Source organism: Slackia heliotrinireducens DSM 20476, from assembly GCF_000023885.1.
GTDB lineage: Bacteria > Actinomycetota > Coriobacteriia > Coriobacteriales > Eggerthellaceae > Slackia > Slackia heliotrinireducens.
In genome coordinates, this window is record NC_013165.1 from 692,059 (window position 1) to 749,379 (window position 57,321).

Below are 57,321 nucleotides of genomic sequence, written 5' to 3' on the forward strand. Positions count from 1 at the left end.
CAAGGCGAAGTACTCAGGCACCATTGATGCCGAACAGATTGCCGAGGTGCAGGAGTTGTCGGGACAGGGCGTTTCTGCCCAGGTCAAGCAGCATACCGTGCTGGTGGGAAACGACAAGCTCATGGCGGCGCAGGGCATTCCGTTCCACAGCTGCCGGCTGGTGGGAACCATTCTGCACGTGGCGGTGGACGGCGAATACGTGGGCCACATCGTGATTGCCGACGTGCTGAAGGACGACGCTGCGCAGGCCATCCGCGGGTTGCATGAGGCGGGTGTCAAGAAGGCTGTCATGCTTACCGGCGATTGCGAGGAGGTTGCGCAGGCGGTTGCGAAGGACCTGGGAATCGACGAGGTGTACGCGCAGCTCATGCCGCAGGACAAGGTGTCCAAGGTGGAGGAGCTGCTGGAAGCCACCAGCGAGCGCGGCAAGCTGGCCTTCGTCGGCGACGGCATCAACGACGCGCCGGTGCTCATGCGCTCCGACATCGGCATCGCCATGGGCGGCATGGGGTCGGACGCGGCCATCGAGGCGGCGGACGTCGTGCTTATGGACGACAAGCCGTCGAGCATCGCGCTGGCCATCCGCATCGCGCGCAAGACCATGCGCATCGTGTGGCAGAACATCATTTTCGCCATCGGCGTGAAGGTGGTCATCATGATTCTTGCACTGCCGTTCATCGGTATCGCCACCATGTGGCTGGCGGTGTTCGGCGACGTGGGCGTGGCGTGCCTCGCTATCCTGAACGCCATGCGCGCGCTGCGCATCGCGAAATAGCGTCGTCGCGAAAGCGTGCTTCGGCCGGGATCCTGTTTGGGTCCCGGCTTTTTTCGTTATAGGGAGGATTTCGCGTGCGCCTTCCTACGGTGGGGGAGGCACTGGAGTGATGTCTTCGCCTTGCCCCCACGGGCATTGTGCCCTATAGCTCACATTCTGGCTGGGTTTACAAATGCAATGTGCCCCATACGTCACATTATTGCTCCAAATTGCAAAACCAATCGTATTAGACTGAAATATATAGCTCCAAACTAATAAACGTTCGCGTATATAATGAATATTAATGAACCGTTTTTTTTTTTTTTTTCAAAATGGGGGACAATTTCGGTACACCTGTTAACACTTGAAATATAAGCGTCAACGAACGACAAAAACAACAAAAATCACTTCTGATTTGGGGAAATATAGAATTGAAAACAAATTAGATATTTGGCAATATATAGCGGCAGGTTCTATAGGAGTGTGTGAGATGAAAACCGAGAGTGCCATATTGGCTATCATCAAGATGTATCCGGACATTACAGGCTATCAAATTAAAACAAACATAGATGCAATGGGTGGAAACGTCGTCAAGATCCATTTGTCGAAAATCTATCCCTGCTTGAAGAAGATGACTGAGCAGGGTCTTCTTTCGTGCCGCAGCGTTCCGCAGGAGGGCAGGCTCGACCAGAAGTTCTACACCCTGACGCCCGCAGGCGAAAAGGCGCTTGACGAGTATTACGAGAAGCCCTTCGAGTTCAAGGGCTCGCGCGCGTCCTTCGACGAGTATCTGCTCCAGCTGGCGAACATGGCTTACATGCCCAACGAGCGTATCGTCAGCTACATTGACGAGGGCATCTCCTATATGGAGAACAGCTTGGCCGCCGACGAGGCGCGGCTGGACGACGAACCCGCCGAAGAGGCGCTTACCGGCATGGACGAGCAGTCATGCCGCGCCTATGCGGACTTGTGGAAACGCGAGAACGAGCTGGTGGCGCGAGAGGCCCGCGGCCGAATCGAATGGCTGAAGGAGCTGCGCGAAGCCTATTCCGCTTAATGAGCAACCAGGCCGCAGCGGCCTACAAAAATATGAACCTACTAGAACGCGCCGAACAGCACTGCTTTCGGCGTGTTTCTATTTCAGGCGGCGCAGGCGGCTGCGCTAGAGGATGGCGAAATGGTTGCGGCTGTAATCGATCAGGCCGTCTTTCTTCATTTTCCCGAGCTCCTTGGACAGCGCCGTCCGTTCCACGTTCAGGTAATCCGCCATCTGCTGGCGGTCGAAGGGGATGTCGAATCGGCGGGAGTTCTTCTTGCGGGACATGGTGTCCAGGTACGCCATAATGCGGCCTCGGATGGTTTTCGGGGAGGTATGGAATGCCCGGCCGGACAGCACGAGGTTCTTGCGGGATGAGATGAGCAGCAGGTTCTGGACGAGTTTTGCCTGCCAGCCGCCGGTCTGTTCCAGCAGGCTGCCGCCCAGACGCAGGAACAGGATGCGGCAGTCCTCGTTGGCGCGGACGTTCACGAGCAGCGGCTCGTTGCCGAGGATGGCGTACACCTCGGCGAAAAAGTCGCCGGATTCGGCAAGGTTCAGGATGGTGCGGTTGCCCCACAGGTCTTCGTTTTCGATGGTGACGCTGCCAGCCAGGATGATGCCCATCTCGCGGGTGGTGTTCCCGGCGCGCAGGACGGTTTCCCCCTTGGCGAAGGTGCGCTCATGGGCGCCCAGATTGTGCAGCGCGGTTTCGAATTCTTCGTCTGACATGCCCTTGAACAGGGAAGATGAACGAATTGCGGAGGTATCCATAATACTCGGCCTTTCTTCTGTTATGTGGTTGTAACCACATACAACCTGCCTGAACCAGACTATAGTGCCAACACGACGAAAAAACGGGGAAAGTAGGCAGGATGATCCGAAAAATCATTCGTATAGATGAAGAGAAATGCAACGGGTGCGGCCTGTGCGCGGAGGCGTGTCACGAAGGCGCCATCGACATGGTGGACGGCAAGGCCAAGCTCGTGCGTGAGAGTTTCTGCGACGGATTCGGCGATTGCCTGCCGAACTGTCCGACCGGGGCCATCTCCTTCGAGGAGCGTGAGGCCCCCGCATATGACGAGGCCGCCGTAAAGGCGAGCCAGATGACGAAGGAGAAGACGACAATGGAAGCGCATGCCCACAATCACCAGGGTGGATGCCCCGGCTCGCAGATGATGCAGTTCGATTCCGAAGGGAGGCTTACCGGCGAGGTGCCTGCCGCGCGTCCGGTCTCGAGGCTTCGGCAATGGCCCTGCCAGCTGAAGCTACTGCCGACACAGGCGCCGTTTTTCGACGGTGCGAAGCTGCTGATCGCCGCCGACTGCACAGCGTTCGCGTACGCCAACATCCACGAGGAGTTCATGAAGGGCAAGGTCACCGTAATCGGCTGCCCGAAGCTGGACATGGTGGACTACACCGAGAAGCTTACGTCGATCATCGCCGACAACGACATCAAAGCCGTCACCATCCTGCGCATGGACGTGCCTTGTTGCGGCGGACTGCAGCGTGCTGCCGAAAACGCCCTGCGTGCCAGCGGGAAGTTCATCCCCTGGCAGGTGGTTGTCGTGAACCGCGACGGCACTCTGGCTGAATAATCCGACAGACAGCCGCTGTTGCAAGAAACGGGCGGGCCCGAAGCGGGGTCCGCCCGTTGTGCATTTGGGGTTGATTCCCCTCTGAAGTGCGGCTATGCGTGAATGCGCGTGCCGCTCAGGCCGGCCATGGCCGCACCTGCCTTCTCAAGGCTGCCGATAATGCACACGCGGCCGGCGCGGGACTTGGCGAACTTGATACCTGCTTTCACCTTGGGTTCCATGGATCCCTTGCCGAACTGGCCTTCGGCCACGTACTTTTCGGCCAGTTCAACGGGCAGATCGGTCAGGTCTTCCTGCTCGGGTGTGCCGAAGTTGATGGCCACATGGTCCACGGCGGTCAGCAGAATGAGCACGTCGGCTTTGCAGTCTTCGGCCAGAAGCTCGCCGCCCAGATCTTTGTCGATAACGGCCGCCACGCCCTTGTAGCAGCCCTTGTCGGAATAGTCGCGAACTACGGGCACGCCGCCGCCGCCTGTGCAGATGACGATGAACTCGTTGTCCAGCAGGTTCAGGATGGAAGGCGCCTCGACGATCTTCTTGGGCTCGGGGGACGCCACCACGCGACGCCAGCCGCGGCCGGAATCCTCGACGAATTGCATTTCGGGATGCTTGGCCATTTCCTCTTCGGCCTGCTCTTTGGTGAGGAATGCGCCGATGGGTTTGGTGGGGTTCTGGAAGGCCGGGTCGTCCGGGTCCACCTCGGTCTGGGTGACCACCGATGCCACATGCCAGCGCTTGTAGGCTTTGTGCATGGCCACGCCGATGGCCTGCTGCAGGTGGTAGCCGATGTATCCTTGGGACATGGCGCCGCATTCGGGCAGGTCAACCGTGGGGATTTTCTCATCGGTCTGATGCGCGTAGGTGAAGGCCTTCTGGATCATGCCCACCTGCGGGCCGTTGCCGTGAGTGATGATGATCTCGTTGCCCTGCATGATCAGGTTCAGAAGCTCCGGTGCGGCTTCGCGCACGCGGCGGATCTGCTCCTCCGGGGTGTCGCCCAGGGCGTTTCCGCCCAGTGCCACGACGACACGTGTCTCGTTGCTGGTTGTGGTCATGGGATGCTCCTCTCTCTTTAAAACCGCCCGACGCATGTGTCGCAAGCGGCCTGTACTGCTAAACAGCATCGTACCTTCGCCAATCCGAAAAGTACAGAACGCCGATGCATAAACGTTGGGCGGCGTGAGGGCTTTGCTGTTTTGGGCGGTTTCGTCTCAGGATTGGGTCGGACGGGCTTGCTGCCGGGTTTGCGCGGGGTTTCGGATGCCTCTACAATCGAACGCACCAGTTGAAAGGAGACGTTCATGCTGTACACGCCTTTGACGGAACATGCGATGCGGATCGCGTACGATGCGCACCACGGCCAGGTGGACCGGGCCGGGCTGCCCTACGTGTTTCATCCGTATCATCTGGCGGAGCAGATGGACGACGAGGATTCCATTTGCGTCGCCTTGCTGCATGATGTGGTTGAAGATACGGATACAACCCTTGACGACCTTCGTGACATGGGATTTCCTGCCCAGGTCGTCGATGCGCTTGCGCTGCTGACCCATGATCCTGCGGTGCCCTACATGGATTACGTGGCAACCATCAAGACCAATCCGCTGGCGGCCAAGGTGAAGCTGGCGGATTTGACGCACAACAGCGATCTGACCAGGCTTCCGGGCGAACCTGGGCCTAAGGATCTGGCTCGTCGCGAGAAGTATCTGGCCGCCATGGAGCTGCTCAGGTCGTAGGAGTGGCTCCAACCTAGCGGCGTCGCCACGAAGATTTGCGCTTGGCCTCGGCTTTTGCGGCTTGGCGCGCTGCGAAGGAGTTCCGACTGAAGGCCGACGGCAGGGTTGGCTCCGCCGCAGGGTTCGGCGCGGGTGTGGCGGGAGCGGGGGCAACGGCTGCGGGAGCTGCAGGCGCGTCATCGGCCATGGCCGACCCGCACTGCGAGCAGAATCGTGCCACGTCAGGCAGCTGTTTTCCGCAATGCCAGCAGTACATGCCTTCTCCTCCCGAGTTTTCGTTGACGCATACATTATCACGCATGAGCCAGTCGAAGCGTTGCGCAACTCCAATCCAGGTGTTTCGGACGAAACCCTCAATATCGCAACCGGTCGGCGCATGCCGCGGGGCAACCGTACGGCGTTCGCGCCTACGCCGTCGCGGCGACGAGCCCTTCTTTCTTGACGAACTTCAGGAACTCCTGCTCGGTGGGGGTGAACTCATAGTTTTCGGGCTTGATCAGGTATTGGCAGATCCTACGCTTCACGCCGGTGATGGGCACCTGCGCCAGGTCGTCGTTGTGCACGTTGAAAAACGGCGTCCCCACGGATATGCCCACATGGCGCCCGTAAGTCACCACTTCAAGCGCGCCGCCTCGGTCGGATACGTACAGCACCTCGCGAGGGCTTGCCATGCCCATCGTTTCCAGCCAGCTGCCATCCTTCAGATAGTCGAAGGCCACAAGCGGCGTGGTGGAAAGTGCTTCTAGGGATATGCTCTCGAGCTTGGCCAGCGGGTGGTGCTTCGACATGATGGCCAGAACCGGCACGTTGCTTGCCACGGTCTCGAACTCCAGCGGGCGGCGCTGGGTGGAATTGCGCAGCTCAGGCAGGCGGTTTTTGAACTCGTAGATGAAACCCAGTCGATAGGCCCCATCCATCACGCCGGACACCGTGCGTGCGGGGCTGGCCTCTTGGAACACGTCGTGGGATTCGTTAGCGGGGTGCAAGCTGCGGAACCGCAGGTAGTGGTTGAGAATCACGACGGAAGGGACGCACGCGATGGACAGCGAATGCTCGTCGCCCTCGAAGATGCGGGGCACGTTGCGGATGTTTTCAAGCTCGCTGACGATGATGCGGGCCGAATCCATGAAGAGTTTGCCCTGCTCGGTCACGCGGACGCCGGTGTTCGAACGGTCGAAGATCTTATAGCCCAGCCGCGCCTCCAGGTTTTTCACCTGGGCGCTCAGGTTGGGTTGCGACACAGACAGGTTGGAGGCGGCATGGCTGATGGATCCGCACCGCTCGATCTCAATTGCCGCGCGGAACAGGTCGGTGTTCAGGCTTATGCCTTCCTCAAGCTTCATCGGGTCCTCCTGATGCAAAACCGCAGAACAGTGCGAAGTATAGTCCGCCCGTGAGGCCTATACAAGATTGCATATGGCAAAACGGTTGGGTATTTCCAGCAAATGCGCTCTTGGGAGGTGTGGATTGTTGTAAAGCAGCAGGAAAAGGGTTTTCCGCTCATCTGGGTGTCAGCATAACCTGTGGCATATGGGGTATACTTGCCCGATATCGTTGATCTGAAAGATTCTGTTACCTATGCGAAGGACGTGTTCGACCGCGTCTGCAGGGGTGTATTGTATGCCGCGCATGAAAACCAAGCACAAGGAGTGGGATATGGACGTTACGGGACGCATCAAGGAGCTTGCGCAGGAGTTCGAGCCGTACATCATCGAGAAGCGCAGGTATTTCCATCGGAATCCCGAACTTGCCAACCAGGAATACAACACGCAGAATGTGATCTGCCAAGAGCTCGACGACATGGGCATTCCCTACGAGCGTGTGGCCGGCACCGGTGTTCTGGCCACCATCCGCGGCACGGCGGAAGGCGCCTACGACGCCGAAGGCAACCCTGCGCACCGCATTGGCCTGCGGGCCGACATGGACGCATTGCCGGTGCTGGAGCGTACGGGTGCGCCGTATGCTTCGCAGACGGAAGGCGTCATGCATGCCTGCGGCCACGACACCCATGTGGCCATGCTCCTGGGCACGGCCCGCATCCTGTGCGAGCTGCGCGACCAGTTGAAAGGCGAGGTCCGTCTGATGTTCCAGCCCGCCGAAGAGGTGGCGCAGGGCGCTCGCAAGATGATTGCCGCCGGCGCCTTGGAGGGTTTGGACGCCCTGTACGGCACCCACATTTGGAGCGAAGTGGACGCAGGCACCATCTCCTGCGCGCCCGGGCAGCGCATGGCATACACCGACTGGTTCCGCATCGACATCTCCGGCGCATCGGCCCACGGGTCCATGCCGCACAAGGGCGTGGACGCCATCGTGGTGGCCGCCGAGCTGGTGGTTGCGCTGCAGGTCCTGGTCAGCCGCGACGTTTCGCCGTTCGAGCCCATGGTTGTGACCGTCGGTGAAATCCACGGCGGCACGGCCCGCAACATCATGGCCGGTACGGCCTACCTCACCGGCACCACCCGTACGTGGACGGCGAAGTCCCGCGCCGAAATGCCTGGTCGCATCGAGAAACTGGTGGGGCGCATCGCTTCGGGCCTAGGGGCGGAGGCCACGCTTTCCTGGCAGGAGGGGCATGCCGGCCTGAACAACAATCCCGAATGCGCCGAGCGCGCCCGCCGCGGCGTGGTGAAGCTCTTCGGCGAAGAGGCCGTTTCGGACTACGAGGGCACACTGGCGGGGGAGGACTTCTCCGAGTACCTCAAGCTGATGGACGGCGTGTTCGTGTTCCTGGGCGGCAGGAACCCCGAGATTGGCGCCACGTATCCTCAGCACAGCTGCTACTACACGATAGATGAAAGCGTGCTCAAGAACGGCTCGGCGCTGGCGGCCCAGTACGCTATCGACTATCTGTCGGAGGCGTAAATCTCGGGTCGCAACCCGTGAAGGCACGGGTTGCGAGCTGCAACAACATACGAAAATGAACGAGGCGGGATTCGCGTCCCGCCTCGTCTCGCATCTACATGAGCTTGGTTTCTTCTATCTTGCTCACAAAGAACTCGTTGAACCTGATCATGGGGTTGCGCAGCACCATGCCCAGGATGAAGAAGGGGATGGTGAGCGCGGCCAGCCACAGAAGCTCCGAGCTCAGCTGCGTCCCGAAAAAGCCGGCGATGCCGCAGTTCAGGGCCTTGATTGTGTGCGAGAACGGCAGGAACGGGTACAGCGCCTGATAGAAAGGCAGCGTGGTTTCGATAGGGAAGGTGCCGCCGGAGCCGGGCACCTGCATGACCAGCAGGATGACCGAGATGGCTTTGCCGGCGTTGCCGAAGGAGGCCGCCAAGGTGTAGATGACCGTGGAGAACACGGCCGCGATGAAGCATCCTGTGAGCACGAAGACCAGCGGATGCACGCATTGGATGTCCAGCATGGCCAGGCTGCCGGCGCACACGATGACCGCCTGGACCAGTGCCACGGCCAGAAAGACGCCGAATCGTCCCAGGTAGAGCTGCCAGGGACGCACGCGTTCGAGCTTCTCGGAGCGGGAGCGGGACACGTGCGGTTTCACGATGGTGGTCATGAGCAGCGTGCCCACCCACAGCGCGATGGAGATGTAGAACGACGCCATGGCCGAGCCGTAGTTCTCCATAGGGTAGAAGACGTGGCGGTCCACCTGGACGGGCGATACCAGCAGGTTTGCGAAGGCGCTGGGGTCGCTGCCTATGAACTCCTTCAGGGCCTCGGTGTCGTTCGAGGTCAGGACCTCGTCAAGTTTCTGCTTCACATCCCGCAGCGAGTCCGCGGCCTCATCAAGCGAACCGCTGGCCGCTTCGATGAGCCCTGCCACGGTGCCGAGGTCCTTGCTGAAGGAACCGGCTGTGTCGGTCAGGCTGTCCACGGTTGTTTCCAGGTCGCCGGAAACGCCCGAAAGCTGGCCGTCCAACGTGGTCAGGGTGGATTCCAGCTGCGACACCTGCGTGGCAAGGCCGCTGTCGGACGTCAGGTCAAGCGCCTCGATTTCCGACCGCGCCGTGGCGATATCGGACTTGACCTCGGCCCGTTTGGCGCTCAGGTCGGAATCGGTGGAGGTTATGCCGCTCGAAGCCTTGTCGAGCTTGGCGATCACCGAGTCCAGCGTCGAGATGGTGCGGTCCATACGGTCGAGAAGGGCCTGGTCGGCGCCCAGCGAAGCCAGCGTGTCGCGCATCTGCCGGTAGCTGTCGGCCAGGGTGGCGATTTCGCCCGACACGGCATCGATGTCGTCGGCCGCATCCGTTGCGCCCGTCGAAAGCGCGTCGAAGGCGGCGTCTACGCTGGCAGACACGCTGTCGTAGCTTGACAGGCTGTCCTGAAGTGCGTCGTCGGCCAGTTCCAACGATCCGTTCAGGAAGCCAGAGGCGTCGGAAAGCGCCTGGTCGGCGTCGTCAATGGCGGCCTTCGCGCTGTCCGCGGCGGCAGAATCGCCGGTTATGGATGACGTGGCATCCAACAGGTCCTGGGTGGAGGTTAAGAGCGACGTGAAGCTTGTCAGCTGGGCCGATGCGTCATCGAGGTCTGCGATGAGGTTGCCCATGCTGTCGCTGAGCCTGGCGCCGTAGCCGGTGGCCGATTCGCTGTCCATAAAATCGAGCACGGTGGAGGCCGACGACAGGCCCACTTCGCTTACGGTGGCGGCGAACGTCTCGCTGATCTGCGCCTGCACGGTCAGCGCGCCCTGCTCCGTGATGCGCGGCACGATGGCGTTTTCCTTCTCATTGGTGTAATAGACGATGTCCGCCCGCTCGATGTCGTCGGACAGGAAGGTCATCATGTCGGCGCTGAAACTCTCCGGAATGACGATGGCGGCGTAATATTCGCCGGATTTCACGCCCTCGACGGCATCCTCGGTGCTCACGAACACCCAGTCGAAGGATTCGTTGGCGCGCAGCGACGACTCCACGTCCTCGCCTACGTTGATCCTGGTGGGCATGAGGTCGCTTTGGTAGCCCACGTCGTCGTTGGCCACGGCCACTTTCAGGTTCTCGGTGTTGCTCAACGGATCCCAGAACCCGGCGATGCACAGCCACGCGTACAGCGCAGGCATGATGCACAGGCCGAAGGTGACGATGACGGCGATGGTATTGTTCTTGATCTGTCGAAGGTCCTCGAGGAATATGTTGAGAACATTATGCATGGCTGCCGTCCTTGTCCTCGTTGGTCACGGGCTCGGGCTCGGCCGCAGGTTCGGGCTCAGCCTCGGATGCGGCCGCATCCGCCAGTACGGCTTCGGTCGCGGCGTTCCGCACCGGCCCTGTGGCTTCGCTCTGGTCGGTTTGGATGCCGGCCATTCGGGTCAGCAGCTTCGACAGCTTCAACGCGTGCCCGGTGCGGGTCATGTTGGCATGCATCGCCAAGGAGGCAGCCAGCTCGTCTTGGCTCATGCCGTTGAGCTTCATCTGGTTGGAGATGTTCGTTTTCGCGTATTCGAGCATGATGAGCATGGCCACCGTGAAGATGACCAGCAGGATCCACAGGACCAGAGCCGCGATGCGCCCGTCGATGCCCAGGTCGACCACGGCCATGACCGTCAGCGGGATGAGCGGGAGCGAGATCATGAAGATCAGTCCCAGCCTGCGCATGATCGGGTAGTACGCGTCGAACTGCGCGGCTCGGACGGTCAGCTGCGAGCGGTATTCGTCGGCGTTCATGAGCGCGCGGATGATGGTGCGCATGCGGAAGCGCTCGATACCGATGGTGTGCTCCTCGTGAATCATGACGCCGGTGCTCTTCAGCTCGCGGTCGAACAGCAGGTTGATGTTCATGAGGTAGGGTCGCAGCGCGATGCCCACGATGAGGGTGGGGATGAAGAACAGCGCCAGGACGAGCAGGTTGTGGACGTAGTAATTCCCGTAGAAGCCGAACATGGCCTCGCGTATTGCGTTGATTCCGTAGGTGAAGGGCACCAGCGGGTGCAGCCGTTGGTAGAAGTCCGGCAGCATTTCGACGGGGTACATGCCCGAACCGCCGGGGATTTGCGCGATAAGCAGCATGACCGCGATGGCTTTGCCGATGTGCTTGAACGTGATGGTGAGCGAGTAGGAGATGCTCACATAGACGACGGACGCCACCATGGCAGCCAGATACATGGCCGGAACGTGGTTGCATTGCACGCCGATGAGCAGCTCGCCTGTGCACAGCACGACGGATTGGACGATGCCGATCAGCACGAAGAAGAGCCAGCGTCCCAGATACGCCTGGTAGGGCTTGACGTCGCCCAGGCCCGTGCGGTCAACCTCAACCTTCAGGATGGCGATCAGCACCAAGCCGCCGATCCACAGCGACAGGTTGGTGAAGAAGGGGTTCACACTGGAGCCGTAGGATTCGACGGGGTACACCTTCTCGGTGGTCAGGGTCACGGGCGACGCGATGAACGATGCAATCTCCTGCACGTCCATACCCAGAAGCCCGGCCAGGGTCTCCAGCGAGTTGGCGTTGTATAGGGACCGGATGTCGGTGGCGATGCCGTCCAGGCGGTCCTGGATGCGCTGGATGTCGTCCTGCCAGGTGGAAAGCGAGGTTTCGGTCTGGTCCAGGATGCCGTCCAGGGCGTCGAGGGAGGCCACGGCCTGGTCGATGGTGGTGTCGGCGCCCGCCGCGGCGGCGGTCATGTTGGAACCGGCGCTGGACAGCGAGTCCAGGCCGCTTGACAGCTGGGGCAGCAGGTCGGTGTTGAAGGTGGTCTGGGCGCCGCCCAACACCGCTATGGCGTTCTGCACGGCGGCGTCGATCTGCTCCACGGAGGCGTCGGTGGACGTGGCCACGGCGCCCAGGTTGTCGCTAGCGCGGGTCAGGCGGTCGACCACGTCCTGGTATTTCGCGTTTTCGGCCGTGAGCTGGTCGATGATCGCCTGGGCGTCGTCGATGGCGTCCTGGGCGATTTGCCCCGTTTCGTCGGTGATGCCCGACAGCGGGGATTCGGGATCGAGGACCGTGTCGTCGCCCGTGGCTTCCGCCAGGCGGGCAGAGGCCGCGTCCACGATGTCCTGCAGCTCGGCGATGGTTTCGGTGTTGCGGTCGATCACGTCCTGCATGGCTTCGATGGCGGCATCGACCTTCGCCTTGAGGGTCAGCACGTCGGCGCTTGCGGCCCCCACGGTGCTCGACGCCTGCGCCGAGGCCCCGCCGAGCTTCGAGGCGCCTTCGCCCAGGGCTGCAGAAGCTTCTGTGGCATAGGCCCCGCCTTGGGTGCGGATGTCTCCCAAAAGGTCGTCGGCCTGGTTCACGCCGGATACGATGGTGGGTAGCGATGCCTGCAGGTCGGTTAACGTGAGCCGCGCGTCTGCCGTGGCGGTGCGCGCCTTGCTGACGGATTCGCCCAACCCGTCAAGGGAAGCCTGCACCTCGTCGAGGGAGCCTTGGACCCCCGAAAGCTTTCGGGTCAGGGTCTGTTCGGCATCGGTAGCGGATGCGTCCAGGTCAAAGCCAGCGGACTGCAGCGTTTCCAGGATGGTTTGGGTGAGCAGCTCGACGAAGGACGCGTTGATCTGCTGCTGGATGGTGCGTGAGCCGGCGTCGGTGATCTTCGGCGCCACGGCGTTGCTCTTCTCGTTCACGTAGTATTGGATCTTCGGCATGTCGTCGCTGTTCTGAAGGATGACCTGGATCAACTGGTTGGTGAAGTCTTCGGGAATGACGATGGCCGCGTAGTAGTCGCCGGCCTTCACGCCTTGGATGGCTTCGTCTTCGTTCACGAATATCCACTTGAGCTGGTTGTTTTCGCGAAGCTGGTCCTCGAGCTGCTCGCCGATGTTGACGTAGTTCTCCTCGCGGGCCTCAGACGATGCGCCGAGCCCTTCGGACGCGTCGACCGGCAGCTCGTCGGCCAGATTCGCCAGATCGTAGCCTTCGTCGGCGGACGCCACCGCAACCGGGATGTTGCCGGTGTTGCCGTAGGGGTCCCAAAAAGCGACGTCGCAGTACCAGGTGTACAGCGACGGCAGGATGCACATGGCAAGTACGACCACTGTTGCAAGAGGGTTGCGGATAAGGCGGCCAAGATCTCGCCCGAGTATTTCAAGTACTTTTCCCATATGCCGATACCTTAAACCATCGGCCGCATGGGCTTGCGAGCGGATTCTTTCGGATTACAAAACGTCAAAAACACTTCAAACTGCACGCGCGGGGTGCGCCGAGGCGCGGGAAGCCACTTCTCACGATGTGTGCTTCAAGCCGCGCACGAGGGGAGCGCGAAGGCGCTGCCTCAGGTGTCGGCACAAATTGTTACGAAGGCTGCGCTTCGGGTTGAGGCACGGGCTTCGGCGTTACCGTTGGCCCTGGCGTGCGATGACCGAGAACCCGTCGAAGAAGTACTGGACCAAAACCTCGGGGTCGCCCCAATAACCCCATTTCGGGTCGCTGAGCGGTTCGCCTTGGATGACGCCGTCGTGCACCGCCTGGAGAGCCTCGCGCAGCACAGGGATGGCCTTGGGGTCAACCACGAAGTCGTTGTGCGAGGCGTATACGGTTTTGACCTGCGGGAACTTCTGCTCGAGCATGCGCAGCGACTCGATGTAGCCCGCAATGTCCGAGTGCCCCATGAAATCGTTGTCGAACTCCACGTAGATGGCGGCCAGATACACCATGTCGCCGCCGAACAAGATATCGTGGGTACGGTCGTACAGCATGAGCGAGTCCTCCGTGTGTCCCGGCGTGTAGACCACTTCGATTTCTCGTCCTCCCAGGTCGAAGACGTGCCCGTCGGCAACCGGGCGGACGCGGTAGGGCCTGACGCAGAACGTGTCGGGATCAAGGCCGGCCGGAAAGTCGAACAGGAACATGTCCGGGTCGGTCTGGTTCGCCAGAAACTCGTGGGGGATGCCCGTCGCGGCCTGCTCCGCCACGCCCGGCGCGTCGGCGGCCAGCACCTCGGGGAAGCGCCAGTTGTTGCCTGTGTGGTCGAAGTGGCGGTGGCAGTTGATCACCTGGAGAGGCCCCTGGTAGAGCTCGTCCACCACGGCCTTCACGTCGCACATGCCCAGACCCGTGTCCAGCAGCAGCGCCCGATCGTCGCCCACGATGAGGAACATGTTCACTTCCTGCAGATGCTGCGGCTCGCAGATGGCGAACACGCTGTCCGGCAGCCGGTAGCATTCGAACCAGCCCGCGTCGTGTTCGATGGCGACGCGCTCGTATTTTGCGTAGTACGGCCGGCGTTCCGGTGTTCTCCATTTCATAGGTGCTCCTCTCGATGGCGCCTCAGCCAGTGTAACGCTTTCCCTTACCAGACCGCGGCGGAAAAAGTTAGTAAACGTTGGTAAACGTCGCCGATTGTTTGTTGAATCATCTGCAATAGCTGCTTGATTAGGCGTAAACTTATAGGCGTCAGTTATCCGCCCTTCGTGTTAGGAGAGACCATGGGAATCATCGATAAGGCCAAAGCTGCTCTCGACGCTGACGGCGACGGTAAGATCACCGCTTCTGAGGTTTTGGGCAAGGCTGCAGACGTCGCTGCAGATGCCAAGGAGAAGGCAGTTGCCAAGGCTGGCGAGGTCAAGACGAGCCTGGACGCCAACGGCGACGGCAAGGTTTCTCTCGAAGAGGTTCAGGAAGCTGGCGGCGAGGCCGTTGACCGCATCGGCGACAAGATCGAAGACGTTGTTGACAGGATCACCGGCGAAGCAGCCGAAGAAGCCGCAGAGGATGCAGCCGAGGCTGAGGCCGAGGCGGCAGCCGCCGCAGCCGCAGCAGAGGCAGCGGCCGCCGCAGCAGCAGAGGCTCCGGCCGAGTAGTTTCACCAACATACAAATATATGTACGGGGCCGCGATTCGTCGCGGCCCTTTTTCGTGCTGCGACGAGGTCGCAGGTTGCGCATAGCGCGGCCGGGTCGCCTGCAATCAGCCGATGACGGGGCTTTTCGCGTACTCGTAGGCGTCTTCTATGTACATTTCGGCGTTGCCTTCTTGGGGGCGTTGCCCAGGCGTGAGCGTCTTCTTGATGACGCCGGGCACGCCGGCAACCAGCGAGTAGGGCGGAATGACCTGATGTTGCTTCACCAGGGCGCCCGCCGCGATGATGGACCCTTCGCCAACCACGGAATAGTCCATCACAATCGCGCCCATGCCCACGATGACGTCGTCTTCGATGGTGGCGCCGTGCACGACGGCGCTATGGCCGACTGTCACGCGCTTGCCGATGTTCACCGGCGCATCGAAATAGGAGTGCAGCATGGCAAGGTCCTGGATGTTGCTCTCGTCGCCAACAGTGATGGGAGCCACCTCGGCGCGGATCACGGCCCCGAACCAGACAGAACTGTCCTTGCCCAGGTGCACGTCGCCGGAAACGGTCGCGTTCTCAGCGACGTAGGCGGCCTGCCTGACGTCAGGCCTCATGCCTTTGTACTCGATGATCATCTTGGTTTTCCTTCCCTAAAGCCTCGTATCCACATAGGGTAGCAAGTATTCCAGCGCCTTGTCAGTGTCGTGCGTCGTACGGTCAGGTAGTGCGGCGTTCTTTTTTACGATACGGCTGAAATCCTTGCACGCTAAGTGCCCACAATACGCAGGAGTAGTGATAAGATTTTGTGTGCGATTCTTTATCGCCCTGCAATGTGCGTGGCGCAGGCGTAGTCGTCAACCGTCGGATGGAAGAACTCATGGACCTCTCATTTGCTGCGTTTATCGGCCAGATGGCACAGTACCCCTCCTTGGCTGTCATTCTCGTTCTTGTTATCGGTGTCACCATCGTTTCAGGTGCAACCGACGCGCCTAACGCAATTGCCACCGCAGTTTCCACCAGGTGCATGAAGCCTACAACGGCGCTTATCACGGCAGCCATCTTCAACTTCGTGGGCTTGGTGGGTATGACCTACATCTCCACGGCAGTCGCAGGCACCATGTTTGGCATGGTGAATTTCCAGGGCGATACGCACTTAGCATTAATGGCGCTTGAGGCGGCCATGATAGGCTCAATCGGATGGGGCTTCGTATGCTGGTTCTTCGGCATCCCCGCATCCAAGTCGCACTCGCTGATCGCCGGCATCACCGGCGCGGCCATCGCCCTCAACGGCTGGGCTGGCGTCGTTCCCAGCGAGTGGGTCAAAGTCCTCTACGGCATGGCGTTCTCGCTGATCGCCGGTTTTGCGTTGGGCTATTTGGCCGTCAAACTGGTCGAAGCCATTCTGAAGAACTTCACGCGCCAGATTGCTGACAAGACCTGCGTCGTGTTCCAAAACATCTGCGCCGCCGCATTGAGCTTCCTGCATGGTGCCCAGGACGGTCAGAAGTTCATGTCCATCGCCATGATGGGTATCGCTATGAGCTTCGGCATGGGGGCCACTGGCGATACGCAGTTCCCGATGTGGCTCATGGTCATCTGCTCGCTGGCCATCTCCTTCGGTACGCTGATCGGCGGCAAGCGCATCATCAAATCCGTCGCCATGGAAATGGTGAGCCTCGAGAAGCATCAAGGCGTCGCGGCCAGCGTCGGCACGGTCGTCACGCTGCTGGTTTCCAGCCTCACCGGCATGCCGGTTTCCACGAGCCACTGCTCCACGTCCTCCATCATGGGCGTCGGTGCCGAGAGGAATCCGCGCGAGGTCAACTGGGCCGTTGCCGGCAAGATGGTCACCGCATGGGTCATCACGTTCCCGGCTTGCGGCATCATCGGCTTCATTCTGGCCAAGATTTTCATGACGCTGTTCTAAGAACCGTCAACACACCGCATGCAAGGGCGTCGCTTCGGCGGCGCCCTTTTCGTTATGAGGCGGATCTGCGGGTTGGCTTCCGAGGTCGGCATCTGTTTGCAGCCACGAGACCGTTGGGCCCGCCGAATTCGAACCTTCGGGTGCTCGTGGCGCAGCCGTGGAAAGTTGTGGAAGTGTGCTCCGTTCGGCTGGAGTGCGGGTACAATGAAGCGATTCGATTCGAGTGCCGGCGTTTGACGGCGCCCCGTTCGTTCTGATGCGTTAGGAGAACCGCATGACTAAAATTCAGATGAAAACGCCGCTGGTCGAGATGGACGGCGACGAGATGACACGCATCCTCTGGCAGATGATCAAAGATGACCTCATCTGCCCGTTTGTCGATTTGAAGACGGAATACTACGACCTGGGCCTGGTACACCGCAACGAGACCGACGACCAGGTCACTTTCGATTCGGCCGAAGCCACCAGGCGTCTGGGCGTAGCCGTCAAGTGCGCCACCATCACGCCGAACGCCGCCCGCGTCGAGGAATATGACCTCAAGCAGATGTGGAAGAGTCCCAACGGCACCATCCGCGCGGCGCTGGACGGCACCGTGTTCCGCGCGCCCATCGTGGTGAAGGGCATCGAGCCCTGCGTGCGCAACTGGAAGAAGCCCATTACGCTGGCCCGTCACGCGTACGGCGACGTGTACAAGAACGTTGAGATTCGCGTGCCCGGCGCCGGCAAGGTCGAGCTGGTCTATACCGGCGAAGACGGCACTGAAATCCGCGAGCTGGTGCACGAATACGCAGGTCCTGGCGTCGCTCAGGGCATGCACAACCTGGATTCGTCCATTGAAAGCTTCGCGCGCAGCTGCTTCAACTACGCGCTGGACACGCATCAGGACGTGTGGTTCGCCACAAAGGATACCATCTCCAAGAAGTACGACCACCGCTTCAAGGACGTGTTCCAGGAGATTTTCGACGCCGAGTATGCCGACCGCTTTGCCGAAGCGGGCATCACCTACTTCTACACGCTGATCGACGACGCCGTTGCCCGCGTCATGAAGGCTGAGGGCGGCTTCATCTGGGCGTGCAAGAACTACGACGGCGACGTTATGTCCGACATGGTGTCGAGCGCCTTCGGCAGCCTGGCCATGATGACGTCCGTGCTGGTGAGCCCTGCGGGCGTGTACGAGTACGAGGCCGCCCACGGCACGGTGCAGCGCCATTACTACCGCCATCTGAAGGGCGAGGAGACCTCCACGAACTCCGTGGCCACCATCTTCGCGTGGACGGGTGCCCTGCGCAAGCGCGGCGAGCTGGATGAACTGCCCGAGCTTTCGGCATTCGCCGACAAGCTGGAAGAGGCCACGCTTGCCACCATCGAGAGCGGCCGCATGACGAAGGATCTGGCGCTGATCACCAGTCTGGAAGACGTGCAGGTGCTCAACAGCCGCGAGTTCATCGAGGCCGTCGCCGAGGAGCTGAAGACCCGCCTGTAGGCGCTTCTGCAAATCATGGTTCGAACGGGGCGAAGGGGAATCAACCCTTCGCCCCGTTGTTGTTTTGGGGCAAAGGACCGCCCCCGTTGTTCCAATGATAAACTACCCGTGTGAAATGGGAAAACGAAAATTCAGGGTATTTATGCGATTGAAAAACCCGCCGCTTGCCATCATTGTTCAAGGTGCCGTAATGCGTGACACCAGCAATTTCGGGCATCCTGTTTTCCCTATCACGCTCTGTTGTTGCTGCGGTGCACGCCATTGACGCATGAAAGAACACGTTTGAAAGAAGGAGGTTCCATGGGCCTGAAGAAGGGGGTTGCGAGCGTAGCCTTGGCGGCCACCGTGGCTGCATGCCTTGGTGTGACCGCCGTGTACGCGACTGACGATTATGTCCCCACGACGCTGGGCAACAGCGCGTATACCAACCAAGTCGATCCGACAAACGATGTCATCGTAGCCGGCGTAAAGTACGTCGGAAGCATTTCCAGCCAGAACGCCGAGTCTACGGCTGAGGGCGCGGGCCTTGACATCGCCATCGGCGAAGCCACAGACACCACCACTCCGGTCGTGCTTACCAACAAGACCGGACAGGACATCACCGGTTTCAGCTACCGTATTTCTACGGAGACGTCGTTTCCTGCCAACATGCTCGGCTCCGCCATCGCCGCGGATGCCCAAGCCTGTTGGAACCTTGACGAAGGGGCTTATGACGAATACGAAACCACGAACGCAAACGGCATCACGGTTGTGAAGCCCGTAAGCTACACTATCCAGGCAACGCTGTCGGACGGCTCGACGGCCGAGTTCCATGACGTCAACATGAACGGCGTCAAGACGCTGTCGCTGTGCTACTCGCAGGAATACAGCGTCTATTTCGTCGAGCGCACCACCATCACCAACCACACGCCCGACCCGACGCTGTACTATGAAGTCAGCCTGGCCGGCGAAGACGCCAACGCCGATGAGCTTGATTTCCATGTGAACTCCTCGGGCCGCATGAATGCCGACAAGCAGATCACCGCTATCCGCGGCGGCGGATGGGACGAGGGCGTTCCGTCGTTGGACGAGCTGATCGACATTCCCGATTACGGCGTATATGTGCCGCTGTACGGTGAGCCGAGCCTTGAGTACACGGACGGCTTGTACGAGGGGCTGTATTGGAATGCCGACCTGCTGCCGTGGCGCGGAACGAACGGCGTTGCCGGAACATGGAACGAGGCCGAGCCGCCTGAAAACGCCGGGGAGTACGGCGGGACGGAAGATCCCAAAGTCGATTACCATCCCGGCATGGACGAGGGCGATTGGCAGTACGTAGAGAGCGGAACCGCCGACTAGATTCGCCGGGCGGTGTGAGCCGGTGTGTGCGGATGCCGGCCTGAAGAACGAAATCCGCACGAATAGCTGGCAAGGGGGGCCAGTGATATGGCTGAAGTAGAAGCCCAAAAGGCCTTTTCGGAGGCATATGCGAAAGCGCGCAGCATGGACGAGGCGGCGCTTTCGCACCCGTCTATGGACAAGGATCCTGTTACGTGGACGGAAGTCATCAGGAGTTTTCATTTCAAGCGTCTTAAGGAAGATGCCGGGCTTGTCGGCGCCTTGGGATTCGGATGCATTCAGGCGTGGTTGTTCCTGTCGTGCTTCGCGCCTTCGCGCTTTATGGGAAGCATCTGGGTAGGAGAGTACAGCGCTATGCGCCAGTTGATGACGTTCGCCTGCTATTTGCTGACGTCGTGCCTGTTCGCAGAGGTTATTACGGCGCGAAAGCCCATGGTGCAAGCTTCGGTTCTGACGATTGCGGCGGCGTTGGCGTCGTTGTCGCTTTCCGGTTCGCTCTTCGCGGGCGCAGGGTCGGAAGTCATCGGCGCTTTGGCAAACGTAAAATGCATCTTGTCCGGTTCCGCCATGGGCTATTGCCTGGCTTTATGGGCCCGCCACTATGCGGCCACCGGCAACCACGAAACGCTCCGCATAGGAGAAGGCCTGATGACGTCCGTTCTGGTGGTCGCGGTCTGCCTGTTGGGTTCGAGGTTCGGCATCGTGTCGAGCGTCGTGCTGCCTCTGGTGACCTTGGGTTGTTTGCATTGGGGCCTTCGGCTGAGCCGCAATGCCGCGAAACCTCCTGTGCAAGAGAAGCCCGCATCCAAGAACGACGTGCCCATGCCGCCGTTGCCGTGGCGCCTGATGCTGGGGTTGATCGCCCTCGGGTTGGGGTACGGCTTGTGTTTGGGCTATTCGGAATCCACGGGAAGCTACCCCCCATCCATCGTGTCGGTATGCTTGGCGGTCAATGCGCTTGTCGGCGGCATCTTGGTTGTGTACGCGGTGCAGACGGGCAGCAATTTCGGATACTCGGATGCGTGTGCCGTCGTTCTTCCCCTGGCTGTATTCGGGCAATGCTGGATTTCGACGTTCCAAAACGAACTGCTTCCGGTTGCTGCGGCCGCGATGCGCGCCGCTTTCTTGCTGTTCGATTGCCTGCTGTGGCTCCAATTGCCCAAGGTGTATGAACGAACCGGCACCCTGAAGGTGTTCTTCCTGCTCAGATTCTGTCTCGAGGGCTCCATTTTCCTGGGTTTGAGCTTGCGCGTGCTGACTTTCGCATCGACCGACATCCTGTTCAAGGTCGTCTCCGTAACGGCATGCGCCATGCTGCTGAGCGCCCTCATGCTTACGTTCGCCAACAACGAGGTCAGCAACGTCTGGGGCTTCATGCCGGTGCCGGTCATGGTGGGCGGACGCTTCAGCAAGGCCTGCCAGCAGGTCAAAGGGGACTACGGGCTGACCGCGCGGGAATACGAGGTCATGCAGCTGGTCATGCGCGGGCGCAACGGAACGTTCATCCAGGACAAGCTCGTCATTTCGCAAAGCACGTTCCAGACGCATATGCGCAACCTCTACCGCAAGCTGGACATCCATAGCAACCAAGAGCTCATCGACCTGCTTGAAGAGTACATTCAAAAGGTGGACGACCGGCAATAGCCCCGCGTCTCCTCAATTCAATACAGAAAGGTGGTCGTACTGTGGTAGAGAATACGTACGACGACATCGTCGAAGCTGCCGCCTGCTCGCAGGCGAGCTATATTCATATCCTGGGCGGAGGCTCCACGGGGAAAAGCCTTGCTCTGGCCCGGCGCGCCAAGCATCTGCTGGATGAGGGGACGCCGGCAAACGACATCCTCGTGTTTTCGGCAACCCCGTCTGCCGCCGACGCCATGCGCGACTCCTTGGATCGCCTCGGCGTCAAGCAGGTGCGGGTCACGACCCTGGCCGAGTTTGCGCGCGAAGTGCTGTCGACTCCCGAGGTCGAGGCCTTGACCGGCCGGAATCCGCGGTTGCTTTGCGACTTCGAAGAGCGCATTCTCATGGAGGACATGAAGGTGGTGGGGCTTAAGTCCCGCCGTCTGGCGGAGATGCTGAAATACTTCTATAAGCAATGGACCGTCCTGGGCGACGAGCGTGAAGGCTTCATCCAGGGCAGCGAGGAAGACGGCGTGTACGCCACGCTTTGCGAGAATCTGAGGCTGCGCGGAGCCATGCTGCGCCAAGAGCTGTCGAATGTGGCGGTGAAGTTCTATCGCGACCATGCCGACGCCGCCGATGCGTTCCGCGTCCCGCATGTGCTGGCGGATGATGTGCAGAACCTGAATCGCGCATCCCAAGAGCTGCTGGAGCTTATCGCCACGAAAAGCCTGGCGGTGGCGGGCAACGTGAACGCCCAGGTCCCGACTACCGAGCCCTATCCGGATGCCGGGCATTTTTCCGACTTCGGCATGCGTCATTTCGAAGACGGCTGCGAAGCCTACGTGCTGCCGCAGGCGCTGAACGTTCCCGCCTGCACGACCTCGATGGCCAACGCCTTGGTTGTGAACGGCGGTTTGGATACGGCGACGCTGGCGGCGCTTCCTGCGGATACCGAAGGAGACGTCCATTTCGTCGAATGGACCCATCCCAACGACGAGTTCTTGGGCATCGCGCGCTATATCAAGCATCGGTTGGCGGATGTCGGGCACCCCGTTCATCCCCACGACATCTTCGTCGCCGTCCCGAATGCCATATGGGGTCGCGCCCTGGCGAAGGTCCTGAACGCCAACGACATCAAGACCGACCAGGTTGTCAGCTACAACGCGCTTACCGGCGACCCGCGCAAGCTCGATCGAAGCGTCGCCCTGCAGGCCTATACGCGTCTAGGCTTGGCCGCTGACCCGACGGACGCCGTGGCATGGCGCAGTTGGTTCGGTTTCGGGGACTACCTCACCAACTCCAACCATTGGTTCCGATTGGAGAGATACGCCCAGGAACAGGGCCTCGGTGTGCTGGAGGCTTTGGACCGCCTGGCCGGGCAGGAAAAACCCGAGGTCGAAGGCATCGAAGTGCTGCTGAGGCGCTATGCCGACGGGAAGGCCTTCGTCGGACATGCCCGGGGAAAGCAGGGGTTCGCTCTGCTCAACATGTGCGCCCCCGTACGCGGCGAGAAGCTGCCGGCGGAGTTCATGGCGCTGTTGGAGCCGGTGGAGGGCATGGAGTCTGCCGAACAGCTGCTGGCCAAGGCGAATTCCCGGCTCGAGAACCGATTCACCGATCTGGACGCGGTCCGCATCGGCTTGCCGCAGATGGCATGCGGCATGTCCTTCGACACGGTCATCCTCATGGGTTGCGTAGAGGGGTTCTATCCGGCTGCGAAAGCCCTGGGGGTGGAGTTCGACGACGAGCGCCGTGCCGAGATGCAGCGTGCGGAGCGCAGGCTTTGGTACGCCGCCATGACGAAGGCGCGCTACGGGTTCGTCGCGTCCACCATCCAGAAGGACGAAGCGAACACCGCCGCCAGCTTGGGGATGCATGCGCATCGGATCAGAATGGAAGACGGCCGGAGCATGGCCATCCTTTCGCCGAGCTGCTACCTTGCCGAGATGGGGGATGCCGCTCCAGGGTTCCAATCCCGGATTTAGACGATACCCAAACGTTTGCACGGGTCGCATATGCGGCCCGTTTCTTTTTGCCGGCAGCCGTCGGCGCCGTTGCGGCCCGACTTCGCCAAGATATCGAAAATACCAGGTAAAAAGTCTATCACGTAAATTATGCGATTACCGGGGAAGGCGGTTTCGAGGCAATTTCAGGGGGTGTATGCGATAGATTTCCGCTTTCCGAGGGCGTACTTTCAGCCTGGGGAAAACAGAAGAAGCAAGGGGATTCCAGAAGCTTCAGCCTGCCGAATCAATCCGGCGTGGGGGCACGGATCGCAGAGCAAAGCGTATGGCATCTCAGGCAATCAGCCACTAGAAGAAAGGGGGAGTGCATGCTTGATTCCACGCTGTCCAGACGTTCATTCTTCAAGATCGCTGCCGCAACGGCAGGAGCTGCTCTTGTGGCATCTGAAGTCGAAGCAACGATGTTCGAGAATCCTGAACTGGCACATGCCGAGGAGGAAATCGACGTCAAGGTCATCCACTCCACGTGCCGCGGCTGCGGCAAAATGGAATGCGGCAACCTGATCACCGTCCAAAACGGGCGTGTCGTGCATATCGAAGGCGACCATCGCGCCGTCGCATCCCGCGGCAATCTCTGCGTCAAAGGACGTGCTGCAACGCAGGCCCTGTACCATCCCGACCGCATCCGCTATCCTCTCATCCGCACCACGCCGAAGGGCGAAGACCCCAAATGGAAGCGCGTGTCGCACGATGAGGCCATTCAATATATGGCAGACGGCTTCAACAGCGTCATCGAGAAGTACGGCCAGCATTCCATCAAGTGCCTCCACGGCACCGGCCGAATCACCACCTACGCCACCGAGGCGTACCCGACTTACCTCATCCAGACCGCGAACACCGGTTCTCCCGCAGGCGTCATCTGCAAGGGTCCGCGCCTGTCGGCGGCAGCCATGATCTGCTTCCCGGGCGCGCATTGGTGCAACCTCATCGACGGCCAGAAGGTCAACTTCCAATGGGGCACCAACCAAGAGGTCTCGAACTACGACAACTCCTGCCGTGTCACCGTCGACGAGCACGTGAAGGCCGAGACCACCATCCAGGTCGGCCCCCGTATGCAGAACCTCGGCAAAGAGGCGGACATCTGGATCGACCTGCGCCCCGGCACCGACGACGCCGTTGCCTTGGGCCTGCTGCACCAGGCCGTGTTCAACGAGAACTGCCATCCGGACATGATGTTCGTCAAGAAGTGGACCAACGCCCCCTTCCTGTATTGCGAAGACATCGAGCCTAGCGGCTGGACCTGGTCCAAGTGGGGCGAGCCGGAAGGCAAGCAGGAGATGGGCTCCTACCCGCTGGACATCCGCACCCGCATTGTGAAGGAATCCGACCTGGTCGAGGGCGGCTCCGTGCGCAAGATGGCCTATTGGGACACCAAGTCCGACAGCCTGCAGTTCTTCGACACTGAAAAGTGCCTGTGGGAAGGCCAGACCGAATACCAGTACCCGGACCTCGAAAAGGACTGCGTCGAATACAAGGGCGGCATCCTGGCCACCGACCCCGGGTTCCCCGTGGACATCGACCCTGCCATCGAAGGCACCTACGAGATCACGCTCAAGGACGGCACCAAAGCCACCTGCGAGCCCGTCTGGGAAATGTTCAAGCGTCACCTGGAGCCCTGGACCCCGGAGCACACCTCCGAGATCACCGGCGTTGCTCCTGAGAAGTTCGTCGCCGCGGCTGAAGCGTATTGCGAAGAGCCCGGCAAGGGCGGCATCGTCTTCAACCTTCCGCTGGAGCATGCAGGCAACTCCATCCAGACCTCCATGCTGCCGCTGATCCTGTCGGCCCTGATGAACAACATTGACTCTCCTGGCGGACAGCGCGGCTGCGAGAACATGTTCTTCACCATGGACACGTTCTTCCAGTATCACATCCCCTGGTCCAACGGCACGCTGGACCCGGTGGAGCAGGCGAAGGTCGTCGGCGGCGACCGCTTCCCGCTGACCCCGTTCTTCCAGATGGTCGGCGGTGCGGCCCTGTATCACGATCCCATCTCCGCCGCTGAGGCCATCCTGTACGACGACCCGTATCCCATCCGCGCCATGATCTCCAATTCCGGCCAGCACTTCAACTCCGGCAACGCTTGGCAGAACTGGCAGGCTTTCGAGTCGCTGGACTTCTTCGGCGGCTGGGAGCTGTGGCACAGCCCCACCATCGAGCTGGCCGACGTGGTCATGCCTTCGGCCCACTTCCTGGAGGTCAGCGTCCTGCGTTACACCCAGGGTGGCGAAGGTGCCATCGGCGCCCAGGTCCAGGCCGTAAAACGCCAGGGCGACGCCTCGTGGGACTCCGCAGACATCTGCTGCGAGCTGTCCAAGGCCATGGGTTACGAATACTGGCCGACCCAGGGCAAGCCGATGCCCCAGTGGCCCGACAAGTGGATGAAGCCGTGGCCGACGGAGAAGGATATGCTCGACATGTCCGTGTTGCCGATGAGCCCCGACCTTCCCTTCGACATCGCCGTCCCGGCTCCCGACGGAACCATCCTGCGGGCCAAGGATTGGCAGGATTACGTGGACCAGTACCAGACCCACAGCCAGTGGAACCTCAAGGAGATCAGCCCCTTCGGTTACTATTACCGCTTCCAGTGGGGACACTTCCGTCCGCGTCCTGCGACCGATCCGACGGCTCCCTACGTGCCCGGCTTCAACACGCCGACGGGCAAGTTCGAGATCCTTTCCACCATCTTGGAGTCGTATCACGGCAAGAACACCCGCTGGCAGGAGGCTCCGGGTTCCTACAACGGCATCCCAGGCTACCGCGAGCCGGTCGAGTCGCCGTTCAGCTCGCCCGATCTGTACAAGGAGTACCCGATCATCCTGACTTCCGGCCGCCGCAACCCGCTGTACTTCCACAACGAGGGACGTCAGCAGCCTTGGCTGCGCGAGCTCACGCCCTGCGCGACCTTCCAGATCCATCCGGATACCGCTGCCGAGCTGGGCATCGAACAGGGCGATTGGTGCTGGATCGAATCCAAGCGAGGCAAGATCCGCCAGGTCGCAGACCTGTTCTACGGCATCCGCCCCGGCACCATCGAGTGCGACCACCAGTGGTGGTACCCCGAGCTGTCCGCACCGAAGCACGGATGGGACCTGTCCAACATCAACGTGCTGGTCAACATGGACCACGAGTCCCAAGACCCCATCTGCGGCACCTGCAACTGCCGTGGCTACCTGTGCAAGGTGTACAAGGCCACGCCGGAGAATTCGCCCTTCGGCAACCCGTGTCCTTGCGACGATGACGGTACGGAGATCATCCACAGCGCCACCGATCCGCGCCTGAAGGAATGGCTGCCCACCTACGAATACGAAGTCGTGTAGTCGAGAAAGGAGCGATAATGACTCAATATGCGGTCATCACCGACCTCAACCGCTGCGTTTCCTGCCTCAACTGCTGCGTTGCCTGCAAGGAAGCAAACGATGTGCCTATCGGCAACTTCTGGATCAAGATCCTGCGCGTCGGGCCGAATCCCAAGACCGAGGATTCCGTCTATCCCGATGTGGAGATGTACTACCTGCCCATCAGCTGCCAGCACTGCAAGAATCCGGCATGCGTCGACGTGTGCCCCACGGGCGCCTCGCACCGTACGGAGAACGGAACCGTGCAGATCGACCACGACAAGTGCATCGGCTGCCAGTTCTGCGTCATGGCCTGCCCTTACGGCGTCCGCTACCTCAACGAGGAAGAGGGCGTGGTGGAGAAGTGCACCCGCTGCTACCAGAAGACCAACGAAGGCGAGCTGCCTTCTTGCGTCACGTCCTGCGGCGGCCGTGCCCGTTGGTTCGGCGACATGGACCTGGGCTACGAGGACTTCAGGGGCTCCCTGGGTGCCGACGGCCAGCCTCTGCGCTTTACCGACACCGATTATGTCAAGCCGTTTGAGGAGAGCGACGTCTACTCGTTGCCGGATTCCGGCAACGGGCCTTCCGACCGCTTCATCCTCCGCAACAGGACTTGGAGGTAGACCATGGATCTTCAGTGGCCTCTCATTATCTTCACCCTGCTGCTGTGCATGTCCGGCGGCATGATGGGCTTCCAGGGATGGCTTGCCCTCAAGGGTCAGGGGACCCGCAAGTTCCATCTGATCGCCTCGCTCGCCGGTCTCGTCGCGCTCGGCGTCGGCGGCTTCGCATCCTTCCTGCACCTGCAGCACTGGGAGCGCATCTTCAACGGATTCGGCCATATCACCTCCGGCATCACCCATGAGATGATCGCCGTCGTGGTGATGGCGCTGGTGTTCGTCATCGAGCTGGGCATCCTGTGGAAGAACCGCGAGAACGGCGAAGAGGGCCAGGTGCTGCCGAAGGCGCTGGCCGTCGTCGCTGTCGTGGTGGCCCTGCTTCTGGGCTTCGTGTGCGCGCATTCTTACGACATGTACGCGCGTCCTGCCTGGGGTAACTTCGCTTTGTATCTGTATTACTATGCAAGCGAGCTCATTCTGGGCGCCACAGGTCTGTGGCTGGTGGCTTCGGTGACCAAGCAGGACCTCGGCATCAACAGGAAGCTGGCGCTGGCCTCTGCCGTCGCGGGCGCCGTTTCGGCGGTCGTGACCATAGCCTGCGTGCTCTACATCAGCACCATCGACGTCCCGACCGTGGGCATTGCGTTCTACACCATCGACCCGACCGCTCCGGCGGCCGATCCTGCCGGCACGCTGTCGTCGCCGTTGAGCGGCGCGAACGCACCGTTGTTCTGGCTGGGCGTCGTCATCATCGGATCGCTGGTGCCGGCCTTGGCAGGCTTCTTGGCCGCCAAGAAGGAAGGCCTTGCGAGTGCTGCGGCGCTGCCGGCTCTTGCCGTGATATGCGCCCTGGCCGGCGGCATCTGCTACCGCGTCATCCTCTACGTCGTAGCCATAGCCGGATACGTGTACTTCTAAGATCTTTCTCCTCTCATTGCACGGGGGCGGTCCTCCCTCCCCTCTAAACCGCCCCCGTGCAACCGATCTGACCGTCTTCTGTTCTGTCTTCTGAGCGGAATAGGCTGCGCCCCCACTCGTCCATATTCAGCAGCCTGTTCTTCTCAGGAAACAGGATATCGAAAGGGGGATTGCACATATGGATACTGATATCCGAGATTTCATCATCGAGGACGACCTGTTCGATCCGTTCATGGACGAGAACGAAGACGACGACCGTGCCGAAATCGACGAAGAACCTGAAACGCCGCTGATCGGCGAACCGTTGGACGAATGGAAGAAGCCCGTTGAGGACTGGCGCCCGGCGCAGGTTCGCATCAAGGACCTGTTCGAGGAGATGCCCGGCCAGAAGCGCATGATGCTCAAGATCATCGATTACTGCCGCGAGGAGCGTACGGGTGAGGAAATGGACGTCTTCACCAACGACCTCAAGCAGTATTGCTACAGCGTGTATTCGCCGGTCGTCTTCCGCGAGCTGCTGGAAGAGGCGGGCGCCATCGAATACATCAAACCCGACGAGCCGGAAGGTTCGCAGGACGCCGCCCAGTCGGAAGAAAGGGCCCAGGCGGGCGGGGAGCTGCCGGAAGAGGCGGTATCGCCGCATCGCGGAGACGTCTACGGCACGCTGCCCGTGGATGACGAAAGCACCCTTGTTCCCATCGACGGGGCCGACATCGTGCACGAGAGCTACATCGAAGGCGACGAGGAGATTCAGATGGACTTCCTGGAGATCACTCCGTGCGAGCCGGGCACCTGGAAGGCCACGGAAGCGGGGCTTGAGGCCGTCGATTCCATGGACGACCTGGACGGAACCAAGGAACTGCTCGGCAAGGAACCCAAGTATCTGGATATCTACCATCAGATTCTCGACTACTGCCAAGACGAGTACGGCCGGTCATCCAAAGAGATCGACAAGCTGGTCAACGACAGCCCGCTGCTTGAGGAGCCGCGTCGCTATTCCGGGTATTTCGTCAGCCGTCTGGAGAAGCAGGGCGCTCTTGAATGGCGCAACGGCTGGTTCGTGACCGAGGTAGGCAAGAAGATTATCGAGGAGGCGGCTGCCCATGTCTAAAGAGATCAACCTCGTCTCGGTGATGGAGGGCCGTCTGGCAACGTACAGCATGCTGGCCCGCCTGTATCGCAAAGAGGTCGACCAGGCCTATTTGGATAAGATGCTCAAGATGCGCTGCCCCGTGAACACCGGCAGTACCGATGTGGACACGGGTTACCGCCTGTTCCACAAGTATTTGAGCGGCGTATGGGAACGCACCATGGAGGATTTGGATCGCGACTACCTGCGCACGTTCATCGGTGCCAACACCACGGGGCATTCCGCAGCGTATCCCAACGAATCCGTCCATACGTCCCAGGACCGCCTGGTCATGCAGGATGCGCGCGACGAAGTGCGCGCCATCTACCGTGCGGCAGGCCTCGAGAACTCGGAGGACTGGAACCAAGGCGAGGACCATATCGCTGTGGAGCTCGAATACATGGCGGTTGAGACGCGCCGCGCGCTTGCAGCGCTCAAGGAGGACGACCTGCTTACTGCTTCTCGCGAAACGATGCGCCAGTACAACTTCCTGCGCGACCACCTGCTGTCGTGGGTGCCGTTCATGGTCAACGACATGCTGAAGTTCGCCCAAACCGATTTCTACCGCGCATTGGCATATCTGACCCGCGGCTTCCTGGATGTGGACCGCGATTTTCTGGAGAACGTGCTGCAGGAGGAGCTTGAAGCGGAGCGGTTGATGAAGGGCGGGGAAGACAGGGATGCATCGGTCGAATCCGCGGAAGGCGAAGGAGAGCCTGCTGCTTAAGGAGCCGGGCGCCATGGACGTTTGCGGGCTTGGAGCCCACAGGAATGCTGAAGGGGGATGTTGCACATGCAGGAAGCCGGATCGTTCGGCCGTCGCAGCTTTGTTGCGGGGGCCGCAGGATGCGGTGCAATGTTGGCGTTGGGCCTTGCCAAGTTCGCACCGGAAGGGGATATCTGTCGGCCCCCAGGAGCTCAGGACGAGTCCCGGTTCATCGGTGCCTGCGTGCGCTGCGGAAAGTGCCTGGAGGTGTGCCCGAACGGCGTAATCACTCCTGCGACGATTGAGGACGGCATCGTCTCCATACGTACCCCGAAGCTGAATTTCTCCCGTTCGGCATCGCAGCTGCACGGGAAATTGGGCTGGTGCGACCACTGCGCCGAGAACAACGACGGCATCGCCAAATGCGCCGAGGTGTGCCCGTCGGGCGCCCTGAGCCTGGATGACGACTCGTCCTTCGACACCATGAAGCTCGGCATCGCCTATATCGAGCGCGATTGGTGTCTGGCCTGGATGCTAAAGGGGTGCACGCTATGCAAGAACGCCTGCCCCAAGGATGCCATCTATTTCGACGAGCACAACCGTCCGCATGTGGACGAAGAGGGCTGCAACGGCTGCGGAAGCTGCGAGCAGGCATGCGTCAGCCTTGAGAGCGTGTCTTTGGGCGCCGGCGACCGTTCCGGCGATATCCGCGCCATCAAGATCTACCCCGTGGGCTGGGAACCGAAGGAGGACGAATAATCATGAAGAAGATGAAGACGTCGACCCTTCGCGGTTTGGTGGTGTTGGCCGTCACGCTGGTCATCGCGGTGGGATACTTCACCCATATGGGTATCGGAAACCTGAGCGGATTCGGGTTCGACGTGTTCTCCGTGCTGTGTCCTTTGGGCTATCTGGAAAGCCTGCTTGCCAGCAGGACCTTCGTTCCGCGCGCGCTTATCTCGTTTGTCGGCGTGTGCGTGCTCGTGCTGCTGCTGGGCCGCGTGTTCTGCGCGTGGATCTGCCCCATGCCGCAGCTGCAGCGCTTCATCCCCGGATTCAAGGCGAAGCAGAAAGCCCAGGCGGCCGCCGAGGCCCATGCGGCCCGCGCCGACCTGGCATCCGACCCGTCCGCCAAACCGAACCGATTCAAGCTGGATTCCCGTTTCGGCGTGCTGGTCGGGGCTTTGGCATCTGCGGCCATCTTCGGATTCCCCGTGTTCTGCCTCGTATGCCCTGTGGGCCTGACCTTCGCAACGGTGTATCTCGTCATGCGCCTGTTCGCTTTCGGCGAAGTGACCTGGACCGTCATTGCGGTGCCGTTGGTGCTGCTGGTCGAGGTCGTGTTCTTCCGCACCTGGTGCTCGAAGTTCTGCCCGCTGGGCGCTCTCATGTCGCTGCTTTCGGCCGGCAACCGCACCCTGCGTCCCACCATTGACGACAAGGCGTGCCTGCATGCATCAAAGGGCGTGAAATGCTTCGCCTGCTCGAAGGCATGTCCGCAGCACATCGACATCCGCAGGCCCGATATCTCCGAAGCGGCGCTGAGCGATTGCACCAAGTGCCGCGAGTGCGCGGACCATTGCCCGGCGCACGCCATTACCTTCCCGATCCTGCCGCAATCGCAGGGGACCGTCGAGGCGAAAGCCGAGGTCAAGCACTAAGGCGGTGTTGAACATTGATGAAATGGGTTGAAACGGATAAGCACAGCGTGGCCGATGAGATGGCCGCGCTGTCTGCGCTTGCGAGTTTCGGCTTGAGCGTGTACCCCGAGCGGTGCGTCCGCGTGCGCAACCGCCATTCATCCTGCAGCAGGTGTGCCGATGCCTGCACGTCCGGCGCCATTTCGCTGGAACACGGCGAATGGAGCATGAACCCCGACCTCTGCGTCGGGTGCGGAACCTGCGCGACTGTATGTCCCACCTGCGCATTGGAGGCGCAGCATCCAAACGATACGATGCTGATGGCTTCTGCCATGAAAAGCGCCCGGGCCTGCGAAGGCGAGGCGGTGTTCGTCTGCCATAGGACCATGGAACGCCATCCGGACATCGATTCCGACAAGGTCTGCCAGGTTGTGTGCTTGAGCCGCCTGGAGGAGACGTTGGTGGCTACGTTGTTCGCCCAGGGCGTGAAGCGTGTGGCGGGCGTGCATGCGGACTGCGCGAACTGCCCGCGCCACCAGGGAATCAAGAGCGCGCACCTCGTGAAAGACACGATGTCGGCCATTTGTGAAACCTGGGGTATCGACGCCCGTCTCGTTTTGACAGACGAGTTGCCTTCTGCGGCTTTGCGGGATGACGGGGCCTTTCCGGCATCGGATGATCCGGACGGAATCGATTTGAGCGCGTACGTGGCCGCGCCGGATCGCGATCAGGCGATGGCAGAAGGATCGAGCGTTTCCCAAGTGGATGGACGCATCAAGGCGAGCTACGTGCCCGCCCATGTCATGAAGGACGGCACGCTTCCGCATTTCGTGCCGTCGCGTCGGCAGAGGCTGCTTGACCAGCTGGCGACCTTCGGAGAGCCGGTTGCCGACGAGCTCGATTGCCGATTGTGGGGGCATGTCGTCATCGATTTCAATGCATGCAAGTCCTGCAAGATGTGCGCTGTGTTCTGCCCGACGGGGGCCATCTGCAAGTATCGCGACGAAAACGGCGTGGCGGGCATCGAGCACTATGTGGCCGAATGCGTGCATTGCGGGCTCTGCCAGGACATCTGCCCTGCGGGCGCCATCAAGAGCGTGACCCAGGTTCCCGCCAAGCAGCTTGCGCATGGCGAAACCGAGCGGTACTGCATGCCCGATCCCGAGTGGTGGACCGGCCCCGACCAGATCCTGCGCAGGATGCGGCCTCAGATTTCAGGCAATTCCGTATCCCACAGTTACTGACAGACGCGCTCGGCTTCGCATCGGGGAGGCATGACGCGTTCACCGGGTTGCCGATGCCGCCGACGGCATCGGTGCTCGAAGGAAAGCCCTGCCGCACGGATTCCTCCTGCGGCAGGGCTTTCCTTCGTGTTTTTGCGTTTTCAGAGCCGATGGCGGCGCTCCGCACCCGGGTGGACAGGGGTTATGCGCTCTTCAGATAGGATACGAGGGCTTGGTAGTCGGCTTCGAGGTCGTCGAGCTCCGCTACGGCAGGCAGGCATTCCTCATCGAGCTGGGCCAGGATGTCGCTCATCTTCATGTACAGCCCGCTGATGGCAAGGTTTCCGCACAGGGATTGGAAAGCACGTCCGGCCTCGGCCGCTGCAGCCATGTCGACGGTCGCCTCGTCACCTTCGCCCTGGGGGACCAACGCCGCCTTGAATGCGGCATAGGCCTCGTTATTGGTGAATTTCCGCAGCTCGCGGTCGTATGCGACGCTGTCGTTGCCGAAGTTGATCGCGCCTGTGCCGTAGCTTACGCCGAGCTTCAAGATTTCACGTCGAGAGATTGCCATAACGGCCTCCTTTCCTTTGTCAGCACCATATGTAGGGGCTGTCGATGAGCTTCTTCATTGAGTTCCGAATGGCGTCCGGTCCGCCCTTCTCATCGTAGATGTTCTGCATGTCGGTGACTTCCGTGTAACCGTCGACGAGTTCGGCCGTGGGCACGGTCGCATCCAATCTGACGGCGTGCTTCGGGCAGATGGCCGCACAAGTCCCGCATTGCACGCACAGGCTGGGAGCATGTAGCAGCTGGGTCCTTTTGGCGAAAGGATTCGCGAAGGCGGGTTTGTCCTGGGCGGTCTGGCTGGTACGGTTGGGATTGGACGGGGCCCGGTAGAGTTTGGCCGGCGCGGCGGACGGGTTCTCGTCGACGCGTTTGGCGATGGCCGCAGTTGGGCAGAAGACCGCGCACATCTGGCAGCCGTTGCAGAGGTTCTGGTCGATGGTTATCCTGCCCATAAGGCGGGTGGTCACGTCGGGGAGTTCGGGGTCTCCGAGCTCGGCCAGGGCATCCTGGAGGAGCTGGCGGCGCCGCGGGTAGAAATGGGGCAGCGTTCCGTCTTCGGCTACGTGTTCGAACTGGGGTTTCTCCACGTTCCGGTTGAACGTGCGCTCGATGAAGAAATCGGCCGTTTCGGCGGCAGAGGTCTGCAGCGCATCCTTCACGCCTAAGAACACCTCGCGGCGCCGCGCGTCGTAGGTGCGGTCGGTCTGCAGTCGGCAGGATTTGGGAAAGGTGCCGCCGATGCGTACAGGGATGGTGTAGCCCCATGCTTTGAGCAGGGCGGATGCATTGAATGCAACCTGGTGCGCCACAGGGGATCCTTCCGTGTATTCGCATTGCTCGCATTCGCCTTCGACCAGGCGAATGGACGTTGCGCCAGCCGCGGCCAAAAGCACCAGGAGGCTTTCGTCCAGGCGGCCCAGGCAGGCTACCTGCACAATGGTATCGGGGTCGACGGCATGGCGCGCCCGGTTGGCCATGGGGGCGCAGGTGAACACGGCCCGGCCTCCGGTGCGGTCCATCACCTGTTTTGCCGCTCTCGCGATTTCGAGGTCGTCAGGGTTACGCGGGGCTATGGCTTCGGTCGGGCAGACTGTGGCGCAGGTTCCGCATCCGATGCATTTCTCGGCGTCGATGGCGATGCGGTTGTCATGGGTGTTGATGCAGCCCGATACGCATGCGGCGGCGCAACGATTGCAACGTGCATTGCGATTGCGGACCATGAGGCATCGTTCGGCCGTGATGAGAAGGCTTTGGCTCTCGAGGCGCTCGAGCAAATCCATGTAGTCCGATACGCTCGACATGCTATTGCTCCAAGTCCCATTGGGGATAGATGTCGACCGAGGCGTGGCTCGGAGCGGAATGCATGGTGACGGTGAAGTCCTTGGAGCGTCCGTCCTTGATGCGGTATGCGGCCCCTGTGTAGCCGGCCACGATGTTGCCCTCGTCGTCTCGGAGCAGGACGCAGAGGGGGACGTTGCTCACGTATCCGCCGGTGTGGTTCCCGACCTTGCCGGTGATTTCGTAGCGGAAATAGAGCTTGTCCTGCTCTTCGTACGAGTCGACCGTGAAGATCGGCGTATAGCCGTCGGCATCCTGCCAAACGGTGGTGGCTCCGTCGACCGTGATGTCGACCCTGTCAGGCACTAGGCCCTCGCCGGCAATGCCGGCATAGCCGATGGATTCTCCAGGGCCGATGAACGATACGGTGGCGGTTTCCCCCGTGAGCTTCGTGCCATGCTTGTCATACGTGGTGATGGTGATGACAGTGTTGCGGGCAATCAGGTCATCGTTGGGGTTGGTGATGACTATGCCGTAGTGGACGAACCCGTCTTTGGCCCACCAGCCCTGCTCGTCTATGGTGACGTCGTTGCCGACCGCATCGGAGCTTTCGGAAACCGGTTGGGGCATGAAGGAGGGCTCGCCCTTTTCGAACACGGCTGTTTGGTCGTTGAATGATGTGCCTGTGATTTCGGTTGCGCATCCGGCAAGCGTGCAAGCGAGGATAAACGCAACGGCCAATGCGACGTACGGCGTCGCTGGCGAAAATGCCTGCGATGTACTCATGCTTCACCTCGTATGGTATGGGATTTCGGCAGAACCCCCTGTCTGCCGATTCGAGTGTAGCACCCGTCGCCTCGGAAGTTTAGACATAAATACCCTGAAACCGTTCCGTATGGACGGACCGGCTTGTCGTTGAATCTATGTGATATGGTTTGAACTGGGGAAACTTTTGGGACAAAGGGGACAGTCCGGGGGTCCCAAAAAGAAAGGCACCGGGGGGATTCCCGGTGCCTTTTGCGTGCGGCATGTCGGTCGCGCTTAGGCGATCTCGTCCTGGGTCAAGACGCGGAATCCAGCGTCGGACAGAACCTTGGTGGCGCGGACGGCTTCGCCCACATCATGAATCTTCAGCACGTCGATGGCGGTGTCGCCGTTCAGGCCGAAGCAGTAGCCGTACTCGATGTTGAGGTTGAGCGAATCAAGCACGTCCAGCAGGTCGGCCAGGCCGCCCGGGCGGTTGGGTACCTCGATGGCGCTCACCTTGGTCTTGATGACGCGGTAGTTGGCGTCGGAAAGCACCTGATAGGCGTGGTCCGGGTTGTCGCAGATGATGCGAACCAATCCGTAGTCGGCGGTGTCGGCGATGGTGAGGGCCTTCATGTCGACGCCTGCGTCGGAAATCGTGCGTGCAAGCGCCTTCAGGTGGCCTTCGGCATTCTCCAAGAATACGGTAATCTGATCGATCATTTACCTGATCCCTTCTCTCAAGTCGATGACGCGTTTGGCTTTGCCTTCGCTGCGCGGAATGCTCTTCGGCTCCACTATTTTAACGCTAACGGCGACGGCGAGTGCCTTCTTGAGCTGGCTTTGGATGTCCTTCTGCAGGTGCTCGATGGCGGAAATCTCGTCGAAGTCGAAACCGGGGTTGATCTCGACCTTGAGGGTGACCTTGTCCAGGGCGCCCTGGTCGCGGGTGAGCACGATTTGGTACCAGCTGCTGACCTGGTCGAAGGTCTTCATGACGTCTTCAATCTGGCTCGGGAACACGTTCACGCCGCGGATGATGAGCATGTCGTCGGTGCGGCCATGCAGGCGGTCGATGCGGCGATGGGTGCGTCCGCACTTGCATTCGCCGGGGATGATGCGGGTGATGTCGCGGGTGCGGTAGCGCACGACGGGCACGGCCTCGCGGTCGATGGAGGTGAGCACCAGCTCGCCCCATTCGCCGTCAGGCAGGTTCTCGCCGGTGACCGGGTCGATGATCTCGGCGTAGAAGTGGTCCTCGGCCAGATGCAGGCCTTCCTGCTCCATGCATTCGATGGCGACGCCGGGACCCATGGTCTCGGTCAGGCCGTAGACGTCGAGCACCTTGTAGTTGAGCTTGCGCTCCAGCTCGGCGCGGAAATTGTCGCTGAAGGGCTCGGCGCCGTGGATGCCGACGCGCAGGTTGAATTCCTTGGCGGGGTCGATGCCCATCTCGATGGCCGTGTCGGCGATGTGCATGGCGTAGGAGGGCGTGCAGCACAGGATGCTGGAGCCCATGGTGCGCAGCACGCGAATCTGGCGCTCGGTCTGGCCGGCGCTCATCGGGATGGTGGTGCAGCCTGCGGAAAGGCCGCCGTAGTGGGCGCCCAGACCGCCGGTGAACAGGCCGTAGCCGTAGCAGACGTGGCAGACGTCGTTCTCGCCGCCGTCGGCGTATTCGATGCCGCGGGCGAAGCATTCGCCCCAAATCTCCAGGTCGTGTTCGGTATAGCCGCCCACGGTGGCGATGCCGGTGGTGCCGGAGCTCATGTGAATCTCGCGGACGTCCTTCAGCGGCACAGCGAACAGGCCGTACGGGTAGTTGTCGCGCAGGTCCTGCTTGGTGAGGAAGGGCGCCTTCTGGATGTCTTCCAGTGTCTCGATTGCGTAGGGGTCGAATCCGGCCTCGTCGAAGGTCTTCTTATAGAAAGGCACGTTCTCGTAGCACTTGACAACGGTCTCCTTGATGCCGGCGAGCTGAATCTCTTCTATCTGCTCATGCGGCATGCGCAATATAGCATCTTGCTTGCCCATGGGGCTCCTCTCTGTCTGAGGTTTAACCGATGGGATGCATAGTAGTCCTTTGGTTGGTTGACGGTTTGAACTATTTCGTAAACTCTACCTGTAGTAGAATACTGAAACAGTCGTTTTGATTTTGATACGAAAGGAGACTTCGATGCCGGTTGATCGGGCGGGTTTCGGGAAAACGATTCAGGCGCTGCGCAAACATGCGTCGGTGACCCAGGGCGAAGTGGCGTCGCGGGTTGGCGTGACCGACAAGGCCGTGTCGAAGTGGGAGCGGGGAGAGGCTCTTCCCGCGGCGGAGTCCTTCGCCGCATTGGGCAAGGCCTTGAACGTGCCGGCCCTCGTGCTGTTCGAAGCCATGGAGCCTGAATCGGAACAGGGGCAGGCCGCACGGGCTCTTCCGCAGGCGGCGTTGCTGTCGTTGGGCATCGAGCCGAAGGGGTTCGAGCACACGAGGCTTCTGATCCGCCGGCCGTATACGGATACGCTGCAAAAGCTGTCCCGGACGCCCCCGTTTTTGTTCGAGCGGCTGTATCTGCAGCCGTCCCATGCCGGCCGTCCGCTGCTCGTGCGGCAGACGCAGAACGACATCAGGCTCCATGTGTACGCCGTCATGAAAGTGCAGGCCCACGTGTCGGAGGCGCACGTCATCTCGCGGAGCCAGTATGACGACCTGGTCTCGTTCGCCGACGAGAGCCTGGCGCCCTACGCCTCGCAGGTCTGGGTGTTCTCGCGCGGCGGCCAGATGGCGGCCTGCGAGCTGTTCGAGTTCTTCCCCTACACGGCCGTGCTCACGGTGTTCCACGCGCCGGGGGAGGAGCCCGTGATCCCGGCGCACATCAACGTCGTGCGACGGTTGGAGGAAGACCGGCATTTCGACCCGCTGTACATGGCCCGCGCCTTGGCCCAGGGCAAGCTGTAGCGGCCGGCCTGCGTTCGCGTTCAAGGTGGGTGCTTCCGTCGGTGTCTCGTGCATGTTTCGGCGGCGTCCGTCCCATCTGGAGGCTGGAACATGGATGAGGAGGAAAGCCCGCACGGCCTGTCCATCGGGCTGTCGGTTTTCCGCATCGCGGGGTTATAGGCAGGAATGTGTGCCCGATTTTTGGCTAACTCCCAGATAGGTGCGCTAAAAGCGCCCGTTTAAATAACGAGCGCCTTTTTACCAGAGCGGCGCAAGGTGGGGCCACTAGACGCAAAAAGGGCGCGGTCCGAAGATCCGCGCCCTGCATCGGTTCATGCATTCAGCCGGTAGCCGAACTTCTCGTGGATCATCCGTTCAGCCAGTAGCCGTACTCCTCGTGGAATTTGTAGGTCTTGCCGTTGATGACCTGCGTTCCGTAGGCCTTCTTGCCGTTGGCGAAGTAGTAGAACCAGTGCTCCACGTAGTCTTCTTTATTGGTGTCCCAGATGCTGTACTTCACCCACTCGGCCGATGCCATGGCGCCGCTGGATTTGAAGTAATACGCCGCACCGCCGATTACCTGCTCCCCAGTCTGCATGGTTCCGTTAGGTTTGAAGTAGTACCACACGCCGCCGATCTTCTGCCAGCCCGTTACCGCCGCGCCGCCGGAAGCGAAGTAGTACCAGTAGCCGTCTTTCACCCAGCCGGTCCTCATGGCGCAGCCCTTGTCGAAGCAATACTTCTTGCTGCCGATGGTGACCATCTCGTTGCATGCGGCAGCGCCGCTGGAGTCGAACCAGTACCACTTGCCGCCGATCTGCTTCCAGCCGGTCTGCATGACGCCTGAACTGGAGAAATAGTACCATTCGCCATTGACCTTGTACCAGCTGGTGGCCATGGCTCCGCTAGGCTTCATGTAGTACCACTTGCCGCCGGACTTCACCCATCCGGTCTGCATGACTCCATCGGAATCGAACTTGTACCACTTGCTTCCTACCTGGTACCATCCGGTGGCAGCATTGCCTTTGGACGGGATGAAATACATCCAGACGGGCTCGCCGTAGTAGGAAGGGGACTCGGTAGTCTCGATCCAGCCGGTCTTCATGGCGCCGGTCGTCGTGTCGAGGTAGTACCAAGCGTCGTTGTCCATTTGAACAAGGCCGTGGGCAAGATTGCCGTCACTGTCGTAGTAATACCACGCGCCTGAGGAATCCTTGAGCCATCCGGGCGTGCCTGTGGACGGAACCGCGAACGCCGGCGTGACCGCCAGCGCCAAAAGCACTGCTGCGACCACCCCGACCATCAGACCCCACAGACCAAAACGTTTCGATGTGCGTTCCATAATGCCTCCTCTGGTCAGACGCTCAACCATCGGTTGTGCGAACGGGCGGTACGCGGCGCAGTGCGCCTACAATTCAAGTATACCGTGCGGCGATGCGTGGTCGGAAAAGGCGGGTGGGCCATATGTCCTATTTTTTTGCGAATGGTATCTGGCTGGGATTCGTTGCGCCAAGTGCCGCCCGAGGATGCGCCGGCAAAGGCGGATGGGGAGGGCGCTGCCCGTTGGCGCATGGCATCGGTTGATGCGGAAGGTGCTGCGGGGCTTGCCTCGCAAAAGACGTTGCTGACAAGGGGTTTGCGCTGTGTTGTGCTGATGCGGTTGCTGTATTATGGACGCGTTGGTCAACGTTCGAAGGGGGAATGTGGCATGTACGACGTCGCCATCGTCGGGGCGGGAATCGCGGGTGCTTCCTGCGCTCGGGAATTGTCCCGGTACGCGCTGTCCGTCTTAGTCGTGGAGGCCGGAAGCGACGTGGCCCAGGGAGCCACGCGCGCGAACAGCGGCATCGTCCACGGAGGGTACGACCCAGTGCCCGGCACGCTCAAGGCCCGGTACAATGTCGAAGGCTCGCACATGTATCCCCAGCTCGCAGCCGAGCTCGGCTTCAGCTTCAAGAACAACGGTTCGCTGGTGGTGGCGTTTTCGGAAAGCGAGCGCCCCCATCTGGAAGCGCTGATGGAACGCGGCATCGCCAACGGGGTTTCGGGGCTCTGCATAGCCGAACGCGACGAGCTGCACGTCATGGAGCCGAACCTGTCCGAGGCGGCTGTGGCGGCGCTTGTCGTTCCGACGGGCGGCATCGTGAACCCGTACGGCGCGTGCCTGGCGCTTATGGAGAACGCAGTTGAAAACGGCGTGGAACTGCAGCTTCTGACCCGAGTCGCAAACATCGAGAAGCTGGACGGGGCCTTCCGTCTGACCTGCGAGAAGCTGCCTTTGGTGCCCGATGCCGAACATCGCACGGGAATGGATGCGCCGACGCCGGAAGGCACCTGCTCGGTGGAGGCCCGCATCGTGATCAACGCAGCGGGCGCCTTCAGTGGCGTGCTCAACGACATGGTGAGCGCCGAGCATTTCGAAATCACGCCGCGCATCGGCGAGTATCACCTGATGGATACGGAATTCGGCGGCGCCTTCAGCCATACTGTGTTCCAGACACCCACCGCCAACGGCAAAGGCGTGCTTATCACGCCGACCACCGGCGGAAACCTTTTGGTGGGGCCGGACGCTATCCGCCGCGAACGCCTGGACGACACCGCTACCGATACGGCCGGGCTTGAGGCGGTACTTGCGGCGGCGCGCAAAACCTGGCCTGACCTGCCTCGGGGGTTCATCACCAATTTCGCGGGCACCCGTTCGTCGTGTCTTGAGCACCCCGATTTCATCCTGGGCGAACCGTCCGACGCGCCTGGGTTCTTCAACATCGGCGGATTCGATTCGCCGGGTTTGACGGCGGCACCTGCCGTAGGTCGTGAATACGCGCGGGTCATCGCCGAGCGCCTGCATGCCGAACCAAACCCCGATTTCAACCCGAATCGCACGCCCGCACCTCGTTTCAACAGGGCGGATAGGGCTGAACAGGCCCGTCTTGCGGCGGAGGACCCGGCTTTCGGACACGTCGTCTGCCGGTGCGAGTGCGTCACTGAGGGCGACATCGTGGCCGCGGTGCATTCGCCTGTGCCGGCGCTGACCGCCGACGCCGTCAAGTGGCGGACCCGGGCGGGTATGGGCCGCTGCCAAGGCGGGTTCTGTCTGCCGCAGGTGGCGAGCATCATCGCGCGGGAACGCGGCATCGACGCGACCGATGTGGCGAAAAGCGCGCCGGGCTCGTGGATTGCGTTGGGGCGTCGCGGTTGCGTGGCCGATTTGCCCCATGTCGTGCTGCCCGGGGAGGGGGAATAAGCTATGACCTGCGAAAACACGACCCCGATTACGGGCGAACCCATCTACCGCGACCTGGTTGTCATCGGCGGTGGCGCGGCTGGGCTGGCTGCGGCGGCCTCGGCCTACGACAACGGTGTGCGCGACATCGTCATTCTGGAGCGCGAAGGCGCCACAGGCGGCATCCTCAAACAATGCATCCACAACGGATTCGGGCTGCACCGCTTCGACGAGGAGCTCGCCGGCCCCGAATACGCTCTGCGCGAGGCGGCCCGCGTGGCCGAACGGAACATCGAGGTGCGGCTGAACACCATGGTGCTCTCGCTGACGGACGACCGGCGCGTGGTGGCCGTCAGTCCTGATGAAGGCCTGGTGGAGTACGTCGCCGGCGCGGTGGTTCTGGCCATGGGGTCCCGAGAGCGGACACGCGGCATGCTGGGAATCGCCGGCAGCAGGCCGGCGGGCGTCTACACCGCGGGCACGGCGCAGCAGTTCACCAACCTGCGGGGCATCCTTCCTGGTCGCGAAGTGGTCATGCTGGGGTCGGGCGACATCGGTCTGATCATGGCGCGGCGCCTGGTCTACGAGGGCGCCCACGTGAAGATGGTCCTCAATCGTTCCCATTTCTCGGGCGGTCTGAAGCGCAACATCGTGCAATGCCTGGACGACTACGGCATCCCGCTGCGTCTGTCCCACACTATCACGCGGATCCACGGGCGCGCGCGTCTGACCGGCGTCGACGTGGCGCGGGTGGACCCGGCCACCAAAAAGCCTATTCCCGGTTCAGAAGAGTTCGTGCCTTGTGACACGTTGCTTCTGTCCGTGGGCCTGCTGCCTGAAAACGAGCTGACCCGGGCGGCGGGCATCGCGATGGACCGACGCTCCAACGGCGCGCTTGTAGACGAGACCCTGTCCACGTCGGCGCCGGGCATCTTCTCCTGCGGCAACGTGCTGCATATTCACGACCTTGTGGACTTCGTGTCCGAAGAAGGCGACCGTGCAGGCGAATCGGCCGCCCGGTATCTGGCAGGGGCGGAAGGGGCCGCCGGTTCGGCAGACGTGGTGCGCGTCGTGCCTGGCGATGGCGTGGGCTACGTGGTGCCCCAGGTGGTGCATAAGGATGCGCAGGGCCAGGTCACATTCCGGTTCCGCAGCCGCGACGTGTACAAGAAGGCGACGATTGCCGTTGTGGCGGACGGCGAAATGGCGAAGACGTTCCGACGCCCCATCGTGCTGCCTGCAGAAATGGAATCCGTCAAGCTGCCGGTTGAGGCTTTCGCCGGCGCTTCGGAGTTGAAGATAAGCCTGGACGCCGAACAGGTGGGCGCGCGTGCCGACCAGGCTGCTGCGGCGGAGCCGGCCGAACAGCTGCCCGAAGGCGCTGTGGCCCATGACCTGGTGTGCATCAGCTGCCCGGTCGGATGCATGATCCATGCGGTTGAACAGGACGGCAAGATTGTTTCCGTTACAGGCAACACGTGCCGCCGCGGCCTGAAATACGCCGAAGGCGAGGTTCTGGACCCGCAACGCATGGTGACGTGCCTGGTGGATGTGGAGGAAAGCGCCATGCCGGCCTCTGTTCGCACCGAGCGCACCGTGCCGAAGCGCCTCATTCCCGATGTGTTGGCGGAGCTTCGCCGGGTGACGCTGACCAAGCCCGTCCGTTGCGGCGACGTGGTGTTCGAAAACGTCTGCGGCACGGGCGTGAACGTGGTTGCGACGAAAGACGTTCTGTAATCCCCAAATGACTGGGCGCCGACATCTGCCGGCGCCCGTTTTCGTTAGGTCGCAGTGTGTGGCCGTTGGTTCGTTAGGCGAAATACCCCAGGGTGAAATTGCCCGCTACCAAAAGGACGACGACGGAAGCGGCCACGATGGCGACAACGGGCTGGGGTCGGACCTCGTGCTGCACGTGGTCCTCAAGGGCGTGGCGCACGTTGACCACGATATGGATGGCCAGACCTACCACGCCGATTCACACCACCCAGCCGGGCAGGAGTTTCACCATGCCGTTGAAGGCCATGCTGTTCCAGACGCCGTGGGCCAGAAAGAAGACGACGAGGCGGGCGAAGCCACCATCGCTGCCGTCAGCCGTTACCGTTTTGATGCCTTTTCGGGCCAGAAGCCTTGCGGCGCTCGCCCCCGTTCGTGTGCCGCTTCTGTGTTTCGACGGCATGGGCAGGTGTCATGTGGTACCGTTCGCTTCACTATCGAGGGAAGTGAACAAAAGGTATGCATCAATCAGAAGGTTCCTGCCAAGCGAGCGAGATCGCGGGCGGTTCCGGCCGGCCTGATGGCGGTGGGGCGCCGTCCCAGCCGAAGCAACGGATACGGTATCTGGATACGTTGCGCGTTATCGCCATCGCGTTCGTCCTTGTCAACCATACCGTCGGACCATGGATGCTGTCGTTGCCCGACCAGACCCTGAACTGGTGGTTCGGCGTGACATATTTCTTCATGTGCAAGTTCGCCGTGCCGTTGTTCGTTATGATTTCGGGCGCCCTGCTGCTGCGAAAGACCGACCCCTATCAAAAAACCGGGAGGCGCATCGTGCGCATCGTGAAGGCGCTCGTCCTGTTTTCGGTCTTCTACTATTTCGTCAATCAGACCTCCTACAGCCTCATCGATTTCGTCGATCGGTTCTGGCATGCGGGCATATGCGCACCGCTTTGGTATCTATATATGTATCTCGGCTTGCTTATTATGCTGCCGTTGCTGCAACGCCTTGCGTCCGTCATGCGCAATCGGGACTACCTGTATTTTTTCGCTATCAGCCTGGGGATTGTCAACCTCTTGCCGGTCGTCGCGGCGTTCTCGCCGTCGTTCGAGCCGACCTCGTATTTCCAATTGCCGCTGTTCACAGGGTTCGTCGGTATGTTTTTCGGCGGACATTACCTGGCGAATGTGGCGAAAGTCACGCGCCGGCACGCGGTTATCGCCGCAGTGGTGTTTCTGGTCTGTCTTGCGTTTCTGGTGGCGTCTACGGACTACTTCTACCAGGTCAACGGTGGGAAGGGGTACCTTGCCATGGACAACAGGACGTTTTCGCCCATCATGCTCATGGCGGCTTGCGTGTTTGTGGTCGTGCGCTGGCGTGAGGATGCTCGGGCCGGGCGGCCGGCAAGCTCCGCCGCGCAGCACGTCATCCGCGAGCTGGCGCTCTGCTCCTTCGGCATCTACCTGGTCCATCCGTACTTCGTCACCTTAATGAAGCCGTATTTCGTGCAGGCTGCCGCATCGGCCCCCGATGTTTTCGCCTTGCTGGTATATCAGCTGGTCCTGTTCGCGGTGTCGTTTGCGGCAACGTGGCTTTTGCGCCTGATTCCACCTGGTCGCGACATCCTGTAGCCGGAGCCGACACCCCCTCGATGGGGTCGGGCGGCGTTGCCGGAAGGCCCGCTCACAGGTCAACGGTTTTGTTTCAGCACGGCAGCCGCTTCGGGCTTTGCGGCCGGTCGGTTTATCATGGCGGCTGGAACCATTCGAAAGGATGTCGTATGCCGAAGCTTGCAAAGCGAATCGCAATCGCACTCGCCGTTGTGGCGGTGCTGTTCAGCGTGGCCTCGATGGCCGCCGACCATATGATTTCCGAATCGACCTTCCAGCGTCAGGAGATTCCCGAACGCTCGCTAGTCGCCCATTACGCCGACGTGCAAGAATACTACGACCGCGTGCCTGTCACCTTCATGTCCGGCGACACCCGGCTGCAGGGCTACATCTACGGACCCGAGAACAACGACCAGGGCCTGGTGGTGTTCGCCCACGGCATCTGGTCGTGGCATCAGGATTACATGACCATGATCTGCTGGCTGGTGGATCACGGTTGGAAGGTGTTCGCCTACGACGCCACCGGATGCGGCGAGAGCGAAGGTGACTCCACCAAGAGCTTCGCCCAAAGCGCCTACGACCTGGATGCGGCTTTGACGTACGTGGAATCGGACCCCGATTTGGCCGCCATGCCGAAGGTGCTGCTGGGCCACAGCTGGGGCGGGTTTGCGGTTGCGGCCGAACTGGGCTTCGACCATGACGTGCAGGCGGTGGTCACCATGTCCGGGTTCCAGAGCCCGCTTGTCATCATGTACGATTCCGCCGACTCGCTCATGGGTCCTTTGGGCTTCACCCAGCGCCCCTTCCTGTGGATTGAGAACAAGATGCGCCTGGGTAAGGATTCGAACATTAATGCGGTCGACGCCATCAACGGCTGCGACGTGCCGGTGCTGGTGGTGCACGGCACCGCCGACGAGGTGGTGAGCTACGACTCCGCGGGCATCATCGCGGCGCGGGACCGCATCACGAACCCCCACGTGGAGTACCTGGTTTTCGACCAGGAGAATCGCAACGGCCACAACACCTACTTCTACGAGACCGAAGCCAAAGAATACTTCGACCAGCTGGGCGAAAGGGCCGCCGAGATTGACGAGACATACCAGGGCGACCGGCGCGAACTCGAGCTGGACCGACTTCTCGAGGAATCCGACATAGTGTATTCGAACACCATGAATCCGGAGCTTATGGAACCCATCGACGCGTTCTACCGCGAAGCCTTGGGGCTTTAACCGCCGCGGCTGCATATACCCAGTGTGTCAGTAGGGACGTTTCCTTTTGACACAAAAATGTGTCAGCGGGGACAGATCCCGCCAGTGGGACAAAGGGGACTGTCCCCCTTTGTCCCAAAAAAACCGGCCCGCAGCATGTACGCGCGGGCCGGTTCGTTTCGGTATGGGGGAGCGGCTACTCTTTGCCGTTCCAGCAATAGGTGCAGACCTTCGAGGGGTCGATGCCGATGGCTTCCAGCATACCGTCCAGGCTCTGGTAGCTTAGCGAATCGAACCCCATCTCCTCGCAGATGGTCTTAAGCATGCACTTGCCGCGCTCGGTGGTGCCGTCGGCGTATTCCTCAAGATGCTTCTCGCCCTCGTCGCCTTCCAGCTCGCGCACCACGCGGCGCGCCAGCAGCTCGTAGTCGGAATTACTACGGGAAAAGCTCAGGTACTTGCAGCCGTACATGATGGGCGGGCAGGCGGAGCGCATGTGCACTTCGGCAGCACCGGCGCCGTACAGGAAGTCGACGGTTTCGCGAAGCTGGGTGCCGCGGACGATGGAGTCGTCGACGAACAGGAGCTTCTTGTCCTTGATGAGCTCCGGCACAGGAATCTGCTTCATCTTGGCCACGCGGTTGCGGACGTTCTGGTTAGCCGGCATGAAGGAACGGGGCCAGGTGGGAGTGTACTTGACGAAGGGACGGGCGAAGGGCTTGCCGGACTCGGTGGCATAGCCGATGCCATGGGGCAGGCCAGAGTCGGGCACGCCGGCGACGTAGTCCACGTCGGGCAAAAGTCCGCGCTCCTGCTCGTCGCGGGCCATGATCTCGCCGTTGCGGTAGCGCATGACCTCGACGTTCACGCCTTCGTAGTTGGAATTGGGGTAGCCGTAGTACACCCACAAAAACGCGCAGATCTTCATCTCGTCATGCGCGGGGGCCAGCGTGGTGTAGCCGTCGGCCTTGATGCTGACGATTTCGCCTGATCCCAACTCGTATTCGTCCTCGTAGCCAAGCTTGCCGTAGGCGAAGGATTCGAAGGATACGCAGTAGCCGTCTTCGTCCTTTCCGATGAGGATGGGCAAACGCCCCATCTTGTCGCGGGCGGCGATGATCTCACCTTCGCTGGTCATGATGAGCAGCGTGAGGGAGCCTTCGACGCAATCCTGGGCGAATTTGATGCCCTCGACGAAGCTGTCCTTCTGGTTGATGAGGGCCGCTACAAGCTCGGTGGAATTGACGTTGCCCGAGCTCAGAGCCATGAACTGGGTGCCTTCTTTATCCAGGTACTTCTGGATGAGCTGCTCTGTGTTGCCGATGGCGCCCACCGTGGTCAGAGCGAAGGTACCGAGCTGGGAGCGGATAAGCAGCGGTTGCGGGTCGGTGTCGGAAATGCAGCCGATGCCGCTGTTACCGTGGAAGTTGGGAAGGTCGGCCTCGAAGCGGGTGCGGAACGGGGTGTTCTCGATGGAGTGGATTTCCTTCTGGAAGCCGCCGCCCGTCTCGTCGCAAAAAACCATGCCTGCGCGGCGCGTGCCTAAGTGTGAATGGTAGTCAACGCCGAAAAACACGTCCAGAACAACATCGCGGTGCGATGCAGCGCCGAAGAAACCACCCATATATACCCCCAAATTGCTCGTGGATCAGAAGTTCGTCTGCCACGGGGCAAACGACAGTGACAGTATACGTGCGTTTTTCTGTGTGAATGAGAAAAACATCGTTTACAAAGGAAAAAAAGATGCTCGAAATACGCTTGAAACAATATCCTGAATGACGTGTCCTGAAATCGGTATATCTAGCCGCGATTATTGAAAACGACCGCGGCCGGAGGTCGTCGGATATTTGCCTTGCCCTCGCGGTACAATGGGTATCGCGATATCTATTGCGCTGGAGCGTCGAATCGTCAGCCGAATGCGGGCGGACGCCTACGCCGGATGCGGCGCATACCATGGACTCTGGACCAGGTGTCGCTTCGTACAAGACCAAGGGGGAAACATGAACAACGTCACATTGGGCCGCACCGGCATCACGGTGCCTCAGAACGCTTTCGGCGCGCTGCCCATCCAGCGCGTGACCACCGATGAAGCGGTGGCGTTGCTGCGCCGCGCTTACGAGGGCGGCATGCGGTATTTCGACACGGCACGGGCCTACACCGACAGCGAAGTGAAGATGGGCATTGCGTTCTCGGGCATGCGCGAGAAGGTGATCATCGCCACGAAGACCACCGCGACCACGGCCGAAGGCGTGCGCCAGGATCTTCAGACGTCCCTTGCGAACCTGCAGACCGACTACATCGACCTGTACCAGCTCCACAACGTGGCACAATGCTATGCGCCCGGCGACGGAACCGGCGTTTACGAGTATCTGCTGGAAGCCAAGGAGCAGGGGCTCATCAGGCACATCGGCGTGACGGCCCACAAGATTGAAGTTGCCTTCGAGTGCGTCCGCAGCGGCCTGTATGAAACCATGCAGTTCCCCTTCAGTTATCTGACCGGCAAGCGCGAGCTGGAGCTTCTCCATGCGTGCGAAGAGGCCGACATGGGGTTCATCGTCATGAAGGGCATGGCGGGAGGCCTGATCACCCGCTCCGATGCGGCCATGGCGTTCATGGCCCAGCATCCGGCGGCGCTCCCCATCTGGGGCATCCAGCGCGAGTCCGAACTTGATGAATGGCTGTCGTATATGGACGAGACGCCTGAGATGACCCCGGAGATCGCAGCCTATATAGAAGGCGAGCGGGCCGAGTTGGTGGGCGACTTCTGCCGCGGCTGCGGCTACTGCCTACCTTGTCCGGTAGATATCAGGATCAACGACTGCGCCCGCATGTCGCTTATGGTGCGCCGTTCGCCTTCGGCGGGTTGGCTCACGCCTGAATGGCAGCAGGAAATGGCCAAGATCGAGGATTGCCTGCATTGCGGCCAGTGCGCCAGCCGCTGCCCCTACGAGTTGGATACGCCGGCGCTTCTCGAGAAGAACCTGGCCGACTACCGCAACATCATCGCCGGCAAGGTGCAGGTGTAGAACCTGCCCCCTTGCCGGGTTTTGGCGATTCAAACGTTACCGCTCCTGGACGCGGACGCCGGGCACCGGTTCCGGGTCGGGGGCGACGTGCGCCGTGGGCTGCGTCACAGCATCCACTTTGAGCTGTGGGTCGGATTCGATGCCGCAAAGCTCGTCTGCCAGTAGCTCCAGCTGGGCGCGGGAAGTTTCGTCCAGCGACCCCTTGATGGTGACGGTGGTGTTGGTGTAGGCGATGTTCGCGCAGGCCGCAAGCCTGTCCTGCATGCCCTTGGCCGCTTTCGGGGCCCAGGTGCCGGCTTCGATCAGGCCGATGGTGCGGTTCTGGAACTTGTGTTCGGCCAGCGTCTCGATGAACTGAGCCATAAACGGGAAGATGCCGTTGTTGTAGGTCGTGGTGGCCAAGACCACCTTGCCGTAACGGAATGCGTCCTCCACGGCCTCGGCCATGTCGTCGCGGGCCAAATCGCTCACGGCCACCTTGGGGCAGCCCTTCTCTTCAAGCATGCGGGCAAGCTCCTCGACGGCCTGCTTGGTGTGGCCGTATACGGAGGTGTAGCAGATGGCCACGCCTTCGCTTTCGACACCATAGCTTGACCAGGTGTTATACAGATCCAGATAGTAGCCCAGGTTCTCGGACAGCACCGGCCCGTGCAAAGGGCAGATGATGTCCAGGTCCAGGCCGCCGACCTTGCCCAGGGCCTTCTGCACCTGGGCGCCGAAGGCCCCTACGATGCCGAAGTAGTAGCGGCGGGCTTCGCAGGCCCAGTCCTCGTCCACGTCAAGCGCGCCGAACTTGCCGAAGGCGTCGGCCGAGAACAGCGCCTTGTCCTTGGCGTCGTAGCTGAACATGACCTCGGGCCAGTGCACCAAGGGCGCGCCGATGAACTGCAGCGTGTGGGAGCCGAGTTCCAGAACGGCACCTTCCTTCACAGGCATCCGGCGGTCGGCCACGAACCCGCTGCCGAAATAGTTCTCCATCATCTTGAAGGCGTTGGGCGAGGCCACGATGCGCGCCTCGGGGTATTTCTCCGCGAATACGGCGATGTTGGAGGAATGGTCGGGTTCCATGTGGTGAACCACCAGGTAATCAGGGGTGCGGCCGTCCAGCGCGGCGTCCAGGTTGGCCAGCCACTGCTCCGTGAAGTTTCGGTCCACCGTGTCCATGACGGCCACGCTGTCGTCCAGGATGACGTAGGAGTTGTACGCCATGCCGTTTTCGCTCACATCGTACTGGCCCTCGAACAGGTCGATGTCATGGTCGTTGACGCCGATGTATGCGATGTCTTGGGTGATATGCATATGGAAATCCTCTCGGTCGAAAGACGATGGGCGTGGCGCTGCCTGCCCGTCGCCGCGATTATAGCAAAGCCGGAAAAACTTCCCTCCAATGCGGAATCGTCTGCAGGAAAACATGACGCAGCGTGTCCGATTCGGTTCGCAAAAGGGAAACAAGTGTGGTATAAGATACAAATGACCATAAAGTTTCCCAACAATGGTACGAAGCCGCCCGGAGAAAAGGAGCACCGGTGAAAGACTCCGCAAAAACCGACAAGCGCGTGATGCGTACGCGCAAAGCCATTGGCGAGGCGTTCGCCCGCCTGTTGGAGACGACCGAATACAGCAAGGTCACGGTCAGTGCAATCGCGCGCGAGGCAGACGTCAACCGCAAGACCTTCTATCTGCACTACGACTCGGTCGAGGACGTGCTTGCCCAACTTCTGGAAGAGCGCATCGCCGAGATCGTCGAATCGGACAAGCAGCTCGTCGATTGCGAACACGTCGCGCCCTATATGAAAAAGGTGTTCTGCGACCTGCTGACGATGATGGACGAAGCGCCTATATTCAGGGACAACGTGATCAAGTACGTTTCCTACAACCGGTTGCTGGACATGGCGAAGGATCCCATTCTGGAGAACATCCATCACCAGCGGCAGGCTTTGGGGATGCCTAAGAGGCCCGACATCGAATACGTGGTGACCATGTATCTGGGCGGACTGTATGCGCTGTACGAGACGTGGAGCCATGACGAAGCGACCGACATGACCCTTGAGAATCTTGCCGAAACCGCCTGCGGCCTGCTGGAACCCGGCGTCCGGGAGATGCTCAACGAGGATCGCCAGTCTTTACAATAGAACGGCCTTCCGCAAAAAGCCAAACCGAAGGACCCTTATGAAACTGCTGATTGCATCCGATATCCACGGTTCCGCCTACTGGTGCCGCCGCCTGTTCGAACGCATACAGGCCGAATCGCCCGACCGCATCGTGCTGCTTGGCGACCTGCTGTACCACGGCCCGCGCAACGACCTGCCCCGCGACTACGCTCCGAAGGAAGTGATCCCGCTGCTCAACGGCGTTGCCGACCGGGTGGTGGCGGTGCGCGGCAACTGCGATGCGGAGGTGGACCAGATGGTGCTGGATTTCCCCTGCATGGCCGACTATGCGGTGATTATGGACGGCGGGCGCCAGCTGTTTCTAACCCACGGCCACGTGTTCTCGCCCGAGAACATGCCGGTGTTGCCTGACGGAAGCGCCTTTCTGTCGGGCCATACCCACGTGAAGTGCAACAAGGATGTGGTCATGCCTGACGGGAGGACCATCACCGTGGTGAACCCTGGCAGCGTGAGCATTCCCAAGGACGGTTCGAGCAGCTACGCGGTGTACCAGGACGGGGCCTTCTTCCTCAAGGAGCTGTGATCCATGGAGTACCCGGACTTCTACAACGCCATCACGATGTCCATCAGGCGCGATCCGAAAGCCTTGGCCATGATTCCGAAAATCGACAAGGACCTGGTCGTTGTCGTGGCGGCGGTCTACATCATGGTGGCCATCTCGTTCGTGATGGAGGAGAATTGGACGCCTTTGGTGCGGTATCTGGCGGTGCCGGGTGTCGGGTTCGTTCTCTGCACGGCGCTGCGTGCCGCCATCAACGCGCCGCGCCCCGTGGAGAAGTACGGAATCGACCCCATCATCAAGAAGGATACCTCCGGAAAATCGTTCCCGAGCAGGCATGTGTTCAGCGCGACCATCATCGCGTTCGCCCTTTTCTGGCTGCAGCCCTGGTGGGGCGGCCTGGGGTTCGTCGCGGTGCTGGTGGTGTGCTTCACCCGCATCGTCGGCGGCGTGCATTTCCCGCGGGATGTGGTTGCGGCGGTGCTGCTGGCCGCGGCGTGCGCACTGGTTGGGTTCGTTCTCATTCCCTAGGCGGGTCGGCGGCTCGCTGCAGGTTTGAGGCCCTGTCGACATAAACCGGGCTGTTGCTTCTGGCGCATCGACGTCGGCATCTACCGGCCCGAAATGCGCAGGGGCGAACGTCCTCTTGGCGAACCGATCTCGCCGGCCATCGGTTCGAAACACGTGAGGCAAGCCATCCCTCCGGCACGCCGACTCAGGAGGTCGTCGGCCCGAACCGTGATTTCTTTTGTTATGTATAAGGACGGCTTCTGCAGGCCACGCCCGTGGAAAACACGTATACTGGTACGGCGCGTTTTCCCGCGGCAATCCTTATGGTTCTGAATGTTAGGCGGTGTCACATGATCGAGTTTTACAAAACCACCGACGAAGGCACCGTGCAGATAGAGAACCTGGAACCGGGATGCTGGGTCAACGTCATGCGTCCATCGTCCGAAGAGCGCACGTGGTTGCTGGATGATCTCGAAATCGCACCTGAGTTCATCCGATCCGCTCTGGACGATGAGGAAAGTCCCCACACCGACTTCGACGACGACACCCGCCAGGTGCTGGTCATTTTGGATTGCGCGTCCATCGAGGACCGTGCCGAAACGGTCGACGACACCATCGTGCAGTACGACACGCAGCCGTTGGCGTTTTTGATAGTTCCCGAAAAGGAGTGCATCGTCACGTTGAGCCTGGTGCCCAACGAAACCGTGCGCCTGTTCACGACCAAGCGCCTGCGCAAGCTGGACACGGAGAACCGTACCGACATGATGCTCCAGATGATGCTGCATGTTTCCCAGCAGTACCTGGTGTGCCTGCGCAACATCCACCGACAGTTCATCAAGAATGAAAAAGAACTGCACCGCACCATGCGCAACAAGGAGCTCATCAAAATGCTGGGCTTCGAGAAGTCGTTGGTCTACTTCTCCACGTCGCTCAAAGCCGACGATGCGGTGTTGCAGAAGCTCAATACAGGGCGCGTGGTGAAGCTGGACAGCGACGACCGTGACGTTCTGGAAGACGTCACCATCGAGATTCGCCAGGCCATGGAGATGAGCAGCATTTACGCCACCATTCTGAACGGGTCGATGGAAACGTTCGGCACGGTCATCAGCAACAATCTGAACCTTACGATGCGTACGCTGACCGCCATGGCTTTGGTGCTGGCCATTCCCACCATCATCTTCAGCTTCTACGGCATGAACGTGGCCATCCTGCCGCTTGACCAGACGTGGATATGGCCGGTGCTCATGGCTGTCGGTGTCAGCGTCGTTTCCGCCGTCGTCCTGTGGGCAAGAAAGTTCTTTATCAAATAGCCCGGCGGCTTTACCATAGCGATAGATGTTTCCAGCGACGCAGGTTCTCCGGCGTCGCTGCTTTATACGATAGAAGGCGGCGCGCATGGCAGATGCGTTGATTTCCCAGCCCCGCGAGGTGCTGAAACGGTATTTCGGATACGACGGGTTCCGTCCCAACCAGCAGCAGGTGGTGGATGCCATCCTGCAGGGTAGGGACGTGCTGGCCGTCATGCCGACGGGCGCGGGCAAATCCATCTGCTACCAGGTGCCGGCTATGTGCCTTATGGGTTACACGCTGGTGGTGTCGCCTTTGATATCCCTCATGAAAGACCAGGTCAACGCCTTGGATGCTGCAGGGGTGCCGGCGGGATGCATCAACAGCTCCGTCAGTGCCGCAGGCCGTCGCGAAGCGGTGCAGGGCGTTATGGACGGCTCCGTCAAGCTTCTGTACGTGTCGCCGGAGCGTTTGGAGACTGAAGAGTTCCGCGATTTGTGCGCGAACTTCCCGCCGCAGATGATCGCTATCGACGAGGCCCACTGCATCTCGCAATGGGGCCATGATTTCAGGCCGAGCTACATGCGGCTGCGCAGGTTCATCGAGTCGCTGCCCCAGCGCCCGCCGGTATGCGCCTTTACGGCGACGGCTACCGAGCGCGTGCGCCAGGACATCCTCGAACAGCTGGCGTTGCGCGACCCCTTTACGGTGGTGGCGAGCTTCGACCGTCCCAACCTGCGGTTTTCTGTCATCCGTCCCCGCGAGCGCGACAAGGACAAGCGGCTGCTGGAGCTTTTGGAAAAGCACTCCGGCGAAAGCGGAATCATCTACTGCAGCACCCGCAAAGCGGTGGAGGCGGTGTACGACCTGCTGTGCGAGAAGGGCATCAGCGCTGCGCGTTACCATGCAGCGCTGCCGCAGGCCGAACGGCGGGCCAGCCAGGAGGATTTCATCTACGACCGTGCGTCGGTCATTGTGGCCACGAATGCGTTCGGCATGGGCATCGACAAATCGGACGTTCGCTTCGTCATTCACTACAATATGCCGCTTGACCTGGAGGAATACTATCAGGAGGCGGGGCGTGCCGGGCGCGACGGCGAACCTGCCGAGTGCGTGCTTCTGTACACGCCGAAGGATGTGAAGACCGCCGAGTTCATGGTCATCCGCAGCAAAGACGAAGCCGATCTTGACGCTGACACCCGCTATGAGCAGGTGCAACGCGCACAGGATCGCCTGCGTCAGATGACGTTCTATTCCACCACGTCGGACTGCCTGCGCGGCTTCATCCTGAAATACTTCGGCGAAACGGCACCAGGGTATTGCGGAGCGTGCGGCAATTGCGAAACCGAGTTCGAGGATCGGGATGTGACCGAAGACGCGCAGAAGATCATCAGCTGCGTGTACCGGTTGCAACAACGCGGCCGGCAGCTTGGGCGGGCGGCCATCGTGGACATCCTGCGTGGGTCCAAAACCGAGCGTATCACCCAGAACGGATTCGACACGCTGTCCACCTACGGGTTGTTGGCGGACGAGTCCAAAACCCACGTGCGCTTCGTAATGGAAGAGCTGATTAACCGCGAAATTCTCGGCGTGACGCACGGGCAGTACCCGCAGGTCGTCTTCACGCAGAGCAGCGGCGAGTTCTTGCGCAACGGGGAGCCGTTCGTCATCAAGGTGCCCAAGGAGAAGCCGAAGCAAGGCCTGGTCAAGGACAAGCGAAAGAACGGCCGTTGGGTGTACGGTGACGAGCCTGTGGATAAGGACCTGTTCCAGAAACTGCGGGAGGCCCGAGCCCATCGAGCCGCGATGCTGGGGTATCCGGCGTACGTCGTGTTCAACGATGCGACCCTTGCGGATATGTGCAGGCGCATGCCGGTGACACGTGAGGAGCTGCTGGAGGTGTCGGGCGTGGGCGAGGCCAAGGCCGCGCGTTACGGCGAGGAGTTCATGGACATCATCCGCACACATAAGGAACAGCATGGCCTGTAATTGGGAATACGTCGTTCATCAGGCCGAATGTGCCGATTCCGGCGCCCTGCTGTATTACGTGGATGCGCCGGAGCACACGTTGGAGCTTCGGCGGGAATTGGAGGGCCGACCCTTCACGACGGTCCAACTGCTCGTGCCGGATTGGGACGAAACGTTGACGCCTTGGCCTGCGCCGAAGGTGTTCGCCCAGGCGGAACGTGATTTCGGCGGGGGAGCGCGGGCTACTCTCGGCAAGCTGCTTGATTCCATGCCGGAAATCGAGCGGGAGCTGGGGATTCAGCCCCGTACACGCCTGATCGGCGGCTACTCGCTTGCGGGGCTGTTCTCGCTGTGGACGTTCACGCAAGCGGATGAGTTTGCGGGTTGCGCATGCCTGTCCGGGTCGCTTTGGTATCACGGGTGGCTGACGTATCTGGAAGAATCGGAGTTTCCTGCCGACGGGCGCTTCGCGTATCTGTCCATCGGCAAGCAGGAGCGGTTCACGTCCAACGAGGCCATGCGCTCCGGCGAGGACTGCATGGCGAAGTCGGCCGACCTGCTGAGCTTGCGGGGTGTGCGGACGACGTTCGAGGTGTTGCCCGGTTCGCATTTCAAAAAGGTCAATGCGCGTCTGAACACGGCTTTTGACGAACTTTCTTCATTTGTGAAAGCATCTTGTCAATAAGACGTTGCTTGCAATGGTCGTTCGCGGGCATTAATATCTAACAGTGTTAGGGAACTCATCCCTGACGATTCCTTCAAGCAAGAGAAAAGAAACAATGGACACGACGTACAGAGAGCTGGCGTATCGACTCATCGATGTTCGGGCGACGCATGCGCCAACCAGAGCCCGACGGTTTATCGACAGCCACTTTTCCGGTGAGGACTTGGTGCTTTCGTATCTGAACAGGCACGGGCGCTGCGCCTTCCCCAAAGAATTGGGCGAAGCCATGGATGTGACGACTGCACGGATCGCCGCCATCCTTCGCAAGCTTGAAGGGCAGGGGCTCATCACGCGTGAGCTCGATGACCGAGACGGTCGCAAAGTCGTGGTCCGCATAACTCAGGCAGGCGTCGACTTCGTGGCGAAACGGCGTAGTGAAGCGTTCGATTACTTCGTCGACCTGCTGGAATGCATGGGGCCGGAAGATGCGGCGGAGTACGTCCGCCTGACCGAGAAGGCGATGGACATTATCGCCGACAAGGAGAGGGCTCAGGTTGAGAGGCTGGAGGTAAAAGCCAGCTAAAGGATTAAAGACTAGAACGACGGTCGGAAACCAGATTCGCGCAGAGGAGGTTGCCATGAGCGATAAAGACATCCGTACGTTGCATGAACAGCTCGTCGAGCGTCATGAGCGCAGGAAAGAGCGCGTCCATGACGGATTAGAACATGTCCGAAACTCCTTGGAAGAGCGGCATAGGGACGCCTCGCATCCACTTGAGATCATCGCGTTGGACGGCGTCTTCCGCCACGAGAGCCATTCCGATATACCTGCGGTCATGAAGCCGAAGCAGATCGACGGCACCTACCGTCACGGCGCCATGCTGGTGCCTGAAGAAATCGACGAATGCTCAGGTATCGCCGTATTCGGTCGGGTTCTGAAATCCTTCGTATTCACCACCGACGTGGTCACGATTCGCAACACCAACGCCGACGCCGTGCTGGCTGTCTATCCCTTCACGTGCCAGCCCGCCATCACGCAAGCTCTGCTCTTGGCGGCGGAATGCCCGGTGTTCACGGGTGTTTCGGGGGCGACGACCAGTGGTGGACGGTCGGCGAACCTGGCCATCCAA

At 60.8% G+C, this 57,321-nt stretch carries 51 protein-coding genes (2 of these 51 cut by a window edge); 33 read left to right on the forward strand and 18 right to left on the reverse strand.

Annotated elements, in window-relative coordinates:
• Together SHEL_RS02895 and SHEL_RS02900 are read left to right on the forward strand one after the other, a co-directional pair.
• Positions 1-775, forward strand: partial view of a heavy metal translocating P-type ATPase gene (locus SHEL_RS02895; protein ID WP_012797758.1) — the end only. Its footprint begins 1,142 nt before the window's first position; 775 of the gene's 1,917 nt are visible here — the last part of the coding sequence; the start codon falls outside the window, past its left edge; its stop codon occupies positions 773-775.
• A gap of 469 nt (positions 776-1,244) precedes the next feature.
• Positions 1,245-1,811, forward strand: a complete 567-nt coding sequence (locus tag SHEL_RS02900) for a PadR family transcriptional regulator (protein WP_012797759.1) — start codon at positions 1,245-1,247, stop codon at positions 1,809-1,811.
• 105 nt (positions 1,812-1,916) lie between these two features.
• Here the strand turns inward: SHEL_RS02900 and SHEL_RS02905 are convergent, their stop codons facing one another.
• Positions 1,917-2,564, reverse strand: a complete 648-nt coding sequence (locus tag SHEL_RS02905; RefSeq protein WP_012797760.1) for a Crp/Fnr family transcriptional regulator — start codon at positions 2,562-2,564, stop codon at positions 1,917-1,919.
• Between the two features lie 101 nt (positions 2,565-2,665).
• Here SHEL_RS02905 and SHEL_RS02910 point away from each other — a divergent pair, with 101 nt between their 5' ends.
• On the forward strand, positions 2,666-3,388 hold the full coding sequence (locus tag SHEL_RS02910) for an ATP-binding protein (protein WP_012797761.1): 723 nt from the start codon (positions 2,666-2,668) through the stop codon (positions 3,386-3,388).
• Positions 3,389-3,480: 92 nt separating this feature from the next.
• Here the strand turns inward: SHEL_RS02910 and arcC are convergent, their stop codons facing one another.
• Positions 3,481-4,443, reverse strand: a complete 963-nt coding sequence (arcC, locus tag SHEL_RS02915) for a carbamate kinase (RefSeq protein ID WP_012797762.1) — start codon at positions 4,441-4,443, stop codon at positions 3,481-3,483.
• Positions 4,444-4,689: 246 nt separating this feature from the next.
• On the opposite strand from arcC, the gene SHEL_RS02920 reads away from it, so the two are divergent.
• Entirely contained in the window at positions 4,690-5,121 is a 432-nt protein-coding gene (locus SHEL_RS02920) for a bifunctional (p)ppGpp synthetase/guanosine-3',5'-bis(diphosphate) 3'-pyrophosphohydrolase (RefSeq protein ID WP_012797763.1), read from the forward strand.
• Between the two features lie 13 nt (positions 5,122-5,134).
• Here the strand turns inward: SHEL_RS02920 and SHEL_RS02925 are convergent, their stop codons facing one another.
• Together SHEL_RS02925 and SHEL_RS02930 are read right to left on the reverse strand one after the other, a co-directional pair.
• A complete protein-coding gene (locus SHEL_RS02925) occupies positions 5,135-5,377 on the reverse strand; it encodes a zinc ribbon domain-containing protein (protein ID WP_041422474.1) in 243 nt (80 codons plus the stop codon).
• 151 nt (positions 5,378-5,528) lie between these two features.
• Positions 5,529-6,464, reverse strand: coding sequence for a LysR family transcriptional regulator (locus tag SHEL_RS02930; protein ID WP_012797764.1), 936 nt, complete (start codon positions 6,462-6,464; stop codon positions 5,529-5,531).
• A gap of 277 nt (positions 6,465-6,741) precedes the next feature.
• On the opposite strand from SHEL_RS02930, the gene SHEL_RS02935 reads away from it, so the two are divergent.
• The gene (locus tag SHEL_RS02935) at positions 6,742-7,983 is read left to right on the forward strand and encodes an amidohydrolase (protein WP_012797765.1); all 1,242 of its coding nucleotides are present in this window, start codon (positions 6,742-6,744) and stop codon (positions 7,981-7,983) included.
• A gap of 94 nt (positions 7,984-8,077) precedes the next feature.
• Here the strand turns inward: SHEL_RS02935 and SHEL_RS02940 are convergent, their stop codons facing one another.
• The 3 genes from SHEL_RS02940 to SHEL_RS02950 form a co-directional block, all read right to left on the reverse strand.
• Positions 8,078-10,231 (reverse strand): YhgE/Pip domain-containing protein, encoded by a 2,154-nt coding sequence (locus tag SHEL_RS02940; RefSeq protein ID WP_012797766.1) that lies wholly within the window; start codon positions 10,229-10,231, stop codon positions 8,078-8,080.
• The gene (locus SHEL_RS02945) at positions 10,224-13,127 is read right to left on the reverse strand and encodes a YhgE/Pip domain-containing protein (protein WP_012797767.1); all 2,904 of its coding nucleotides are present in this window, start codon (positions 13,125-13,127) and stop codon (positions 10,224-10,226) included. Before SHEL_RS02945 ends, SHEL_RS02940 begins: the two co-directional genes overlap by 8 nt.
• A gap of 231 nt (positions 13,128-13,358) precedes the next feature.
• Entirely contained in the window at positions 13,359-14,270 is a 912-nt protein-coding gene (locus tag SHEL_RS02950; protein ID WP_012797768.1) for an MBL fold metallo-hydrolase, read from the reverse strand.
• A gap of 180 nt (positions 14,271-14,450) precedes the next feature.
• Between SHEL_RS02950 and SHEL_RS02955 the strand changes: the two genes are divergently transcribed.
• Positions 14,451-14,825: an EF-hand domain-containing protein gene (locus SHEL_RS02955; RefSeq protein ID WP_012797769.1), complete on the forward strand. Its 375-nt coding sequence runs from the start codon at positions 14,451-14,453 to the stop codon at positions 14,823-14,825.
• A 106-nt stretch (positions 14,826-14,931) separates the two neighbouring features.
• On the opposite strand, the gene SHEL_RS02960 is transcribed toward SHEL_RS02955, so the two are convergent.
• Positions 14,932-15,447 carry a gamma carbonic anhydrase family protein gene (locus SHEL_RS02960; RefSeq protein ID WP_012797770.1) on the reverse strand — a complete coding sequence of 172 codons (516 nt, stop codon included), beginning with the start codon at positions 15,445-15,447 and terminating at the stop codon, positions 14,932-14,934.
• Between the two features lie 242 nt (positions 15,448-15,689).
• Here SHEL_RS02960 and SHEL_RS02965 point away from each other — a divergent pair, with 242 nt between their 5' ends.
• The 13 genes from SHEL_RS02965 to SHEL_RS03025 all read left to right on the forward strand — a co-directional run bounded on the left by SHEL_RS02965 (position 15,690) and on the right by SHEL_RS03025 (position 32,808).
• Positions 15,690-16,739 (forward strand): inorganic phosphate transporter, encoded by a 1,050-nt coding sequence (locus SHEL_RS02965; protein WP_012797771.1) that lies wholly within the window; start codon positions 15,690-15,692, stop codon positions 16,737-16,739.
• A 274-nt stretch (positions 16,740-17,013) separates the two neighbouring features.
• Positions 17,014-18,222 (forward strand): NADP-dependent isocitrate dehydrogenase, encoded by a 1,209-nt coding sequence (locus SHEL_RS02970; protein WP_050749512.1) that lies wholly within the window; start codon positions 17,014-17,016, stop codon positions 18,220-18,222.
• Between the two features lie 300 nt (positions 18,223-18,522).
• Complete coding sequence (locus SHEL_RS02975) at positions 18,523-19,560, forward strand: hypothetical protein (RefSeq protein WP_012797773.1); 1,038 nt, start codon at positions 18,523-18,525, stop codon at positions 19,558-19,560.
• Positions 19,561-19,647: 87 nt separating this feature from the next.
• Positions 19,648-21,204: a helix-turn-helix transcriptional regulator gene (locus tag SHEL_RS02980; protein WP_012797774.1), complete on the forward strand. Its 1,557-nt coding sequence runs from the start codon at positions 19,648-19,650 to the stop codon at positions 21,202-21,204.
• 41 nt (positions 21,205-21,245) lie between these two features.
• Positions 21,246-23,171 (forward strand): UvrD-helicase domain-containing protein, encoded by a 1,926-nt coding sequence (locus tag SHEL_RS02985; protein WP_012797775.1) that lies wholly within the window; start codon positions 21,246-21,248, stop codon positions 23,169-23,171.
• Between the two features lie 347 nt (positions 23,172-23,518).
• Positions 23,519-26,530, forward strand: a complete 3,012-nt coding sequence (locus tag SHEL_RS02990; RefSeq protein WP_012797776.1) for a molybdopterin-containing oxidoreductase family protein — start codon at positions 23,519-23,521, stop codon at positions 26,528-26,530.
• 17 nt (positions 26,531-26,547) lie between these two features.
• On the forward strand, positions 26,548-27,174 hold the full coding sequence (locus SHEL_RS02995) for a 4Fe-4S dicluster domain-containing protein (protein ID WP_012797777.1): 627 nt from the start codon (positions 26,548-26,550) through the stop codon (positions 27,172-27,174).
• A 3-nt stretch (positions 27,175-27,177) separates the two neighbouring features.
• Positions 27,178-28,089, forward strand: a complete 912-nt coding sequence (locus SHEL_RS03000; RefSeq protein ID WP_012797778.1) for a DmsC/YnfH family molybdoenzyme membrane anchor subunit — start codon at positions 27,178-27,180, stop codon at positions 28,087-28,089.
• 178 nt (positions 28,090-28,267) lie between these two features.
• The gene (locus SHEL_RS03005; protein WP_012797779.1) at positions 28,268-29,200 is read left to right on the forward strand and encodes a hypothetical protein; all 933 of its coding nucleotides are present in this window, start codon (positions 28,268-28,270) and stop codon (positions 29,198-29,200) included.
• On the forward strand, positions 29,193-29,945 hold the full coding sequence (locus SHEL_RS03010; RefSeq protein WP_012797780.1) for a TorD/DmsD family molecular chaperone: 753 nt from the start codon (positions 29,193-29,195) through the stop codon (positions 29,943-29,945). Before SHEL_RS03005 ends, SHEL_RS03010 begins: the two co-directional genes overlap by 8 nt.
• Positions 29,946-30,011: 66 nt before the next feature.
• Positions 30,012-30,683, forward strand: a complete 672-nt coding sequence (locus tag SHEL_RS03015) for a 4Fe-4S dicluster domain-containing protein (protein WP_050749513.1) — start codon at positions 30,012-30,014, stop codon at positions 30,681-30,683.
• 2 nt (positions 30,684-30,685) lie between these two features.
• On the forward strand, positions 30,686-31,585 hold the full coding sequence (locus SHEL_RS03020; RefSeq protein WP_012797782.1) for a 4Fe-4S binding protein: 900 nt from the start codon (positions 30,686-30,688) through the stop codon (positions 31,583-31,585).
• A gap of 17 nt (positions 31,586-31,602) precedes the next feature.
• Positions 31,603-32,808 (forward strand): 4Fe-4S binding protein, encoded by a 1,206-nt coding sequence (locus SHEL_RS03025; protein WP_012797783.1) that lies wholly within the window; start codon positions 31,603-31,605, stop codon positions 32,806-32,808.
• A gap of 181 nt (positions 32,809-32,989) precedes the next feature.
• On the opposite strand, the gene SHEL_RS03030 is transcribed toward SHEL_RS03025, so the two are convergent.
• From SHEL_RS03030 to SHEL_RS03050, 5 genes are all read right to left on the reverse strand, one after another.
• Positions 32,990-33,361, reverse strand: coding sequence for a hypothetical protein (locus SHEL_RS03030; RefSeq protein ID WP_012797784.1), 372 nt, complete (start codon positions 33,359-33,361; stop codon positions 32,990-32,992).
• 19 nt (positions 33,362-33,380) lie between these two features.
• Positions 33,381-34,658, reverse strand: coding sequence for a 4Fe-4S binding protein (locus SHEL_RS03035; protein WP_012797785.1), 1,278 nt, complete (start codon positions 34,656-34,658; stop codon positions 33,381-33,383).
• 1 nt (position 34,659) lies between these two features.
• Positions 34,660-35,421 carry an FxLYD domain-containing protein gene (locus SHEL_RS03040; RefSeq protein ID WP_012797786.1) on the reverse strand — a complete coding sequence of 254 codons (762 nt, stop codon included), beginning with the start codon at positions 35,419-35,421 and terminating at the stop codon, positions 34,660-34,662.
• A gap of 255 nt (positions 35,422-35,676) precedes the next feature.
• A complete protein-coding gene (locus SHEL_RS03045; RefSeq protein ID WP_012797787.1) occupies positions 35,677-36,105 on the reverse strand; it encodes an amino acid-binding protein in 429 nt (142 codons plus the stop codon).
• A complete protein-coding gene (locus SHEL_RS03050; protein WP_012797788.1) occupies positions 36,106-37,416 on the reverse strand; it encodes a phenylacetate--CoA ligase family protein in 1,311 nt (436 codons plus the stop codon).
• Positions 37,417-37,558: 142 nt separating this feature from the next.
• Between SHEL_RS03050 and SHEL_RS15440 the strand changes: the two genes are divergently transcribed.
• Positions 37,559-38,329, forward strand: coding sequence for a helix-turn-helix domain-containing protein (locus tag SHEL_RS15440; RefSeq protein ID WP_012797789.1), 771 nt, complete (start codon positions 37,559-37,561; stop codon positions 38,327-38,329).
• Between the two features lie 346 nt (positions 38,330-38,675).
• Here the strand turns inward: SHEL_RS15440 and SHEL_RS03060 are convergent, their stop codons facing one another.
• On the reverse strand, positions 38,676-39,650 hold the full coding sequence (locus SHEL_RS03060; RefSeq protein ID WP_012797790.1) for an N-acetylmuramoyl-L-alanine amidase family protein: 975 nt from the start codon (positions 39,648-39,650) through the stop codon (positions 38,676-38,678).
• 366 nt (positions 39,651-40,016) lie between these two features.
• On the opposite strand from SHEL_RS03060, the gene SHEL_RS03065 reads away from it, so the two are divergent.
• Both SHEL_RS03065 and SHEL_RS03070 read left to right on the forward strand, forming a co-directional pair.
• On the forward strand, positions 40,017-41,552 hold the full coding sequence (locus SHEL_RS03065) for an NAD(P)/FAD-dependent oxidoreductase (RefSeq protein WP_012797791.1): 1,536 nt from the start codon (positions 40,017-40,019) through the stop codon (positions 41,550-41,552).
• 3 nt (positions 41,553-41,555) lie between these two features.
• Entirely contained in the window at positions 41,556-43,268 is a 1,713-nt protein-coding gene (locus SHEL_RS03070; protein WP_012797792.1) for an FAD-dependent oxidoreductase, read from the forward strand.
• A 73-nt stretch (positions 43,269-43,341) separates the two neighbouring features.
• On the opposite strand, the gene SHEL_RS15235 is transcribed toward SHEL_RS03070, so the two are convergent.
• Both SHEL_RS15235 and SHEL_RS03075 read right to left on the reverse strand, forming a co-directional pair.
• A complete protein-coding gene (locus tag SHEL_RS15235) occupies positions 43,342-43,500 on the reverse strand; it encodes a hypothetical protein (protein ID WP_012797793.1) in 159 nt (52 codons plus the stop codon).
• Positions 43,501-43,506: 6 nt separating this feature from the next.
• A complete protein-coding gene (locus SHEL_RS03075; protein ID WP_012797794.1) occupies positions 43,507-43,707 on the reverse strand; it encodes a hypothetical protein in 201 nt (66 codons plus the stop codon).
• A gap of 56 nt (positions 43,708-43,763) precedes the next feature.
• Between SHEL_RS03075 and SHEL_RS03080 the strand changes: the two genes are divergently transcribed.
• Entirely contained in the window at positions 43,764-44,879 is a 1,116-nt protein-coding gene (locus SHEL_RS03080) for an acyltransferase (RefSeq protein WP_012797795.1), read from the forward strand.
• A 149-nt stretch (positions 44,880-45,028) separates the two neighbouring features.
• The gene (locus tag SHEL_RS03085; protein ID WP_012797796.1) at positions 45,029-46,087 is read left to right on the forward strand and encodes an alpha/beta hydrolase family protein; all 1,059 of its coding nucleotides are present in this window, start codon (positions 45,029-45,031) and stop codon (positions 46,085-46,087) included.
• Between the two features lie 175 nt (positions 46,088-46,262).
• On the opposite strand, the gene SHEL_RS03090 is transcribed toward SHEL_RS03085, so the two are convergent.
• Complete coding sequence (locus SHEL_RS03090; RefSeq protein ID WP_012797797.1) at positions 46,263-47,690, reverse strand: amidophosphoribosyltransferase; 1,428 nt, start codon at positions 47,688-47,690, stop codon at positions 46,263-46,265.
• 376 nt (positions 47,691-48,066) lie between these two features.
• Here SHEL_RS03090 and SHEL_RS03095 point away from each other — a divergent pair, with 376 nt between their 5' ends.
• Positions 48,067-49,092, forward strand: coding sequence for an aldo/keto reductase (locus tag SHEL_RS03095; RefSeq protein WP_012797798.1), 1,026 nt, complete (start codon positions 48,067-48,069; stop codon positions 49,090-49,092).
• A gap of 36 nt (positions 49,093-49,128) precedes the next feature.
• Here SHEL_RS03095 and SHEL_RS03100 read toward each other — a convergent pair whose 3' ends face one another.
• Positions 49,129-50,391, reverse strand: coding sequence for an FprA family A-type flavoprotein (locus SHEL_RS03100; RefSeq protein WP_012797799.1), 1,263 nt, complete (start codon positions 50,389-50,391; stop codon positions 49,129-49,131).
• A 227-nt stretch (positions 50,392-50,618) separates the two neighbouring features.
• On the opposite strand from SHEL_RS03100, the gene SHEL_RS03105 reads away from it, so the two are divergent.
• The 8 genes from SHEL_RS03105 to SHEL_RS03140 all read left to right on the forward strand — a co-directional run.
• The gene (locus SHEL_RS03105; protein ID WP_012797800.1) at positions 50,619-51,224 is read left to right on the forward strand and encodes a TetR/AcrR family transcriptional regulator; all 606 of its coding nucleotides are present in this window, start codon (positions 50,619-50,621) and stop codon (positions 51,222-51,224) included.
• A gap of 37 nt (positions 51,225-51,261) precedes the next feature.
• The gene (yfcE, locus tag SHEL_RS03110; protein ID WP_012797801.1) at positions 51,262-51,786 is read left to right on the forward strand and encodes a phosphodiesterase; all 525 of its coding nucleotides are present in this window, start codon (positions 51,262-51,264) and stop codon (positions 51,784-51,786) included.
• Between the two features lie 3 nt (positions 51,787-51,789).
• Positions 51,790-52,293 (forward strand): phosphatase PAP2 family protein, encoded by a 504-nt coding sequence (locus SHEL_RS03115; RefSeq protein ID WP_012797802.1) that lies wholly within the window; start codon positions 51,790-51,792, stop codon positions 52,291-52,293.
• A 329-nt stretch (positions 52,294-52,622) separates the two neighbouring features.
• Positions 52,623-53,582 (forward strand): magnesium transporter CorA family protein, encoded by a 960-nt coding sequence (locus tag SHEL_RS03120; protein WP_012797803.1) that lies wholly within the window; start codon positions 52,623-52,625, stop codon positions 53,580-53,582.
• Positions 53,583-53,667: 85 nt separating this feature from the next.
• A complete protein-coding gene (recQ, locus tag SHEL_RS03125) occupies positions 53,668-55,548 on the forward strand; it encodes a DNA helicase RecQ (protein WP_012797804.1) in 1,881 nt (626 codons plus the stop codon).
• The gene (locus SHEL_RS03130; protein WP_012797805.1) at positions 55,538-56,212 is read left to right on the forward strand and encodes an alpha/beta hydrolase; all 675 of its coding nucleotides are present in this window, start codon (positions 55,538-55,540) and stop codon (positions 56,210-56,212) included. The genes recQ and SHEL_RS03130 overlap by 11 nt, the downstream gene beginning before the upstream one ends.
• A 94-nt stretch (positions 56,213-56,306) precedes the next feature.
• The gene (locus tag SHEL_RS03135; RefSeq protein ID WP_012797806.1) at positions 56,307-56,774 is read left to right on the forward strand and encodes a MarR family winged helix-turn-helix transcriptional regulator; all 468 of its coding nucleotides are present in this window, start codon (positions 56,307-56,309) and stop codon (positions 56,772-56,774) included.
• Between the two features lie 55 nt (positions 56,775-56,829).
• Positions 56,830-57,321: the 5' portion of a beta/alpha barrel domain-containing protein gene (locus SHEL_RS03140; RefSeq protein ID WP_012797807.1), read on the forward strand. The gene runs 390 nt beyond the window's last position; only the first 492 of its 882 coding nucleotides appear in the window; it begins with the start codon at positions 56,830-56,832; its stop codon lies beyond the right edge, outside the window.

Excerpts from the sequence above, each read along its gene's own strand:
- SHEL_RS02955 (WP_012797769.1), top strand. The coding sequence starts at position 14,451 with ATGGGAATCATCGATAAGGCCAAAGCTGCTCTCGACGCTGACGGCGAC.
- SHEL_RS02920 (WP_012797763.1), top strand. The coding sequence starts at position 4,690 with ATGCTGTACACGCCTTTGACGGAACATGCGATGCGGATCGCGTACGAT.
- SHEL_RS03060 (WP_012797790.1), bottom strand. The coding sequence starts at position 39,650 with ATGGAACGCACATCGAAACGTTTTGGTCTGTGGGGTCTGATGGTCGGG.
- SHEL_RS03015 (WP_050749513.1), top strand. The coding sequence starts at position 30,012 with ATGCAGGAAGCCGGATCGTTCGGCCGTCGCAGCTTTGTTGCGGGGGCC.
- SHEL_RS03130 (WP_012797805.1), top strand. The coding sequence starts at position 55,538 with ATGGCCTGTAATTGGGAATACGTCGTTCATCAGGCCGAATGTGCCGAT.
- SHEL_RS03040 (WP_012797786.1), bottom strand. The coding sequence starts at position 35,421 with ATGAGTACATCGCAGGCATTTTCGCCAGCGACGCCGTACGTCGCATTG.
- SHEL_RS02940 (WP_012797766.1), bottom strand. The coding sequence starts at position 10,231 with ATGCATAATGTTCTCAACATATTCCTCGAGGACCTTCGACAGATCAAG.
- SHEL_RS03000 (WP_012797778.1), top strand. The coding sequence starts at position 27,178 with ATGGATCTTCAGTGGCCTCTCATTATCTTCACCCTGCTGCTGTGCATG.
- SHEL_RS02925 (WP_041422474.1), bottom strand. The coding sequence starts at position 5,377 with ATGTACTGCTGGCATTGCGGAAAACAGCTGCCTGACGTGGCACGATTC.
- arcC (WP_012797762.1), bottom strand. The coding sequence starts at position 4,443 with ATGACCACAACCAGCAACGAGACACGTGTCGTCGTGGCACTGGGCGGA.
- SHEL_RS03025 (WP_012797783.1), top strand. The coding sequence starts at position 31,603 with ATGAAATGGGTTGAAACGGATAAGCACAGCGTGGCCGATGAGATGGCC.
- SHEL_RS03100 (WP_012797799.1), bottom strand. The coding sequence starts at position 50,391 with ATGCATATCACCCAAGACATCGCATACATCGGCGTCAACGACCATGAC.
- SHEL_RS03090 (WP_012797797.1), bottom strand. The coding sequence starts at position 47,690 with ATGGGTGGTTTCTTCGGCGCTGCATCGCACCGCGATGTTGTTCTGGAC.
- SHEL_RS02910 (WP_012797761.1), top strand. The coding sequence starts at position 2,666 with ATGATCCGAAAAATCATTCGTATAGATGAAGAGAAATGCAACGGGTGC.
- SHEL_RS02990 (WP_012797776.1), top strand. The coding sequence starts at position 23,519 with ATGCTTGATTCCACGCTGTCCAGACGTTCATTCTTCAAGATCGCTGCC.
- SHEL_RS03030 (WP_012797784.1), bottom strand. The coding sequence starts at position 33,361 with ATGGCAATCTCTCGACGTGAAATCTTGAAGCTCGGCGTAAGCTACGGC.
- SHEL_RS02995 (WP_012797777.1), top strand. The coding sequence starts at position 26,548 with ATGACTCAATATGCGGTCATCACCGACCTCAACCGCTGCGTTTCCTGC.
- SHEL_RS03065 (WP_012797791.1), top strand. The coding sequence starts at position 40,017 with ATGTACGACGTCGCCATCGTCGGGGCGGGAATCGCGGGTGCTTCCTGC.
- SHEL_RS03115 (WP_012797802.1), top strand. The coding sequence starts at position 51,790 with ATGGAGTACCCGGACTTCTACAACGCCATCACGATGTCCATCAGGCGC.
- SHEL_RS02975 (WP_012797773.1), top strand. The coding sequence starts at position 18,523 with ATGGGCCTGAAGAAGGGGGTTGCGAGCGTAGCCTTGGCGGCCACCGTG.
- SHEL_RS03085 (WP_012797796.1), top strand. The coding sequence starts at position 45,029 with ATGCCGAAGCTTGCAAAGCGAATCGCAATCGCACTCGCCGTTGTGGCG.
- recQ (WP_012797804.1), top strand. The coding sequence starts at position 53,668 with ATGGCAGATGCGTTGATTTCCCAGCCCCGCGAGGTGCTGAAACGGTAT.
- SHEL_RS02900 (WP_012797759.1), top strand. The coding sequence starts at position 1,245 with ATGAAAACCGAGAGTGCCATATTGGCTATCATCAAGATGTATCCGGAC.
- SHEL_RS03080 (WP_012797795.1), top strand. The coding sequence starts at position 43,764 with ATGCATCAATCAGAAGGTTCCTGCCAAGCGAGCGAGATCGCGGGCGGT.
- SHEL_RS03020 (WP_012797782.1), top strand. The coding sequence starts at position 30,686 with ATGAAGAAGATGAAGACGTCGACCCTTCGCGGTTTGGTGGTGTTGGCC.
- SHEL_RS02980 (WP_012797774.1), top strand. The coding sequence starts at position 19,648 with ATGGCTGAAGTAGAAGCCCAAAAGGCCTTTTCGGAGGCATATGCGAAA.
- SHEL_RS03120 (WP_012797803.1), top strand. The coding sequence starts at position 52,623 with ATGATCGAGTTTTACAAAACCACCGACGAAGGCACCGTGCAGATAGAG.
- SHEL_RS03070 (WP_012797792.1), top strand. The coding sequence starts at position 41,556 with ATGACCTGCGAAAACACGACCCCGATTACGGGCGAACCCATCTACCGC.
- SHEL_RS02905 (WP_012797760.1), bottom strand. The coding sequence starts at position 2,564 with ATGGATACCTCCGCAATTCGTTCATCTTCCCTGTTCAAGGGCATGTCA.
- SHEL_RS02935 (WP_012797765.1), top strand. The coding sequence starts at position 6,742 with ATGCCGCGCATGAAAACCAAGCACAAGGAGTGGGATATGGACGTTACG.
- SHEL_RS03075 (WP_012797794.1), bottom strand. The coding sequence starts at position 43,707 with ATGCCGTCGAAACACAGAAGCGGCACACGAACGGGGGCGAGCGCCGCA.
- SHEL_RS03005 (WP_012797779.1), top strand. The coding sequence starts at position 28,268 with ATGGATACTGATATCCGAGATTTCATCATCGAGGACGACCTGTTCGAT.
- yfcE (WP_012797801.1), top strand. The coding sequence starts at position 51,262 with ATGAAACTGCTGATTGCATCCGATATCCACGGTTCCGCCTACTGGTGC.
- SHEL_RS02970 (WP_050749512.1), top strand. The coding sequence starts at position 17,014 with ATGACTAAAATTCAGATGAAAACGCCGCTGGTCGAGATGGACGGCGAC.
- SHEL_RS02965 (WP_012797771.1), top strand. The coding sequence starts at position 15,690 with ATGGACCTCTCATTTGCTGCGTTTATCGGCCAGATGGCACAGTACCCC.
- SHEL_RS03135 (WP_012797806.1), top strand. The coding sequence starts at position 56,307 with ATGGACACGACGTACAGAGAGCTGGCGTATCGACTCATCGATGTTCGG.
- SHEL_RS03035 (WP_012797785.1), bottom strand. The coding sequence starts at position 34,658 with ATGTCGAGCGTATCGGACTACATGGATTTGCTCGAGCGCCTCGAGAGC.
- SHEL_RS03045 (WP_012797787.1), bottom strand. The coding sequence starts at position 36,105 with ATGATCGATCAGATTACCGTATTCTTGGAGAATGCCGAAGGCCACCTG.
- SHEL_RS03095 (WP_012797798.1), top strand. The coding sequence starts at position 48,067 with ATGAACAACGTCACATTGGGCCGCACCGGCATCACGGTGCCTCAGAAC.
- SHEL_RS02945 (WP_012797767.1), bottom strand. The coding sequence starts at position 13,127 with ATGGGAAAAGTACTTGAAATACTCGGGCGAGATCTTGGCCGCCTTATC.
- SHEL_RS15440 (WP_012797789.1), top strand. The coding sequence starts at position 37,559 with ATGCCGGTTGATCGGGCGGGTTTCGGGAAAACGATTCAGGCGCTGCGC.
- SHEL_RS02930 (WP_012797764.1), bottom strand. The coding sequence starts at position 6,464 with ATGAAGCTTGAGGAAGGCATAAGCCTGAACACCGACCTGTTCCGCGCG.
- SHEL_RS02960 (WP_012797770.1), bottom strand. The coding sequence starts at position 15,447 with ATGATCATCGAGTACAAAGGCATGAGGCCTGACGTCAGGCAGGCCGCC.
- SHEL_RS03050 (WP_012797788.1), bottom strand. The coding sequence starts at position 37,416 with ATGGGCAAGCAAGATGCTATATTGCGCATGCCGCATGAGCAGATAGAA.
- SHEL_RS03010 (WP_012797780.1), top strand. The coding sequence starts at position 29,193 with ATGTCTAAAGAGATCAACCTCGTCTCGGTGATGGAGGGCCGTCTGGCA.
- SHEL_RS02950 (WP_012797768.1), bottom strand. The coding sequence starts at position 14,270 with ATGAAATGGAGAACACCGGAACGCCGGCCGTACTACGCAAAATACGAG.